General features: G+C 35.6%; 47 protein-coding genes and 2 tRNA genes (2 of these 49 cut by a window edge). 24 read left to right on the top strand and 25 right to left on the bottom strand.

The features are described 5' to 3' along the window. Positions 1–664 carry the 3' portion of a tRNA (adenosine(37)-N6)-threonylcarbamoyltransferase complex dimerization subunit type 1 TsaB gene (tsaB, locus tag DCS95_RS08285; RefSeq protein WP_116770342.1) on the top strand. The gene continues 17 nt to the left of window position 1, outside the view, so 664 of the gene's 681 nt are visible here — the last part of the coding sequence; its start codon lies beyond the left edge, outside the window; the stop codon is at positions 662–664. A 63-nt stretch (positions 665–727) separates the two neighbouring features. Here the strand turns inward: tsaB and DCS95_RS08290 are convergent, their stop codons facing one another. The 4 genes from DCS95_RS08290 to DCS95_RS08305 all read right to left on the bottom strand — a co-directional run bounded on the left by DCS95_RS08290 (position 728) and on the right by DCS95_RS08305 (position 4,933). Then, complete coding sequence (locus DCS95_RS08290) at positions 728–1,552, bottom strand: mechanosensitive ion channel family protein (protein WP_116770343.1); 825 nt, start codon at positions 1,550–1,552, stop codon at positions 728–730. Between the two features lie 78 nt (positions 1,553–1,630). After that, entirely contained in the window at positions 1,631–3,682 is a 2,052-nt protein-coding gene (locus DCS95_RS08295) for a thioredoxin domain-containing protein (RefSeq protein WP_116770344.1), read from the bottom strand. A 67-nt stretch (positions 3,683–3,749) separates the two neighbouring features. Continuing rightward, positions 3,750–3,950: a dodecin family protein gene (locus tag DCS95_RS08300; RefSeq protein WP_116770345.1), complete on the bottom strand. Its 201-nt coding sequence runs from the start codon at positions 3,948–3,950 to the stop codon at positions 3,750–3,752. Between the two features lie 71 nt (positions 3,951–4,021). Beyond that, the gene (locus DCS95_RS08305) at positions 4,022–4,933 is read right to left on the bottom strand and encodes a NifU family protein (protein WP_116770346.1); all 912 of its coding nucleotides are present in this window, start codon (positions 4,931–4,933) and stop codon (positions 4,022–4,024) included. A 123-nt stretch (positions 4,934–5,056) separates the two neighbouring features. On the opposite strand from DCS95_RS08305, the gene DCS95_RS08310 reads away from it, so the two are divergent. Beyond that, on the top strand, positions 5,057–6,079 hold the full coding sequence (locus DCS95_RS08310; RefSeq protein ID WP_116770347.1) for a PorP/SprF family type IX secretion system membrane protein: 1,023 nt from the start codon (positions 5,057–5,059) through the stop codon (positions 6,077–6,079). A 41-nt stretch (positions 6,080–6,120) separates the two neighbouring features. Here DCS95_RS08310 and DCS95_RS08315 read toward each other — a convergent pair whose 3' ends face one another. Then, positions 6,121–7,296 (bottom strand): vWA domain-containing protein, encoded by a 1,176-nt coding sequence (locus DCS95_RS08315; RefSeq protein WP_116770348.1) that lies wholly within the window; start codon positions 7,294–7,296, stop codon positions 6,121–6,123. Positions 7,297–7,580: 284 nt separating this feature from the next. Here DCS95_RS08315 and DCS95_RS08320 point away from each other — a divergent pair, with 284 nt between their 5' ends. The 7 genes from DCS95_RS08320 (at position 7,581) to DCS95_RS08350 (ending at position 19,408) form a co-directional block, all read left to right on the top strand. Further along, positions 7,581–9,701, top strand: a complete 2,121-nt coding sequence (locus DCS95_RS08320) for a histidine kinase (protein ID WP_244178422.1) — start codon at positions 7,581–7,583, stop codon at positions 9,699–9,701. Next, a complete protein-coding gene (locus DCS95_RS08325) occupies positions 9,698–10,429 on the top strand; it encodes a LytR/AlgR family response regulator transcription factor (RefSeq protein WP_116770350.1) in 732 nt (243 codons plus the stop codon). The genes DCS95_RS08320 and DCS95_RS08325 overlap by 4 nt, the downstream gene beginning before the upstream one ends. 9 nt (positions 10,430–10,438) lie before the next feature. Beyond that, a complete protein-coding gene (locus DCS95_RS08330; RefSeq protein ID WP_116770351.1) occupies positions 10,439–10,948 on the top strand; it encodes a gamma carbonic anhydrase family protein in 510 nt (169 codons plus the stop codon). A gap of 76 nt (positions 10,949–11,024) precedes the next feature. After that, the gene (fabD, locus tag DCS95_RS08335) at positions 11,025–11,912 is read left to right on the top strand and encodes an ACP S-malonyltransferase (RefSeq protein ID WP_116770352.1); all 888 of its coding nucleotides are present in this window, start codon (positions 11,025–11,027) and stop codon (positions 11,910–11,912) included. Between the two features lie 157 nt (positions 11,913–12,069). Beyond that, positions 12,070–16,494 (top strand): Calx-beta domain-containing protein, encoded by a 4,425-nt coding sequence (locus DCS95_RS08340; protein WP_116770353.1) that lies wholly within the window; start codon positions 12,070–12,072, stop codon positions 16,492–16,494. 8 nt (positions 16,495–16,502) lie between these two features. Beyond that, positions 16,503–17,483: a PorP/SprF family type IX secretion system membrane protein gene (locus tag DCS95_RS08345; RefSeq protein WP_116770354.1), complete on the top strand. Its 981-nt coding sequence runs from the start codon at positions 16,503–16,505 to the stop codon at positions 17,481–17,483. 11 nt (positions 17,484–17,494) lie between these two features. Further along, positions 17,495–19,408 (top strand): OmpA family protein, encoded by a 1,914-nt coding sequence (locus DCS95_RS08350; RefSeq protein WP_116770355.1) that lies wholly within the window; start codon positions 17,495–17,497, stop codon positions 19,406–19,408. Between the two features lie 22 nt (positions 19,409–19,430). Here the strand turns inward: DCS95_RS08350 and DCS95_RS08355 are convergent, their stop codons facing one another. From DCS95_RS08355 to mutS, 5 genes are all read right to left on the bottom strand, one after another. Then, complete coding sequence (locus DCS95_RS08355; RefSeq protein ID WP_116770356.1) at positions 19,431–20,681, bottom strand: NRAMP family divalent metal transporter; 1,251 nt, start codon at positions 20,679–20,681, stop codon at positions 19,431–19,433. 35 nt (positions 20,682–20,716) lie between these two features. Next, the gene (locus DCS95_RS08360; protein WP_116770357.1) at positions 20,717–21,352 is read right to left on the bottom strand and encodes a SanA/YdcF family protein; all 636 of its coding nucleotides are present in this window, start codon (positions 21,350–21,352) and stop codon (positions 20,717–20,719) included. Positions 21,353–21,453: 101 nt separating this feature from the next. Beyond that, positions 21,454–21,540 (bottom strand) — tRNA-Leu (locus tag DCS95_RS08365). Between the two features lie 43 nt (positions 21,541–21,583). Further along, a tRNA-Gly gene (locus tag DCS95_RS08370) sits at positions 21,584–21,656 on the bottom strand. A 95-nt stretch (positions 21,657–21,751) separates the two neighbouring features. Then, a complete protein-coding gene (gene mutS, locus DCS95_RS08375) occupies positions 21,752–24,334 on the bottom strand; it encodes a DNA mismatch repair protein MutS (RefSeq protein WP_116770918.1) in 2,583 nt (860 codons plus the stop codon). Between the two features lie 165 nt (positions 24,335–24,499). On the opposite strand from mutS, the gene DCS95_RS08380 reads away from it, so the two are divergent. Next, entirely contained in the window at positions 24,500–25,030 is a 531-nt protein-coding gene (locus tag DCS95_RS08380) for an RNA methyltransferase (RefSeq protein WP_116770358.1), read from the top strand. Positions 25,031–25,142: 112 nt separating this feature from the next. On the opposite strand, the gene folK is transcribed toward DCS95_RS08380, so the two are convergent. Then, entirely contained in the window at positions 25,143–26,291 is a 1,149-nt protein-coding gene (gene folK, locus DCS95_RS08385) for a 2-amino-4-hydroxy-6-hydroxymethyldihydropteridine diphosphokinase (RefSeq protein ID WP_116770359.1), read from the bottom strand. A gap of 72 nt (positions 26,292–26,363) precedes the next feature. On the opposite strand from folK, the gene sppA reads away from it, so the two are divergent. The 3 genes from sppA to DCS95_RS08400 are packed head-to-tail and all read left to right on the top strand — an operon-like array spanning position 26,364 to position 31,617. Beyond that, entirely contained in the window at positions 26,364–28,124 is a 1,761-nt protein-coding gene (gene sppA / locus DCS95_RS08390; RefSeq protein WP_116770360.1) for a signal peptide peptidase SppA, read from the top strand. A gap of 4 nt (positions 28,125–28,128) precedes the next feature. Further along, positions 28,129–28,869: a queuosine precursor transporter gene (locus DCS95_RS08395; protein WP_116770361.1), complete on the top strand. Its 741-nt coding sequence runs from the start codon at positions 28,129–28,131 to the stop codon at positions 28,867–28,869. Positions 28,870–28,878: 9 nt separating this feature from the next. Further along, positions 28,879–31,617 (top strand): AsmA-like C-terminal region-containing protein, encoded by a 2,739-nt coding sequence (locus DCS95_RS08400; protein ID WP_116770362.1) that lies wholly within the window; start codon positions 28,879–28,881, stop codon positions 31,615–31,617. Here the strand turns inward: DCS95_RS08400 and DCS95_RS08405 are convergent. After that, positions 31,610–32,404: a DUF2797 domain-containing protein gene (locus tag DCS95_RS08405; protein WP_116770363.1), complete on the bottom strand. Its 795-nt coding sequence runs from the start codon at positions 32,402–32,404 to the stop codon at positions 31,610–31,612. The two genes, DCS95_RS08400 and DCS95_RS08405, sit on opposite strands and share 8 nt — an antisense overlap. Before the next feature lie 78 nt (positions 32,405–32,482). Between DCS95_RS08405 and DCS95_RS08410 the strand changes: the two genes are divergently transcribed. Next, a complete protein-coding gene (locus DCS95_RS08410) occupies positions 32,483–33,997 on the top strand; it encodes a GH3 auxin-responsive promoter family protein (RefSeq protein ID WP_116770364.1) in 1,515 nt (504 codons plus the stop codon). A gap of 253 nt (positions 33,998–34,250) precedes the next feature. Next, on the top strand, positions 34,251–34,811 hold the full coding sequence (locus DCS95_RS08415; RefSeq protein ID WP_116770919.1) for a dienelactone hydrolase family protein: 561 nt from the start codon (positions 34,251–34,253) through the stop codon (positions 34,809–34,811). A gap of 85 nt (positions 34,812–34,896) precedes the next feature. On the opposite strand, the gene clpX is transcribed toward DCS95_RS08415, so the two are convergent. The 6 genes from clpX to DCS95_RS08445 all read right to left on the bottom strand — a co-directional run bounded on the left by clpX (position 34,897) and on the right by DCS95_RS08445 (position 40,277). Next, positions 34,897–36,132 carry an ATP-dependent Clp protease ATP-binding subunit ClpX gene (gene clpX / locus DCS95_RS08420; RefSeq protein ID WP_116770365.1) on the bottom strand — a complete coding sequence of 412 codons (1,236 nt, stop codon included), beginning with the start codon at positions 36,130–36,132 and terminating at the stop codon, positions 34,897–34,899. A gap of 87 nt (positions 36,133–36,219) precedes the next feature. Next, entirely contained in the window at positions 36,220–36,900 is a 681-nt protein-coding gene (gene clpP / locus DCS95_RS08425) for an ATP-dependent Clp endopeptidase proteolytic subunit ClpP (RefSeq protein ID WP_116770366.1), read from the bottom strand. A gap of 87 nt (positions 36,901–36,987) precedes the next feature. Then, positions 36,988–38,310 carry a trigger factor gene (gene tig / locus DCS95_RS08430; RefSeq protein WP_116770367.1) on the bottom strand — a complete coding sequence of 441 codons (1,323 nt, stop codon included), beginning with the start codon at positions 38,308–38,310 and terminating at the stop codon, positions 36,988–36,990. Between the two features lie 100 nt (positions 38,311–38,410). Further along, positions 38,411–38,758 (bottom strand): phage holin family protein, encoded by a 348-nt coding sequence (locus DCS95_RS08435; protein WP_116770368.1) that lies wholly within the window; start codon positions 38,756–38,758, stop codon positions 38,411–38,413. Between the two features lie 32 nt (positions 38,759–38,790). Then, the gene (locus DCS95_RS08440; protein WP_116770369.1) at positions 38,791–39,567 is read right to left on the bottom strand and encodes an alpha/beta fold hydrolase; all 777 of its coding nucleotides are present in this window, start codon (positions 39,565–39,567) and stop codon (positions 38,791–38,793) included. Further along, positions 39,564–40,277 carry a pyridoxine 5'-phosphate synthase gene (locus DCS95_RS08445; RefSeq protein ID WP_116770370.1) on the bottom strand — a complete coding sequence of 238 codons (714 nt, stop codon included), beginning with the start codon at positions 40,275–40,277 and terminating at the stop codon, positions 39,564–39,566. The genes DCS95_RS08440 and DCS95_RS08445 overlap by 4 nt, the downstream gene beginning before the upstream one ends. Positions 40,278–40,369: 92 nt before the next feature. Between DCS95_RS08445 and DCS95_RS08450 the strand changes: the two genes are divergently transcribed. From DCS95_RS08450 to DCS95_RS08480, 7 genes are all read left to right on the top strand, one after another. Then, the gene (locus tag DCS95_RS08450) at positions 40,370–41,026 is read left to right on the top strand and encodes a CBS domain-containing protein (protein ID WP_116770371.1); all 657 of its coding nucleotides are present in this window, start codon (positions 40,370–40,372) and stop codon (positions 41,024–41,026) included. Between the two features lies 1 nt (position 41,027). Beyond that, positions 41,028–41,909, top strand: a complete 882-nt coding sequence (locus tag DCS95_RS08455) for an NAD kinase (protein ID WP_116770920.1) — start codon at positions 41,028–41,030, stop codon at positions 41,907–41,909. Positions 41,910–42,019: 110 nt separating this feature from the next. After that, positions 42,020–42,706 carry a type IX secretion system protein PorG gene (gene porG, locus DCS95_RS08460; RefSeq protein WP_116770372.1) on the top strand — a complete coding sequence of 229 codons (687 nt, stop codon included), beginning with the start codon at positions 42,020–42,022 and terminating at the stop codon, positions 42,704–42,706. An 8-nt stretch (positions 42,707–42,714) separates the two neighbouring features. After that, complete coding sequence (locus DCS95_RS08465; RefSeq protein ID WP_116770373.1) at positions 42,715–43,455, top strand: isoprenyl transferase; 741 nt, start codon at positions 42,715–42,717, stop codon at positions 43,453–43,455. 4 nt (positions 43,456–43,459) lie between these two features. Beyond that, entirely contained in the window at positions 43,460–46,060 is a 2,601-nt protein-coding gene (locus tag DCS95_RS08470) for a BamA/OMP85 family outer membrane protein (protein ID WP_116770374.1), read from the top strand. Between the two features lie 103 nt (positions 46,061–46,163). Then, complete coding sequence (locus DCS95_RS08475; protein ID WP_116770375.1) at positions 46,164–47,030, top strand: OmpH/Skp family outer membrane protein; 867 nt, start codon at positions 46,164–46,166, stop codon at positions 47,028–47,030. Between the two features lie 52 nt (positions 47,031–47,082). Further along, positions 47,083–47,592 carry an OmpH/Skp family outer membrane protein gene (locus DCS95_RS08480; protein ID WP_058103886.1) on the top strand — a complete coding sequence of 170 codons (510 nt, stop codon included), beginning with the start codon at positions 47,083–47,085 and terminating at the stop codon, positions 47,590–47,592. A 48-nt stretch (positions 47,593–47,640) separates the two neighbouring features. Here the strand turns inward: DCS95_RS08480 and DCS95_RS08485 are convergent, their stop codons facing one another. From DCS95_RS08485 to gcvP, 4 genes are all read right to left on the bottom strand, one after another. Then, a complete protein-coding gene (locus DCS95_RS08485; RefSeq protein WP_116770376.1) occupies positions 47,641–48,495 on the bottom strand; it encodes a glycosyltransferase family 2 protein in 855 nt (284 codons plus the stop codon). Positions 48,496–48,510: 15 nt separating this feature from the next. Next, entirely contained in the window at positions 48,511–49,032 is a 522-nt protein-coding gene (locus tag DCS95_RS08490; protein ID WP_116770377.1) for a methyltransferase, read from the bottom strand. A gap of 2 nt (positions 49,033–49,034) precedes the next feature. Continuing rightward, on the bottom strand, positions 49,035–50,093 hold the full coding sequence (locus tag DCS95_RS08495; protein ID WP_116770378.1) for a 3-oxoacyl-ACP synthase III family protein: 1,059 nt from the start codon (positions 50,091–50,093) through the stop codon (positions 49,035–49,037). 163 nt (positions 50,094–50,256) lie between these two features. After that, positions 50,257–53,109 (bottom strand): aminomethyl-transferring glycine dehydrogenase, encoded by a 2,853-nt coding sequence (gene gcvP / locus DCS95_RS08500; protein ID WP_116770379.1) that lies wholly within the window; start codon positions 53,107–53,109, stop codon positions 50,257–50,259. Between the two features lie 129 nt (positions 53,110–53,238). Here gcvP and DCS95_RS08505 point away from each other — a divergent pair, with 129 nt between their 5' ends. Beyond that, positions 53,239–54,066, top strand: coding sequence for a UbiA prenyltransferase family protein (locus DCS95_RS08505; RefSeq protein ID WP_116770380.1), 828 nt, complete (start codon positions 53,239–53,241; stop codon positions 54,064–54,066). Positions 54,067–54,291: 225 nt separating this feature from the next. Here the strand turns inward: DCS95_RS08505 and DCS95_RS08515 are convergent, their stop codons facing one another. After that, positions 54,292–54,846 carry a sigma-70 family RNA polymerase sigma factor gene (locus tag DCS95_RS08515; protein ID WP_116770381.1) on the bottom strand — a complete coding sequence of 185 codons (555 nt, stop codon included), beginning with the start codon at positions 54,844–54,846 and terminating at the stop codon, positions 54,292–54,294. 71 nt (positions 54,847–54,917) lie between these two features. On the opposite strand from DCS95_RS08515, the gene DCS95_RS08520 reads away from it, so the two are divergent. Then, on the top strand, positions 54,918–55,271 hold the full coding sequence (locus DCS95_RS08520) for a rhodanese-like domain-containing protein (RefSeq protein ID WP_116770382.1): 354 nt from the start codon (positions 54,918–54,920) through the stop codon (positions 55,269–55,271). A gap of 43 nt (positions 55,272–55,314) precedes the next feature. Here the strand turns inward: DCS95_RS08520 and DCS95_RS08525 are convergent, their stop codons facing one another. Both DCS95_RS08525 and DCS95_RS08530 read right to left on the bottom strand, forming a co-directional pair. Then, the gene (locus DCS95_RS08525; protein WP_116770383.1) at positions 55,315–55,713 is read right to left on the bottom strand and encodes a response regulator; all 399 of its coding nucleotides are present in this window, start codon (positions 55,711–55,713) and stop codon (positions 55,315–55,317) included. Between the two features lie 6 nt (positions 55,714–55,719). Then, positions 55,720–57,671: the final stretch of a PAS domain-containing sensor histidine kinase gene (locus DCS95_RS08530; protein WP_116770384.1), read on the bottom strand. Its footprint extends 2,215 nt past the window's final position; the window shows 1,952 of its 4,167 coding nt (coding positions 2,216–4,167); its start codon lies beyond the right edge, outside the window — the gene reads right to left on this strand; it ends in the stop codon at positions 55,720–55,722.

The following is a 57,671-nucleotide window of genomic DNA, read 5'->3' on the forward strand; positions in this document are numbered from 1 at the left end:
CCTAGAGACATCATCTACCAATTGTTCTGTCTGTATAGCTAAAGACGGAGAAATACTTGCAATACAAGAATTAAATTCTGCTAACTACTCGCATGCAGAAAAGCTTCACCTATTTATTGAAGAAGTAGTACAAGAGGTTTCTCTGAAAATGGAAGATATAGAGGCTGTAGCGGTAAGTAAAGGTCCGGGTTCTTATACAGGACTCAGAATTGGAGTTTCCGCTGCAAAGGGCTTATGTTATGCGTTAGGCATCCCGTTAATATCTGTCTCAACTCTAAAAAGTATGGCATCGCAAATTAAAATCAAAGAAGATGAGGTTTTGATACCTGTTTTAGATGCGAGACGTATGGAGGTGTATTCTGCTATATTCGATGCTGACCTACACCAAATAAGGGAAACCAAAGCTGAAATTATAGATGAAAATTCCTTTGTGGAATACATCAACGATAAATCTGTTCATTTTTTAGGAAGCGGAGCAGAGAAAATAAAGGAGTTGTTTACTGATGCATCAATAAATTATCACTGTGACGTAGTTCCGTCCGCTAGAGAAATGGCTTCTATTTCAGCGGATAAATTTAATGCATCGGAATTTGAAGATGTAGCGTATTTTGAACCCTATTATCTTAAAGACTTTGTACTTCAAACCAAGAAGGCAAAATCGTAAAAATCCAATAAAAAAGGTCCTTGTTTAAAAAGGACCTTTATTTATATAAAATTTCGAAATAACTTAAGCCTGTACTTGAGTAATAACTCTTTGAGGAAATGGAATTTCAATTCCTGCTTCGTCAAAACGTTTTTTTGTTTCTTCTCTTAGATAAAAGTGTGCTGGCCAAAACTTATCGTTACTTGCCCACCATCTTAATGAAATATCTACCGAGCTATCTCCTAAATTTCCAACATATACTTCTGGTGCCGGTGATTTTGCAATTTTATCATTTTCAGCACATATTTGAAGTAAAATTTCTTTCGCTTTTTTGATGTTGCTACTGTACCCAATACCAATTACAAAATTTTCACGTCTTGTGCCTTCACCGTTATAGTTAACGATATTGTCATTTGATAATTTTCCGTTAGGTATAATCGCTATCTGGTTTTCAAAGGTATTTAGTTTTGTGGTGAAAATAGAAATCTCTTTGACAGATCCGCTAACACCTTGGGCAGAAATCCAATCTCCTATTTTAAATGGCTTGAACAATAAAATTAGTACGCCACCCGCAAAATTTGCTAAAGAACCCTGTAATGCCAAACCTATTGCTAAACCGGCAGAAGCCAATATAGCGACCAATGAAGAAGTTTGAACCCCTATTTGGGTAATAACCAATACAAATAAGATGATTTTTAAGGCTATACTGATGAAACTTTGCAGAAAAGATTCCAATGCTTGATCATAATCTTTCTTGGCAAAGAATTTACGAACTAGTTTATTAACTACTCTAATAATATAAATACCTATTAATAAGGTAAAAATCGCCCACAATAAATGCGGTAAAGCAGCCCAGATCCACTCTATTGCTTTGTCTGCATGTTCTTTAATGTTTGTAATCTCGTCCATAAAAATAAATGTTGTTTAAAGGGGGGTTAACTTAATTATACCTTTTTGACTAGATGTTACTTTTAGGTCATTATTCTGTTAATCGATCGAACTAATAAGATCCAAGGCTTTTGATGGTTCTTCTACGGGCATTTGACAGCTACCGTGATTGCACACATATATAAGCGTCTTGTTCATAACATACCTATTCATTAATAGCGGTAAGTTACTAGTCTTAGCATTTGAAGCAGCAAAGATAGTGTTCGGTAGGTAGTTCTTCATAAGGTTTTTGCATATGAGTTCAAAGTTTTCACCTATAGCGACCACTTCAAAGAAATTCTCGCTCATAAGCTGCGCCAAGTGAAGCCAGTTAGCATGATTTTGTGGGTTTTTAGTGATTGCAGGCTTCATTGTTTTCATGATGGTATTCAGTAGAACATCTAAATTATCTTCTGGAAAATATTTAGATAACTTATGCAGATTATGAGCCATTATAGAGTTTGATGAGGGTATTACATTGTCTGCAACTTCAATCGTTTTTCGAATTAATTTGTCTTCTTTGTTAGATGTGAAAAAGAATAGTCCGGTTTCGGTATCGGAGAAATGATCGATAACATAGTTGGTTAACCGTAAGCTTTCGTTTAGCCATTTTTCATCAAAGGAAATTTCATATAACCCAATAAAAGCATCTATTATAGATGCGTAATCTTCTAGAAAGCCATGAATGGTGCTTTTACCGTTTTTATGATTATGATACAAACCTCCGTCATTCATACTCATTTTGTCTAAGATGAAATCAGCATTTTTTAAAGCGAGTTCTATATATTTTTCTTTTTCTAAATAACGGTGGGCATCTGTAAGACCTTTTAATGCAAGTCCGTTCCAAGAGGTTAGTATCTTATCATCTAATCTTGGTTTTTTACGTTTTACCCTTTCTTTTTTCAAAAGGGCAAGAGAGTTTGATATGATTTCTTTTAACTCTATTTTAGTGATGGAATGCTTCATGGCAATATCCAAAGCTTCCCCATCTCTTATTAACACATGATTGTCCTCTTCCCACAAGCCATAAGAGTTGATGTTGAAATAATCGGCAAAAATGGGGTAGTCACTCTTTAATATGTCTTTTAACTGACTTTCTTGCCAGACATAGTATGCGCCTTCAACTAGTTTGTTATCAGTAGTTAAACTGTCGGCATCTAACGAAGAATAAAATCCATTTTTTTTGTCCAGTAGTTCTTCTTCAAGAAAAGTAACACTATCTTCTACGATACTTTTGTAAAGCTCATTTTTAGTAGCGGCATACGCGTTGGAGTACAGGCTAATCAATAGCCCGTTGTCATACAGCATTTTTTCAAAATGAGGAACATGCCATTTGGTATCAACTGAATATCGAGAAAAACCACCACCTACATGATCAAAAATTCCGCCCCATGCCATTCTGGTTAAAGTGGTATTCACGTATTCACGAATATTCCCATCTTCCTTAACGTGCGAATAATGCAGAAGAAAATTAAGGTTCACAGGCATCATAAACTTAGGTGCTCGCTTATATCCGCCTAAAAATGTATCGAAATAGTTAGACCAATCGGCGACCATATTATCTATTTCCTCACCTTGAATAAAATCTTGATTGTTTTCTGTAACTATTGCATTAATCTCCTTAAGGCCATGTGCCATATTTTCGGCATAGCCAATGATTTTTTTGGGATCTTCAATGTATAATTGTTGTAGTTGGTTCAGCACCTGAATCCAATCTTGTTTTTTTGCATAGGTAGCGCCCCAAAAAGGTCTGCCGTCGGGTAGCGCCAATATGTTTAATGGCCAGCCGCCACTACCGGTCATCATTTGGAGTGCATCCATATAAATATGGTCAATATCCGGCCGTTCTTCCCTGTCGACTTTTATATTGATGAAATGTGCATTCATGGTTTCTGCAACTTCTTCATCTTCAAAACACTCATGCTCCATTACATGGCACCAATGACACGCTGCATAACCTATGCTGATCAATATTAGTTTGTTCTCGTCTTTTGCTTTTTGCAATGTGGCATCGTTCCAAGCTTCCCATTGCACGGGATTGTGGGCATGCTGCAATAAGTACGGACTACTTTCTTTTATAAGGTTATTGGTATGCTTCTGTGGAGTTGGCATAAAAAGGGTAATTAGTTTTAAGACAAAAAAAGCGCCGAAAGGCGCTTTTCTATATGCTTATTTTATATTATTTCACTTCAAAAGTGATTTTTACATTTACTCTGTAATTTTTGATTTTTCCATCTTCAACGGTTGCACTTTGCTCGTTGATATATACAGACTTGATGTTTTTAACGGATTTAGATGCTTCTGCAACTGCTTGCTTTGCTGCATCTTCCCATCCGTTGTCAGAATTTGCTAAAATTTCGATTACTTTTAAAACTGCCATAATTAATGATTTTTAGATTTCCTACAAGTTACGAAAATAGAAGGCAATCTTTAATTCATTTAAATCGATAATTAGCCGTTAAGCGCAACTACCTCGTTCACCTTATCTCCCATCATATTTTTCAGCATTGTTTCTATACCGTTTTTAAGGGTGAATGTGGAGGAAGGACAACCGCTACAGGCTCCCTGTAATATTACGTTCACCGTTTTACTTTCGGTATCGTAAGACTGAAACATAATATTACCACCATCACTGGCAACGGCAGGCTTTACATATTCTTCTAAAATATCAACAATTTCCTGTGAGGTTTCATCAAGTTCTACCGTGCTTTCTGCGGTAACCGTTTCAGATACTTGGGCTTCTGCACCAATTGCTTTTGCATTATCTGCGACAATTTGCTTGCCGTCGGTAATAAAGTTTCTTATGACCTCGCGTAATTCTATTGTAATATCGTCCCACTCGGCAACTTCGTATTTAGAAACAGAAACGTAATTTTCGTCTATAAATACCTGTTTTACAAAAGGAAACTGAAATAGTTCGGTAGCCAATTTAGAATCTCTAGCTTCATCAATATTTTTGAACTCAAAAGCAGAACCTACAATTTTTTTACTGGCTACGAATTTCATTGTAGCTGGGTTAGGGGTTACCTCGGCATATACGGTTACTGGAATGGGTTTGTCCAGGTCCTCTTCGATAACAATTGGCTCACCTGCATTCAAATACTCAACTAACTGCTGGGCCACTTCATCTTTAACATCTTCCCATTGTACAATATCATAACGCTCCAGCCCAATAAAATCACCAGAAATGTAAACGGTTTTTATGAATGGAAGGTAAAATAATTGCTGTGCTAAAGGGCTATTTTTGGCTTCGTCAATATTTTTAAATTCGTAGTTTTTTCGCTGAACTAACAGGTGGTTAGTTTCAAACTTTAATATATGTGGGTTGTTGGTCTTTACTACAGTAATTGAATACTCTTTCATCTCTCAAATAATTTATGCAAAAATACAAAGGAAATCTTAGTTTGCACCAACATAATAATGTTCAGGTTAACTCGTTATTAACTTTATATTATAGAAACTAAGCTTTAGTTTTAAAGTCCCAATATGAAATACCAAATTCTATTATTGTTTACCGTGCTTATGATCGGCCTTAAATCTAACGCACAAGAAGGTATTCCTGTATATTTCGATTATTTGTCCGATAACTACTATTTGGTTTTTCCATCTATGGCCGGTATTGGTGAAGGAGGTAAGATTAGAGCGACTGCTAGAAAGCAATGGTTTGATGTTGATGATGCTCCAAGTTTACAGACTATAAATGCCCATTTTAGACTAGGTGATTCACCAAGTGGTATTGGTGCGATAATTTTTAATGATGCCAATGGCTATCATTCACAGACCGGATTAAAGCTTACCTATGCTCACCATTTAAGAATGGGGGGTAGTGATGTAAGACAATTAAATCAACTATCTTTTGGTTTAAGTGCAACAATATTACAAAGCAGTTTAGATGAAACAGAATTTAGGTCTGTGACACCGGATCCCGCTGTTTCAGGTATAAAATTGAGTTCTTCTTATTCTAATGTTGATATTGGAGTTTCATATAATTACGGTGAATTTTACTCTCATTTTGCAGTAACAAATGCATTAACGGGTAGCAAAAGAAACTTGTATTATAGGGATAGAGATGATAACCCAGATGAGTTGGTTATTGACAATATTAGAAGGTTTTTAGTATCTGCTGGTTATATTTTTGGAAGAAGTGAGTGGCAAGTAGAACCTTCTGTGCTTTTTCAGTTGACCGAGTTTACAAAAGAAAAGACAATGGATATAAACGCCAAAGTTTATAAAGATGTTGATTTTGGACGTATTTGGGGCGGACTTTCCTATAGAAGAAGTTTTGATGGAGCACAGTATCAAACCAACGGTACTTTTGGAGAACAACGTTTACAATTAATTACCCCAATAGTAGGTGCCAACATTAAGAATTTCATGGTTTCTTACAATTATTCTTATCAGATGGGAGATATTCGTTTTGATAATGGCGGGTTTCACCAAATAACTTTAGGGTACGATTTTGGGCAAACAGAACGTAAATATGATTGTTACTGTCCAGCGGCCAATTAAAAGGCCTACTTGTTTTAAGTAGACCCTATAACATTGAATACTTATTCCCAATTATAATTTTTTGATTCGGCTTGCTTTTTAATTGCCTTGACCATGGCATTCTCCAATTCACCCGATTTCTCTCCTTCTTGATGTTCGGCGATATATGATAATCGTTTCGAATTATATGCTTGTATTTCTTTTTGTATCTGTACTCTTTCGGTTTTTTTGGTCTCTATATATTTTTTTATTTCATCCTCATTTTTATTTTTTAAAACATCAGGTAAATCATCTTTTTCTATAGCGCTAATTTCAAAAGCATCATCCTCATAGGCATCGACCAAATCCCATTTTTTGTTGTTATATAATCTAGAGCTTTTGCTAACCGCTCTTTTAACGGCAACTGCTTCTTCCATTTCTAAGGCATTTTCATCTTGAACAGATTGGGCTTTGTATTTGGTTTGACCTAAAGACCCATAGGAAATATAGGTAGTGTTCAATTTTGAATTTAATTTAATTATGATGTCATCATATGGGGTGTTAATATGAACTATCTCTTTGTTGTGGTCTATGGCCATATATTCTCCACCGGTCATTGTAGCTCCTTTTTTCCAATTTGTATTAATGCCCAATTCGTAATTACCACAGAAAATGGTGTTAACCGTTACCCCTTTTTCATTTGCATTGGTAAGTGCTGTTGTATAGTTATATCTTCCTTGGTTGAAAGGTTCGTTACCGGCAATGAAAATCATACGTAACAAATCTGGGTTGTTGTTCCAAGGTAATTGTTGTAACGACGTTTGTAATACTTTGCCACAATACTCTTCACCACCATTGGTAGTTAGTGAAAAGAGTTTTTCGGAAATTTCATCAAGATCACTGCTAAAACCTAAAACTTGCTGTATATACCCTTCGTTTGCTGAAAGATTGTCGTTGCCATATTGGTAAATTGCAATCTGTAATTTCGGTCTGGCGTCATTTTTGCATTTGGCTAAACTGAATTCATTTACAATATCCCATAATTGAGATTTAGCTTGGCTTATTAAACCGTCCATGCTATTGCTGGTATCTAATAATAAAGCGATTTGAACAATGTTGTCTTTTTTTGGTTCTGATGTATTCGTTGCTTGTGCAATTAGTTCAATTGGTTTTTTGTTCTCATTGAAATTACATGCATATACCGAAGAAAGAGTCAATAATGCTATACTCATTAACCCAAGTGGTTTTAAAATTTTCATAGTTTTCGTTTTTAAATTCAGGTCCAAACTAAGAGCAAAGAATTTCTTAGAATAGTAGAAATGAGTGAAAGGACCTTTTAGTTTAGTTAAGTGACTAAATGGGTTTGTTAACGCATAAATACAGTTAGAAAAAGTACATGATTTGCAAATGCTTCATTTTTTTGTGCCATAATAATCAGCTAAGTTTACCGTAGTAATAACAGATGAAAAATTATAGTATTTACATATTGATTTGTTTTGTATTTGGATGGAACATGCTTTTTTCCCAATCTCAAAATAATGCCTTGAAATTTAACCTGAAAGGAAGGGTTGAGGTAAGGGATACTGGACGCCCAATTTCTGGTGTTTCCGTTTCAAACGATATGGGAGTTTTTGTCGTCACTAATGGCTTGGGCGAGTTTGAGATTACTACAAGAGTTGGAGACCAACTAATCATAGAGCATAATGATATTGAGACGTTATGGTACGATGTGGAGAAAAAAGATGATGTGCTTATTTTGGTGGAAGGCTTTGAGTCTTCGCCTACCAGTAGGTCAAATTCGTTGCCCGATATTGCTTCAAGGCATCAGCAATTATTAGACGCTGCAGAAACTTTTAAGGCAAAAGATATTGAAAAAAGTATTGATCTTGTGGCGCAATCCATTGCTATACTAGGCAAGAGAGGCAGAAAGAAAGAATTAGCACGGTCTCTTTCCAAACTTGGTGAAATCTATCAATATCATAAACAATTAGATTTAGCTATAGATAATTATGAAGATGCGTTAGAGAACAACAAGACGATTTCAACTTCATTATTATTGGGTAGGGCATACAATTTAGTTTCAAGATTTAAAGAGTCTATTGATTTATTAAACCCATTATTAAAAGTAAAAACAATGGTGCCGAACCAGAGTGCCCTGCTTTATGAATTATTGGGCGATGCCAAAAAGGGGGAAGGTAATACCAAAGAGGCTATAGATTTATATAATAGAGGGTTATTGATTGCCGAGAAAAATCAGAATACCTCAAAAATGATCGACTTGAATTCTAAGATAGCCGATACGTATTCTATAGAGAACCAGTCAATGGAGGCTGAAGCCTATTACGGTAATTCATTACAACTAGCTACACAATCCGAGCCAAAACGGGCCTTGCAGGAGAAAGAAAAAGTGGCGGATTTCTACAATACTAAAAGTAGGTTCAACGAAGAAATCAATATGCGTAAAAGTAGTTTGCAAGAACTAAAAAAACTAAATGCGCCAAATGCTGGATTAAAAAAACTTGAACTTGGAGATACGATTACATCACAACGTATAAATTATAAAATTGCAAACGCATATATTTCTCAAGATAAATACAATGAGGCTATTCCCTTTTTGGAAAAAAGTATTGTTGAAGCGGACTCAGATGATGATCTAATCGTTCAGAAAGATGCAACCAGAAAGTTGTCTGAAGTGTATAAAGTGAAAGGTGACTTTACCAAAGCGCTAGACACATATCAAACGTATGTTGCATTGGTAGATTCTCTGTATGTACGCAAAGAACAAGAAATTTCAAGGGCAAATCGGTTTAATAGGGAAATTGCAAGTGCTCAAAACCGACTTACGGGACTGGAGCAGGAACGGGAGCTGTCTCAAAGTAAGTATGAACTCGCTTTAACAGAGCAAGAGTTGGTTAAAGAGAGTAATAAACGTCAGCAGCTGGTAATTTATTCTTTAATATTTGGTCTCTTGCTGACCTTATTGGCCGCGTTCTTCTTTTACCGTAGTAATCAACAACAGAAATTGGCGAATAACCTTTTGGCATTAAAATCGTTGAGATCGCAAATGAATCCGCATTTTATATTCAATGCACTGAATTCAGTTAATAATTTTATATCTAAGAGCGATGAGCGTAGTGCCAATAGATATCTCAGTGATTTTTCTACACTAATGCGCTCTGTACTTGAAAATTCTGAAGAAGATTTTATTCCGCTCGAAAAAGAACTGCAACAATTAGAACTTTATATCAAATTAGAACATTCTCGTTTTGAAGATAAGTTCGATTATCAGATAAATATTGAAGAGAATGTACAAGTGGCCAAGTTTCAAATACCTCCTATGTTATTGCAACCCTACATTGAAAATGCCATTTGGCACGGACTAAGGTATAGAGAGGAAAAAGGAGAACTGTTGGTTACAATAAAAGAAAACAGTACAGATTCTATAATTATAACTATAACAGATAATGGTATAGGAAGAAAGAAATCTGCCGAAATTAAAACCCAGAATCAGCGAAAGCAAAAATCTAAAGGGATGGGTATTATTCAAAAACGTGTCGCTATTTTAAATGATATGTATACTGATAAGGTAGATATTAAAATTTCCGATTTACAATCGGATGGTACAGGAACCAAAGTCCTGTTTATTTTAAAAAGAGAGAAATGAGCCTAAATGCGATTATTGTAGAAGATGAGGCAAATAGTAGGGAGATTCTACGAAATTATATAGCCAAATATTGTACTAGTATTAACTTATTGGGAGAAGCTTCTTCCATAAAAGAAGCTAAGATTTTAATTGAGGCTAATAAGCTTGATCTTGTTTTTTTAGATGTAGAGATGCCTTTTGGTAACGCATTTGATTTGCTTGACCAATTACCCGATAGAACTTTTGAGACCGTTTTTGTTACCGCATATGATCACTATGCAAAAGATGCTTTAAATAATCATGCTGCATATTATTTGACTAAACCGATCAATATAGATGAATTGATAAATGCTGTAGCGTATGTAGAAAATGTTCGTGAAAAGGAAGCAAGTTTAGAAAGTGAAGTGCTCAGTACAAAATCAAATGGAGTAGAGGGGAAATTAACTTTGCCTCAACAAGACGGCTTTCAAGTGCTGAATATCGCTGAAATTTTATATTGCAAAGCAGATGATAACTATACTGAAATTTATTTGTTGAACAAGAAAATCTTGGTAAGTAAAACTTTAAAGTATTTTGAGGATGCCTTGAATGAGTATCCTTTTGCACGTGTACATAAATCTTTTTTGGTGAATGTTAATGAAGTAGTAAAATACAGAAAGGGTAAGGGAGGTAGTGTAGTTATGTCCAACGGAAAAGAGGTAATGGTTTCTGCATCCAAAAAGAAAGAGTTTCTATCTTATTTTAATTAATTGACGAAAATGATAAAAGGCGTTAGAGGTAAAGAACCTAGTATAGGTGAAGATTGTTTTATTGCAGAAAATGCCACCATTGTTGGTGAGGTTAGTATGGGCAAACAATGTAGTGTTTGGTTCAATGCCGTACTTAGGGGCGATGTTCACTATATAAAAATGGGCGATAAGGTAAATGTTCAAGATGGAGCCGTAGTACATTGTACATATTTAAAATCTCCTACAACGATCGGTAACAATGTTTCTATAGGGCATAATGCCATTGTTCACGGTTGTACCATTAATGATAATGTTTTGGTCGGCATGGGGAGTATAATAATGGATGACTGCGTTGTAGAAAGTAACAGTATTATTGCAGCAGGTGCGGTTCTAACTAAAGGAACCCATGTACCATCTGGTAGTATTTTTGCCGGTATGCCAGCAAAGAAAATAAAAGATATTAGTCCTGAGCTAAGTTCTGGTGAAATTAATAGAATTGCAGAGGCTTATACTATGTATTCCGGTTGGTTTAAAGAATAATCATTAACTCAAAAAAGTTTTGGGGTATGGCAATCTAGCTAAAATACGTACTTTTGAGCCACCAAAACTAAAAGTTATGAACGCATATGTTTTTCCTGGGCAAGGTGCTCAATTTGTTGGAATGGGTTTAGATTTATACGAGAAATACCCTATTGCAAAAGAGTTGTTTCTTAAAGCTAATGATATTTTAGGCTTTGAAATTACAGAGGTTATGTTCAATGGTACTGCTGAAGGTTTAAAAGAGACCAAAGTAACCCAGCCTGCCATCTTTTTACATTCTGTAATTCTAAGTAAAGTAATGGGAGATGCATTTAAGCCCGATATGGTTGCGGGTCATTCTTTAGGCGAATTTTCAGCATTGGTTGCTAACAATACTTTAAGTTTTGAAGACGGATTAAAATTGGTTTCTCAACGAGCTTTGGCAATGCAGAAGGCATGTGAGTTAAAGCCGTCGACAATGGCTGCCGTTTTAGGTTTGGAAGATGCCGTGGTAGAAAAAGTTTGCGAAGAAATATCAGGTATTGTGGTAGCTGCAAATTATAACTGCCCTGGGCAATTGGTAATTTCTGGGGAAGTACCAGCTGTAGAAGAAGCTTGCGAAAAATTAAAGGAAGCTGGTGCAAGACGTGCTTTGATGCTACCTGTTGGCGGTGCTTTTCATTCTCCATTAATGGAACCTGCAAGAGAAGAATTGGCTGCCGCAATTGCAAATACGACGTTTTCAACGCCTAGTTGCCCAATATATCAAAATGTACCTACAATTGCGGTGAGCAGTGCAGAGGAGATCAAAAAGAATTTAATGCTACAATTAACGGCCCCGGTAAAATGGACACAAAGTGTACAACAAATGGTTAAGGATGGTACTACGGTGTTTACAGAGATAGGTCCGGGTAAAGTGTTGCAAGGTTTGGTAAGAAAAATTGAGTCTTCAGTAAGTACGCAGTCCCCACAGTTGGCAGAGTAGCTATTGTTTACTTAATATTACCATTTAACCCATAAATCCTTTTTTCAACTGTTTCTGAGCAGTTTACCTTGATTTTTTTGTAATATTGAGACCCTTATTTTTGATTGTGGAATTTAGAACTTTCCCAATTATAGTGTAGGGTAAGATAAAGAATGCTATGAAAATAAGTATATATAATAGTCTTTTGAATTTTCAGAATACTAAACGGTTTAAGCAATTTCTCTTTGTTTTTGGAATACTGTTTTTGGGAGCTTTTTCTCATAATGTTTCAGCACAAACGGTTTCTGTTGAAAATAATCAGAATGCTACAGAAGGTAGTTCAACTCCCGGTAGTTTTTTGGTATCTGTTTCGTCCGGTTTATTTTCTTCTGGTACGATTACAGTATTATATGATGTAGAAATTGGTACGGCTACACCAGGCGCCGACTATGTACAATTAAGTGGAGAGGTTGAAGTAAGTTACAGCGGATTAGCGGGGGGGAGTGCTTTGATCAATGTTTCTACAGAACTTCAAGATTTTTTGGTTGAAGGTTCAGAAACTGTTAGTATAAAGCTAGTAGATGACACAAGCTATGACCTTGGTTCTGATATTGAAGCTACCGTTACTATTGCAGATGATGATGTAGCTACTCTTACTATAGATGATGTGTCCGCGGAAGAAGGTAATAATTTAAATTTTATAGTAAGATCAGATAAAGTTGTTCAATATGATTATGATGTAGAAATTGCCTTTGTTGATATAGATGCTGAAGGTGGAGCTTTTCCTTTTACTGGTACTACAGATTATAATAATGGAACACAAACAGTCACTTTTGTTTCGGGTTCACTTACGCAAAATTTCAATGTTCAAACTCATGATGATACTTTAATTGAGAATGATGAAACTTTTACTGTAGAATTAGAGGCTACTAATGATGCAGTTGATGATACAGCTACTGCTGTTGGTACAATTCTTAATAATGACGTTGCTCAAGTTACTGTTTTGGCAAATAGACCAAGTACCAATGAAGATGGTACAGGAAACAATGGTCGGTTTAGAATTGTAATAAATGAAGAGAACGATACGGGTGGTGACTTAACCGTAGATTATACCATTAGCGGTACAGCTACAGAGGGCGATGATTTTACCATTACCGGCAATGCCAATATACCAAACGGTTCAGATTTCACCAATCTTAACATTGCTCCCATAGATGATGCTTTAATTGAAGGTGATGAAACAGTTGTAATTACGTTGAACAGTATTAATAGTGCACTTTATGAAATTGGAATACCTAATACAGATACTGTTACAATTGTAGATGATGACGCGTATGTTGCGTCTGTCGCTTCAACAGATGCAACAGCCAGAGAGAACCCTCGTGTAGATGGAAAATTTACGGTTAGTTTAAATAGCATAAATAATACAGGTTCTGATATAGAAATAGATTATACACTTAGTGGCTCTGCTACTCCAGGTGATGATTTTGAAACATTAAGTGGTTCGGCAATAATTGAGGATGGGAAAAATGAAGTTGAAATTTTAATAGTTCCAATTAATGACACTGATGTTGAAAATAATGAAACGGTTATTTTAAATATTGTGGCGGGCACTGGTTATGAGGTTGGTTCTCCAAATAGTGGTACAGTTACAATAGTTAGTGATGATATTGATTATGTTGCACAGATTACTACTTCTGATGATACTGCTGCAGAAAGCAATGGTTCGGTTTCTACAGGTGAGTTTACCGTTAGATTAAGTGAGGAGAATAATACTGGGAGTCCAATTATAGTAGGTTTTGATATTGATGGTACAGCAGAAAGCGGAACTGATTATACCGCTAGTAGTACCAATGCGGTAAGTATTCCTAATGAAGAGCAAGAAGCTACAATAATTATCACGCCTATTGATGATCAAATACAGGAAGGTACCGAATTTATTGAAATTACATTGGAAAACGGACCCGGTTATTCATTGGGACCGGTAATAACACAATCGGCTACAGTTGAAATTGAAGATAATGATCAAGCTACATTAACGGTAGAAAATGAATCTATTAATGAAGATGATGCCTCTGGAGAACTTATTTTTGATGTTACCTTAGATTTGGAAGTTGTTGGTGGTACATCTGTATCATATTCATTTTTTGATGATACCGCAGAAGGTGGTGGTGTAGACTATACTGGTAATAATGGATCGCTCACTTTTGACGGTGATGCGGGTGAAATTCAGCAAATTACTGTTCCTATCAATAATGACGCTGTTTTAGAGAATACTGAAACGTTTACACTTCAATTAGGTTTACCTACAAATAATGTACAACGTGCTGAAGGCGGTACTGTCACTGGAACTATACAAGATGATGATAACTGTGTGGCAGCACCTATTTTAGATGAAACTGTTTCAAATATCTATTGTGTGGAGAATGCCGGTGATCCTTTTTCGGCAAATTTATTCGATTACACTTCTAGTACAGCACCCACAGGTACTGTTTTAACATGGAGTAGAGTTTCCAATCCATTGAATACGAATTCTCATTTAACCGTTTCCGAGGCGCAAAATGTTAGTTTACCTGCATCTTACTATGGTTTTTTCTACGATGAAGCTAATGATTGTGCAAGTGGAACAATAGAAGTGCAAATTGTACGTAATGTGTTGCCGCAATTAAACGAAATAAATGATAATGAACGTTGTGGTCCTGGTACACTTTTATTAAGTGTTGAGCCTAGCGATGGCGCATCTGTCAATTGGTTTGATTCCTTAGATGCTGTTACTCCTATTGCTACTGGCGAGACTTTTACCACGCCCTCTTTGAATGCCACCGCAACTTATTATGTTGAGGCTACCGAAAATGGTTGTACCACAGAAAGACAGCCTGTGGTTGCTAGAATTGGTGTGCAGGCTTCGACCGGTACGGCAACAAACGGTTCTATTTGTAATGTAGCGGCAAACGGACTTACTGCTATAGATTTGGATTCAAGACTTTCTGGTGCTGATCCTGGGGTTTGGATTTTTGTATCTGGTCCAGAAACTAACGTGGATATCAGCTCTACTAATGTGGTGGAATTTGAAGGTGCTGCTTCTGGGGCTTATATTTTTAGCTATACCACTACTAATTCAACAGCACCTTGTGAAAATCCAACAGTCGAAGTTACTATCAATGTGAGCGACTGTGAAACCGATGATGATAATGACGGACTCCTAGGTGGTCAAGAAGTGGTTTTGGGAACCGATTCCAACGATCCTGATACCGATGGCGATGGTATTGAAGATGGTGAAGAGGTAGGTGATGATATTGATAATCCATTAGATGAAGATGGCGATGGTATCATTGATGCCTTGGATTCGAATACCGCAGATGCAGATAACGACGGAGTAAACGACCAACAGGATCCTGCAAATAACAATCCGTGTATACCTAATAGATTTAATGGCAGTTGCGATACTGATGGTGATGGCATTTCAGATTTAGATGAACAAACAAACGGTTCGGATCCAGATGATCCGTGTGATCCTGTGGCAACGCCAAATTGCGATGAGCCTATAGATTTGGAAGTTTTGAAATCTGTAGATAATATAGATGCTTTGGTAGGTGATACTGTAGTATTTACCATTTTGGTCACTAACTTATCAGATAGAACGGCTAGGTCTATAGTAATCGGTGACTTATTGGAGCTTGGTTTTATATTTGTTTCGGCAGATTCTCAAGATTATGATGAAATAACCGGTAGTTGGATTATTCCAGAACTTGAAGCGGGTATTTCTACCGAATTGAATATTACGGTAACCGTAGATGAGCAAGGTCCGTATACAAATACTGCTGAATTATTAGAATCTATTCCATCGGATAATAATTCCGAGAATGATGAATCCACAGTAATTTTAAACACTGAAGCCCCAGAGGGAGTTGATTTAAGAATTTCTAAAGAAGCGAGACCAGAAAAGGCTTTGGTTGGCGATGAAGTGGAATTTATTATTAGGGTAACTAATATTTCCAAATCTGATGTAGTAACGGATATTGTGGTTAATGATCAGATACTGGTTGAAAACGGATTTATGTTCGTTTCGGCAGAATCAGATTTTAATGGAGTCTATGATGAAGATACCGGTAATTGGAATATTCCATCACTAGATAGGGAAGAGACTGCAACCTTAAAGATAATAGCTATAGTGCCTTCATTAGGAATGTTTACAAATACGGCGAATATAGTAAGGTCATCTCCTAGAGATAGTAATACACTCAATAATGAAGCAACGGTTGAGGTTGAAGTGATTGAAAAAAGTCCTGCAGACCCAGGCTTCCTGTTCAACCAATTTTCTCCCAATGGAAATAACCAGAATGAGGTGTTACGAATTAATAGAACTTTGACCGATCCAGAAACTGGTGCACAGGTTGAAGTGGATCTGCAGTATAAAATTAAAATTTACGATCGTTACGGTAACCTTGTTTTTGAAACCGAAAAAGTAAATGATGCCGATGTTTGGGACGGTACCTATAAAGGAAAAGAAGTGCCAAAAGGAACGTATTTTTATATTATGAACTATAGTGTTAATAACGGACCTGAAACATTGGATAAAGGTTGGATACAGCTTATTAGATAAAATATATTATGGATTATAACTTTTATAAACCGAGTTATACTATTGCTCTTGTACTATTTTCTCTGTTAAGCTTTAACGCGTTTGCACAGAAAGAACCACAGTATACTCAGTACATGTACAATATTGGCAGCTTTAACCCTGCATATGTTGGTACGGTAGAAAACCCTGAATTTTCAGGCTTGTACAGGGCTCAATGGATAAATGTACCTGGTGCACCACGTACATTTCGTTTTGGGGCGAACCTCCCTTTTCAAAATGAAAAAGTTGGTTTGGGTATTAATATTGTAAATGATGAATTAGGACCAACTACACAAACCTATGCAGATATCTCTTACTCATACCAGATCATGGTTACGGATGAGACAAAATTATCCTTTGGTATCGATGCTGGTGGTTCATTTCTAAATGTAGATTTTTCTAAAGGTACCTTCGAAAATCCTGGGGAAAATCTGAATGAAGAAATGTTGAGTAAATTTTACCCAACGGTAGGTGCCGGTGCATTTTTGTATGCTGAAGATTGGTACTTAGGTGCTTCGGTTCCTAATTTTTTGACAGAAGGGGTATATAATGATGAGGTTGCATCAATTGTAGAAGACAAACTTCAATTTAATTTTATTGGGGGATATGTGTTCGAGCTTTCTGATAATTTAAAATTTAAACCAGCCTTTTTGGTCAATACTATTTCGGGTTCACCTGTAAACGTAAATTTATCGGGTAACTTCTTAATTGCAGATGTGTTTACCGCTGGTGCTTCCTATCGTTTAGATAATGCATTTAGTGGATTGGCAGGCTTTCAAATATCTAACCAATTATTTGCTGGTTATTCCTATGATTACAATACAAATTTGCTAGGAGAATTTAATAATGGTTCTCATGAAATAATATTAAAATTCTATCTAGGTAGAACAGGAGCTGCAAAATCTAAAGGAAGTGGTGATAAGAATGCTAAAGGAAAGCCTAAACAAGTAGATTCACCCAGATTCTTTTAAATAGAACTATAATGAAATTTAAATTTATCATATCATTTCTGGTTTTTATACCACTTTTGACTTTTGCCCAAAATAAAAAGTCTAAAGCTGATAATCTGTTTTATGGCTATCAATACCAACAGGCAATTACAGAGTATAAAAAGGAAATGGAGAAAAATCCATTGACCAACCATCAATTGTTGAACCTTGCAGATTCTTATTTCAGTACAGGTAGCTTTGATAATGCCTCAGAACTTTATTTAGAAGTCAATAAGAATGACACTATTATGTCTGTGAATAGGTTTAATAAAATGTTACAAAGCTTATCAAAGATTTCTGAACGAGATAGGGTAAAAACTTTTCTTAGGTCTAAAGCGGATAAATTATCTCCAGAACTTTTAGAAAACGCAGAGTTCAATTATAGTTTATTGGAAATCCCGAATAAAAATGATAACAATATTATTCGTGATTTAGGCATCAATAGTCCTCAAGGAGATTTCTCTCCGGCTTTTTACAAAAATGGTATTCTGTTTAGTAGTAGTAGGTCTAGAAATTCTAAAAACGTTTACGAACCTACTGGAGAATCGTATTTAGACATCTATTTTGCTAGAATAAATTCTTCAAATGCCTTGGTAGATGTTGAAGCTTTTAAAGAAATACCGGCTACTGAATTTCACAAATCTACACCGTATTACTCTTCTAAACTTTCTACATTTTTTTATATTCTTTCTAATACTGAAGATGGTGAATTACGATATGATGAGAATGGTAAAAATGCATTGGCAATTGGTACACTTTCAGAAAATGGTAGGTTTAGGTTTATCTTAAAAGATTTAAGTACGTCTTTTTACTATCCATTTTTTGACGATACGACCGAACGCTTATACTTTGCAGCGAATTTTGATGATAGTTATGGTGGTACAGATCTTTATTACGTTTACACTAATAACGGACAGATTATGTCCGCACCTATTAATTTAGGACCTAGGATCAATTCCCCCGGTAATGAAATAGCACCATATATTTTTGATGGCAGTCTTTATTTTTCTTCCGATGTATTTTATGGTCTAGGTGGAATGGATATCTATAAATCTAACATATTGGCTGATGAAGCCTATACCATACCGGTTAACTTAGGCGAGGGTATCAACTCTAAATCAGACGATTTTGGATTTATCATTGAAAGGTCTAAAGATGATGATGGATTATCAGGTTTTTTTGCTTCCAATAGAAAAGGAGGAAAGGGCGGAGATGATCTTTATGCGTTCGAGCTTGATGAAACACCAGGTTTGAAGACTTTTGCGCTTGGGGGCAAAGTGGTAAACCTAAGAAATAAAGCAGGATTACAAGGGGCTCAAGTACGATTGTTAAATCAACAGGGAGATATTTTAAAAGAAGTGGTTTCTGGTGTAGATGGAAGCTTTAGAATTGAAATTCCTTGGATGTCTCAAGTAACCATACAAGCAATGAGCGACGGTTATTCTATTTTCTCAACTACGTACTCAGAAGAGGGTATGAAAGAAATTCAGAATACGGCCTATAACATGGGCTTGGCAAAAATGGAAGATTTAATTACCGAAAAAGAAGAGAAAACTGTACTTAAGCTTAAGAAGTTTTACTTTGATAAAGGGAAATCTACTATGAATGCTCAGGTAGAAACAGAGTTGAAAAAAGTAATTGATGCGGTAGAGCGTTTTCCACAAATTAGGTTAAGAATTGAATCTTACACAGATAGTAGAGGTAGTAGCTCGTATAATAAGAGATTGTCACAAGATAGAGCAAATACCATTAAGCAATATTTGTTAAGTAACGGTTTAAATTCGCATAACATCATTGAAGCTATCGGTTATGGGGAGGAGAAAATAGTAAATAATTGTACTAACGGTGCATATTGCCTAGATTTCCTTCATAAGCAGAATGAACGTACACTATTTGTGGTTGAATAAGATTTGCCTGTTTTTCTAGTTACTATAGAATGATTATATAGAAATAGTAAAGAGCAAAACAGGTTAAAAATAATATTCCTGCATAAGTCAATAACTTTAGTTGTCTGTTAGGCCAAAATTGAGAATCTAGATCGTTACTGGTTACGTTTTTCAAATTCATATACCCGACTATTGGCGCTACAATGAACGAAACAAATGTTGCCAAAGCGACCAAATCTCCCATATTAGCACTGAAAGCAGCAATTACAACAAAATTAATAATTGTTAAAAGGAGTACTCCCGTGGCGTATGCATTCCTGGTGCTATACCACTTGGTTTGCGGTTTTAGTAAAGAGATAATGTCGAGGCTCACCCTTGCCAATGCATCATGTGCGGTCATGCATGTGCTGAACATCGTGGCAAAGGCAGATATGGCGATAAAGAGATATGCCCAAGTGCCTATATGCTCGGTAAATAAACGCACGACTTGATCCGCAAAACTAACGGCGTTATTGCTTAGGTGGGTGTTGGTGCCATATAAGGTATACCAACCTATAACCATAAAAAATATAGCTAAAATTGCCGTTATGATATAGCCTATATTAAATTCTTGTAATGACTCTTTTAAACTTGGCTTATCTTGAGTTTTCCATTTTTCTATACTCCATAAACTAATCCAACTAGAGGCTTCAACAGTGGTGGGCATCCAACCAATTAATCCTATTAAAAAAAGAATTCCGACATCATTAAAAATAGGTAGTGGTTTAAAATCGGCTATATGTTCAACCGGTCCTTTTAAAAGAACTAACACGGTTGTAACCAGTAATGCAATAAACAGAATGCTAATTACGAACTTTAGGCTAATTTCCAGAAATTTGTATTTCCCTAAAATTAGAAGTGCGCTTATAATTAAGAATAGACACAGCGCAACTATAGCTATAGAACTATGCCCTATATTGAATAGATTGATGAATAACCCTGCGGTTACGGTATATAATGCTGCTAAGATGGTAAATGTGGTAACAAATGTTATGATGGCATAAAACCATAAATAGCCTTTTCCTCTGTTGAGATAGCCTTCTATAAGTGTTTTGTTGGTAACATTGGTATACCTTACCCCAAACTCAAAAAAGGGATATTTTAAAACATTAGCCAATATGATAGGTATAATCATTAGCCAGCCATATTGGGCACCTGCTTTTGTGGACAAAACAAGGTGAGAGGTACCTATGGCCATGCTGGCAAACAAAATTCCGGGACCTAAATTTTTAAGTATAGTTTTAAAATTGAACATTGCAGATACGTTTGGTTGGTAACCTTAAATGTAATCTATTTTATTTCTACAGTAGTTCCGTAGAATTTGGGTTGGGTATTCAACAGCATATCAATAAATACTTTTACGCGCGCCAAATATTCTCTTAACTGCACTTTTAAACCTTGGCTGGTAGAAACATCTTGAGCGTTGAAGCCAATGGCATTTAAGCCTTTTTGTTTGGCAATATAAATGGCCCTTTCATTGTGGAATTTTTGAGAAATAACGGTTACATCATCTAAACCAAAAATAAACTTTGCCCTAAACATGGAATCTAAAGTTCTAAAACCTGCATAGTCCAAGAAAATTACATGTTCGGGAATACCGGCTTTAACCAGGTCTTTTTTAAAAGTATCGGGTTCATTATAGTAAATACTGCCATTGTCACCGCTAACCAGTATAAATTCAATTTTACCGGCATTGTATAACGCTTTGGTGGCATCTATACGATAAGTGTAGTAAGGGTTTGGTGAGCCATTGGTTAATTTGTTGGAAGTGCCTAAAACTAAACCTACCCTGTTCTTGGGTGTTGATGAAATGTCTGTAAATGTTTTTCCATCGGCGGTACTTGAAATAATGATGTTACATGCGAAAATGATCAGTACCAGTAGTATTAAAAGTAATCCGAATATTTTAAGAATCTTTTTTAGCATGTAGACTATTTCAATACTAAAGTTAGTAAATAACTTGTGACTTGAATTTGTAAAGTGAATAAAATAAAAAACCCCTGAAATCAATTGATTTCAGGGGTTTGTGGTACTCGAGGCGGGACTTGAACCCGCACGCCCCAAAGAGCACAGGATTTTAAGTCCGGCGTGTCTACCAATTCCACCACTCGAGCATACTTGGTTTTATGAAAAATGTTTTTAACTAACATTTTGCTGAGCGAAAAACGGGATTCGAACCCGCGACCTCCACCTTGGCAAGGTGGCGCTCTACCAGCTGAGCTATTTTCGCAAGTTAATGAACGTGCAACTGTTTCCAGATGCGGGTGCAAATTTAATACAATTCTGTAAATGTCAAAGTAAAAAAGTGTAAAAGAATTAAATATTTTAAGATGTCGCCTTTTTGTCCTTGGTTAACAGACGTTTAATCTCATTTAATTTCATTAAAGCCTCTACAGGGGTAAGTGTATCTATATCCAAATGTGTTATTTCCTCCTTTATTTCCTCTAACAACGGATCATCTAAATTGAAAAAACTTAGTTGCATTTCATCGGCATCGCTCATGAGTTTTTCTCCCACCTCTTCGCTGACATGTTTGTTTTCCAATTTTTTTAAAATCTTGTTTGCCTTTTGAATTACTTGTTGTGGCATGCCCGCCATTTTTGCTACGTGTATACCAAAGCTATGTTCGCTGCCGCCAGGTATTAGCTTTCTTAAGAAAAGTACGTTGTCTTTTAATTCTTTTATGGCTACGTTGAAATTCTTTATTCTATCAAAGGTATTGGTCATTTCATTTAGCTCATGGTAATGTGTGGCAAACATGGTTTTTGCCCTCGCCGGATGCTCATGTAAATATTCAGATATGGCCCACGCTATAGAAATACCGTCATAGGTACTGGTGCCACGACCAATTTCATCTAATAATACGAGGCTACGCTCAGACAAATTATTTAGAATAGATGCTGTTTCGTTCATTTCTACCATAAATGTAGATTCGCCCATTGAAATGTTATCACTAGCGCCTACACGGGTAAATATTTTATCTACCACACCAATTTTTGCCGTTTCGGCGGGAACAAAACTTCCCATTTGAGCCAATAGTACAATCAATGCCGTTTGCCTCAATAGAGCAGATTTACCACTCATGTTTGGTCCTGTGATCATTATGAATTGTTGGTTAGACCTGTCTAGCTGTAAATCGTTTGCAATGTACTGTTCACCTAATGGCAATTGTTTTTCAATGACCGGGTGCCTACCTTCTGTAATCTGCAAATCTGTTGAGTCGTTCAATGCAGGGCAATTGTAACTGTTTTCTTTTGCCAATTGCGCAAATCCGCAAAGGCAGTCTAACTGGGCAACTAAATGCGCGTTGTTTTGTACCGGTGTAATATATTCTTGCATCCACACCACTAATTGTGAGAAGAGTTGCTGTTCTAAGGTTAAGATACGGTCTTCTGCACCTAAAATCTTGGCTTCATACTCTTTGAGTTCATCGGTAATGTATCGCTCTGCATTTACTAAGGTTTGTTTACGTGTCCAGCTTTCTGGTACTTTGTCCTTATGCGTATTTCTTACTTCTATATAATACCCAAAAACATTGTTTGATGCTATTTTGAGCGAGGTTATGCCGGTTGCGGCCGTTTCCCTCTCCAGCATATCGTTTAGATAATTTTTGCCAGATGTTGCCAATCCTCTTAGCTCATCTAATTCTTCCGAAAAACCTTGTGCTATAGTGCTACCTTTTAAAATATTTACAGGTGCTTCTTCACTTAGCATTTCCTTGATTTTTGCCCTTAAAAGATCGCAAGACTGTATTTGGTCACCTGTAAGAGCCAATGACTCATTTTTAGATGATGTGGCCAATTGCTTTATGGGAATTAAGGCTTCAAGTGAATTCTTTAATTGTACAACCTCTTTTGGGTTTACCTTGCCAGTAGCTACTTTAGAAATTAAACGTTCAATATCACCCATTTGTTTAATATGGTGCTGAAACTTTTCTAAGGTAACCTCATCTTGGTATAGATAGGAAACGATTTGTTGTCTCCTTTTAATTTTTTCTAAATTCTTAAGTGGTAGCGCCAACCATCTTTTGATCATTCTGCCACCCATTGGTGAAATGGTTTTGTCTATGACATCTAAAAGGGTAACGGCATTTACATTGGTAGAATGATAGAGTTCAAGGTTTTTAATGGTAAACCTATCCATCCATATATAATCATCTTCGGCAATACGCTGTAATTTTGATATATGTTGTAATTGCCTGTGTTGGGTTTCGCCCAAATAATGTAAAACAACACCCGATGCAATAATTCCACAGCTTAAATGATCTACGCCAAAACCTTTTAAGGTATTTGTGTTAAAATGAGAGGTTAAATTCTCTAAGGCATAATCTTCTTGAAAAACCCAATCTTCTAAATAAAATAAATGGTGGTTTTTACCGAATACTTCTAAGAACTCTTTTTTATGAGCTTTTGAAATTAAGATTTCGTTTGGTGAAAAATTCTGTATTAACTTATCAATCTGTTCTTCGCTTCCTTCAGAGGTTAAAAATTCTCCAGTTGAAATATCAATGAAAGAAATCCCGATTTTTTTCCGTCCAAAATGAATGGCGCAAAGAAAATTATTGGTTTTTGAGTTTAAGATATCATCGTTCATTGCTACCCCGGGTGTAACCAGTTCGGTAACCCCTCTTTTTACAATGGTTTTGGTCTGCTTAGGGTCTTCAAGTTGATCGCAAATTGCAACTCGTTGCCCCGCTTTCACCAATTTAGGTAAGTAAGTGTTAAGCGAATGGTGTGGAAAACCTGCCAATTCGGTGCGTTCTCCGCCATTATTTCTATTGGTTAGAATTATGCCCAGTATACGTGAAGCTTTTACCGCATCTTCACCAAAAGTTTCATAAAAATCACCTACTCTAAACAGCAATAATGCATCAGGATATTTAGTCTTGATGGTATTGTATTGCTTCATTAAAGGGGTTACCTTTTTTGTTTTGCTTTTTCCCGCCACTTTATCTTTATCTCATTAATTTTGCTCCTTCACGAAAATATGGTTTTATCACTGAAATTTTAATCATTGTTGATATTTGAGGATAAGTTTGTACCCATATTGTACTAATGAAATTGAATAAGGATTATGAGGAAATTAAGAAATGATGAACTGGGAAGAATAGATGTGGAAGGATATAAGCTCGCCGGTAAATCGCCAATTATAATTGTACTTGATAATATTAGAAGTTTAAATAATATTGGTTCCGTTTTTAGAACTGCGGATGCCTTTCTTGTAGAAAAGATTTATTTGTGCGGTATTACCGCTACTCCTCCTCATAAAGATATACATAAAACTGCTTTGGGTGCTACCGATAGTGTAGATTGGGAGCATGTTCCAGAAACGATTACATTGGTCGAAAGGCTAAAAAATGAAGGCTGCCATGTTATTTCTGTGGAACAGGCAGAAAATGCTACCCAGCTAAATGACTATGCACCCATAAATGAAAAAAAGCAAGTACTTGTTTTTGGTAATGAGGTTAAGGGCGTAACGCAAAACGTTGTTTCTGCCAGTGATCAAGTTTTAGAGATACCTCAATTTGGTACTAAACATTCCTTGAATATTTCGGTCAGTGTCGGTATTGTGATTTGGGATTGTTGGAGTAAAATTAACGCATAAAAAAACCTGATCATAGACCAGGTTTTTAAGTATAGTTTGAGTTAGTTAGTCGCACGTATGCCTTCACAATAAAAGATTTTCTTTTCATTTACGCAAGAAATCATGCAATTTATTATTGATATAAATTGGATAGGGCAAAGTCTTCGATCTTGGTTAAAACGGTTTCATAATCACTTTTTCGGCTCACGAAATCTAACTCGCTAACATCCATAATTAGTTGGTTCTCTTTGGGGTAAGTTCGCAAAAAGTCAAAGTAACCTCTATTGATTTTCTCTAGATAGGATAGCTCTATATTCTGCTCGTAATCTCTACCTCGTTGTTTAATTTGTTGTAATAACCGTTCTGTAGTTTGGTATAGATAAACGTAAATTTTTGGCTTTTTAACTTCTTTGTACATAAAATTGAACACTTTTCTGTAAAGGTCAAATTCGTTTTGTTGAAGGGTTACTTTAGCAAAAATCAAAGATTTATAAATATCGTAATCACTGACCATAAAACTTTTAAAAAGGTCTAGCTGGTTGGTGTCTTCTGTAAATTGTTGATAACGATCTGCTAAAAATGACATTTCTAAAGGAAAAGCATATCTAGATTGGTCGATATAAAAGTTTGGTAAAAACGGATTTTCGGCAAATCTTTCTAAAATCAACTTTGCATTGAAATCATCTGCAATTTTGGTGGCAAGGGTTGTTTTTCCTGCTCCAATGTTACCTTCAATTGCAACATATTGCAAACTGGCAAAAAAGGTATGTCTGTTTTTGAACAGTCTTTGTATTTGTTTGGTAATGCTGCTTTTATCTTTGCACTCCTGTAATAAGTTTCGCGTATCCTTGTTAAAAATAGGGTGGTAGAATTGCGGCGATATATCAGCAAGTGGTTTTAAGATAAATTTTCTCTCTTGCATTTTTGGGTGCGGTATGGTAAGCGCATCAGTATTTATAACCTCTTTGTCATAATAAATAATGTCAATGTCCAAAGTTCTACTCTGGTAACTTTCACTATGGTTTCTTTCTCTTCCAAAGGCGGTTTCAATATCCAATAGTTCTTTTAGAAGGTCATTAGGTGACAGTAAGGTTTGTAGTTCTAAACACGCATTTAGGAAATCTTCGCCTTCAAAACCCCATGACGGGGTCTTATAAGTGGCAGATACTTGTCTAATTTCACCTGCAACTTTGCCTATTTCAAAGATGGCTTTTTGTAATAATAGTTGACGGTTGCCTAAATTGCTTCCTATAGATAATAATGCTGTTTTGTATACTCCCATAATCTTAGAACAAAATAACTAAAACATATTCACATTAGTTATCTTTGTTAACTATTTAAAATAAAGATTTAAATGAAATTTTTAAGAAATTTTCTAGCGTCCATTTTAGGCTCCTTGTTTGCCTTCGGAATCATGTTCGTAATGTTTTTGATTTTCGTAAGCCTTGTTAGTAGTAGTGAAGACACTGTTTCTGTTAAGGATAACTCTATTCTTGAACTGCAACTTCAAAGACCTATTTCTGATTATACAGGTAGTAATGAGCTTGATCCATTTGCAGGTATATTCGATGAGTCGCAAGGATTGGATGAAATTATACATGCTATAGAGGTGGCCAAAAATGATGACCGTATAAAGGGTATTAGTATAAATAATAATTTCATTATTGCTGGTTTGGCACAAACTCAGGCAATTAGAAAATCACTTGAAGATTTTAAGGCAGAAGGGAAGTTCATTTATGCGTATGCAGATTTTTTCATGCAACGTGATTATTATTTGGCTAGTGTTGCCGATTCTGTTTTTATAAATCCGGTTGGGGTATTAGATTTTAAAGGATTGTCAACAGAGGTGCTTTACTATAAAGAACTCCAAGAGAAATCTGGTATTAAGATGGAGGTTATTCGCCATGGTAAGTATAAAAGTGCGGTTGAGCCATATTTAGAGGATACAATGAGTGAAGCAAATAGAAGTCAATTGACTTCATTATTGCAATCTTTATGGAACTCAATGGTGACGGATATGTCTGAAACCAGATCTATTTCTGAATCTGACCTAAACATAATTGCAGATACATTAGGCGGCAGAACTCCTAAGTTTGCAAAATTGTCTGGATTGGTAGATGATGTTGTTTTTTATGATGAATATGAAAACAAATTGGCAAATGCATTACAATTAAAGAAAGATGAGAAAATTAATTATAGCACTTTAGATGACTACGTAAAGTACTCTAATAAAAAGACACTGAAATCCGGTGATGATAAAATTGCGGTAGTTTTTGCGCAGGGAGAAATATTTTACGGTGAAGGTGGTCCTAATATTATAGGTCAGGGTATCATTAACGAAGCTTTGATAAAAGCTCGTGAAGATGATAAGGTTAAGGCGATTGTATTGCGGGTTAACTCTCCTGGAGGTAGTGCATTAACTTCCGATATTATTTGGAGAGAAGTAGAATTGACAAAAAAGGAGAAACCAGTCATCGTTTCTATGGGAAATGTAGCTGCCTCTGGCGGGTATTATATTGCTGCCGGTGCTAATAAAATTTACGCTGAACCTACTACTATAACGGGTTCAATAGGTGTATTCGGTACAGTGCCCAATTTAACCGAGTTGGCAGATAATGTAGGTATAAATGCAGAACAGGTCGGCACTAATAAAAACGCTGTGGAATATTCTCTTTTTGAGCCAATGCAAGATAGTTTTAAAAACCAGGTTCAAGAGAGTATTGAAGAGACTTATGAGACTTTTCTGCAAAGGGTTTCGCAAGGTAGAGGTATGACAATGGCACAGGTAGATAGTGTTGCTCAAGGTAGAGTTTGGAGTGGTACAGAGGCATTGGAGATTGGTCTGGTAGATGAATTGGGTAATTTAGATGATGCTATTGCCGCTGCTGCAGAAATGGCTGAGTTAAGTGCATATGGCGTTAAGAAATTTCCGAAGTATAAAAGCGGATTTGAGCGTTTTATGGAAGATCTTGAAGGTGCAAGTGTAAGGGTTAAAGAAAATCTGTTAAAAGATGAGATAGGGGAAGAGGCTTACCAAGTTCTTAAGGAACTTAAATCTCTAAAAAAGCAAAGTGGAATACAAGCTAAAATGCCGTTTGCTTTAGATATTAAATAAGTTTATGACCTTAAAAGATAGAAAATTAGCACACCGTATTTATCTGTATTTAGGGGCTTTGTTTATTACCTCCTTAGTTGTTTCTAATCTTATTTTTCAGAAATTTTTCTATTGGAATCCCTTCGGGGATTTCACCGTTTTTGGAGTATCCCTTTTTGAGGTTTCCGTAGGTATTTTACCTTACCCGATCACTTTTTTAATCACTGATCTCATATCTGAAATTTACGGTAGAAAAATGGCGAACCAAATTGTTACCGCCGGTATATTTGCCTCTTTCTTTTCCATGGGAATCATTTTAGTTGCAGAAGTAGCCCCAGCTATACCTTCTTCACCCATAAATGATGCTACATTTACCCAAGTTTTTGCTTTGTCACCAATAGCGGTCTTGGCCTCTATGATTGCGTATTTGTTGGCGCAATATGTAGATGTTGCCATATATCATTTTTGGAAAAAATTGACAAAAGGAAAGTACTTATGGTTACGTAACAATTTTTCAACATTTCTATCACAATTTCTAGATACGTTTACCGTTGTGGCATTGTTATGTGTCTTTAAAGTATTGCCGTGGGAGCTTTTTTTCGGACTGGTAGTCAGCGGATTTATTTTTAAGATTTTTATAGCATTTATAGACACCCCTTTTCTCTATTTCTTCGTATATATTATGAGAAAGCGTTTTAATCTAAGGCCAAATGAAGAATTGGACTTAGATATTATGGATTTAGAAAAACAAAATAGAACAGTATAAAAATTTACTATGGGTAAGAAAATATTGAAAATTGTAGGAGTACTTTTTTTATTGATACTAATCGTTTTAATTGCAGCACCTTTTTTCTTGGAAGCAAAAATTGGTGACATTATAAAGAATAACGTTAACAACAACGTCAATGCTACATTAGATTTTTCGGAGGCAAACTTGAGTTTGGTAAAAAGCTTTCCAAATGCGGAAGTAGGTTTCAAAGATGTGGTGTTGATCAACAAAGCCCCTTTTGAGGGCGATACGCTCTTCAAAGCCAATAATTTGGATTTGACCATGGGTATAATGCAGTTGTTTAAAAGTACTGGCGATGCAATTGCCATTAACGATATTAATTTGGACGGAGCCTTGGTGAATATTGTGGTGGATAAAGAAGAAAATGCTAACTATGATATTGCTTTGGCTTCTGAAACTGCATCTACGGTAGAAGAGCCAAGTACTACCGATGGTTTTTCTTTTGACCTGCAGTCTTATGAAATTACAGATTCAAGAATCTATTACACCGATAATTCTACGGGTATAGCTTTTAAATTAGACGATTTTCAACACAATGGAACAGGAGATTTGTCTTTAGCTACTTCGGAGTTGGATACGCATACCAACGCTCTAATTTCTTTGGAAATGGACAGTGTAAACTATCTGAATAAAAACAAGATAAAATTAGATGCACTTATCGGTATAGATTTAAACGAGAATAAGTATTCATTTTTAAAAAACGAAGCGCTGATCAATCAGTTGCCATTAGTGTTCGATGGTTTTGTTAAATTGAATGAGACAAGTCAAGAAGTGGATTTGACTTTTAAGACCCCATCATCTGATTTTAGAAATTTCTTAGGTGTCATTCCCGAAGCGTATTCAAAAAATATTGAAGATGTAACTACAACAGGTAATTTTACGGTAAATGGTAATTTTAACGGTGTTGTGGATGAAACCCATATTCCAAAATTTCATATCGAATTAAATTCTGATAATGCGTCTTTTAAATATCCAGATTTACCAAAAGCGGTTAAGAATGTTTTTTTAGATGTTCAGATAGATAATGAAACGGGTATTGTTGAAGATACTTACGTAAATATCAATAAGGCATCGTTCATGATAGATGAAGATAAGTTCAACCTTACTTCTAATATCACGGAGCTTATGGGTAATACTAAGGTTAAGGCCCATATGGATGGTAATATGAATTTGGCAAATATTTCTAAAGCTTATCCTGTACCAGCTGAATACAATTTAAAAGGAATGTTGAAAGCGGATATCTCAACTGCTTTTGATATGGCTTCGGTAGAGAAAGAACAATACGAAAAAACAAGTACTACCGGTGATTTGAGTTTGACCGATTTCGAATATAATTCAGACGAACTTGCCAATCCGGTTACATTTAAATCTGCACGCTTAACTTTCAATCCAAAGACGGTGACATTAAATAGTTTAAATGGTACCACTGGTACTACAGACTTTGATGCTACGGGTACTATAAATAATTTGTTGGGTTTTATGTTTAACGATGAAAAGGTTGAAGGTAATTTCAACTTGAAGTCCAACTCTTTTGCCCTTAACGATTTTATGGTTGCCGAAACGGAAACACCATCTACTACGGGTGAAAATGAAACTACAGGCGAAAATACGGAGGAAAAGATTAAGATTCCATCATTTCTGGATGCCACTATTTATGCCGATGCTAAAAAGGTAATTTACGATGATATTGTTCTAAGCGATGTTACTGGGGTTCTAAAAATTAAAGATGAGACAGCTACACTTAGTAATATGTCTGCAGGTATGTTCGGTGGTAAAATAGGCTTTAATGGTCAGGTTTCTACTAAAACCGATACACCTACATTTAATATGAAATTAGATCTAAATCAGTTGGGTATTCAAGAGACGTTCGCTTCTGTAGATTTATTTAAGGCGGTGGCTCCAATTGCTCAAATGTTAAACGGTAAATTAACTTCAGATATTTCTTTATCGGGTAATTTGACAGACGATTTAATGCCGAACTTGTTATCGCTTAGTGGAGATTTGTTTGCAGATATCATGACGGAGGAAGTAAATACAGAATCTGCACCAGTACTAAATACGTTGGTTTCAAAATTAAACTTCATAGATGTTGATCAACTTAATTTAAAGGATATTAAAACATCATTATCATTTAAAGATGGTATTGTGGCGGTGAAACCTTTTACTTTGAATTATAAGGATATCGCCATCAATGTAGATGGTAGCCATTCTTTTGATCAAAAGTTGAATTACAAAGCATCTTTACAGGTGCCTGCAAAATATCTAGGGTCAGATATTACTAAACTTATATCTAAAATTGATGATGCTTCATTAACAGACCTTACTATACCGGTTGTAGCAAATATTGGTGGGGCTTATAGTAGTCCTACTGTAACAACAGATTTAACATCTGGTGTTAAGGAGTTAACAAGCAAATTAGTTGAGATCGAAAAGCAAAAGCTCATCAACAAAGGTACTGACAAGGCTAAAGATTTGATTGGTGGTTTAATTACCGGTAATAAAGCGGCCCAAGATTCTGTGAGTAATGAAACCTCTACCACGAATACCAGTGCTAAAGATATTTTAGGCGGAATTTTAGGAACAAAAAAAGATACCGTAACATCAGCAACTTCCACAAAGACCGATTCTACACCAGCAAATACACAGAAAGAAGCTGTTAAAGAAAAGGCCAAGGATATCTTAGGTGGACTCTTCGGTAATAAGAAAAAAGATAGTACTAACTAATGGTTAAGCCAACATAGAAACCTTCGCTACCTCTAACGTTGAATACCGTGTTGTCTTCAAATATTAGATACTGACCTTTTATACCTTTCAATTTACCTTCAAATGTAGGTGTTTTGGTAAGGTTAAGGCTTTTTACCTTGGCAGGGTATTGCAACACCGGAAATTCCAATTCTGTCTCTTGGTTGGTTTCTAGGTAATACGGCAATGCTTCCTCTGGTATATATTGTTTGAGTTTTTCTCGCCATTCTTGTAGATTTTCATCTACGACATTATTGGTGAGCATGGTTCGCCAGTTGGTTTTGTCCCCTACATGATCTTTAAGGGCAACTTCGGTTATTCCCGCCAAATAGCGATTTGGTACTTCTACGATTTCTATAGCTTCATGTGCACCTTGATCGATCCATCTTGTGGGTACTTGGGCTTTTCTAGTAACACCTACTTTTACATTGCTTGAGTTGGCTAAATAGACTACATGTGGTTGTAACTGTACTTTTTTCTCGTACGCCAGATTTCGGTCTTCTTGATCTAAATGAGCTTTGCTTAATTCTGGTCGCATGATCCAATCACCAGCAGAAGGAATTTCAAAAAAGCAGGTTCTGCAAAAGCCTTGTCTATAAATAGGTCTGTCATTGCCACAGTTTAGACATTCGCATTTAATAAATTCTATTTTTAACGTTTTGTCAAGTACTTGGTTTACATTCAAAAAATCTGATTCGAACAACATGAAATATTGAATTGGACTTCCTATTTCTGTCTGCATTTTTCTTAGTACTCCTTCGTATTGCATGTTAATGTAGCTTATTGATTTGTAATTTGAAAATGATAATTAGATACCCTATTTTTAGCAGCACAAAGATACCCATAAATGCCAATTACCCTATTTAATTCTATTGCCTCTTGGTTGCTGAAAAAACGATTTCACCAAATAGAACTTTTTTTAAAATATCCAGAAGAAGTTCAAGAAGAGGTGCTGTTGCAATTGCTAGAATTTGCTGAAGATACCGAGGTGGGTAGAACGTATGATTTTGAGTCAATTGAGTCTTACAAAGATTTTAAGGAAAGGCTGCCTATTGTTTCTTATGAAGAAATTCAACCCATTATTGAACGTACTAGAAGAGGGGAGCAAAACCTGTTTTGGCCTACCAAAGTAAAGTTGTTTGCCAAGAGTAGTGGTACCACCAATGCTAAAAGTAAATTTATTCCGGTTAGTGGAGAGGCTTTAGAAGATTGTCATTATAAATCCAGTAAAGACCTTTTGTGTCTTTATTTGAATAACAACGAAAATTCTCAACTATTTACAGGTAAGAGTCTACGTTTAGGTGGTAGTAAAGAGCTTTATGAAGATAATGGTTCTTTGTTCGGCGATTTATCTGCAATCTTAATCGATAATATGCCTTTATGGGCAGAATATAGTAGCACGCCTAGTAATAAGGTCTCTTTAATGAGCGATTGGGAAAGCAAGCTAATGGCTATTATTCATGAAAGCGTACAGGAAAACGTAACTAGTTTAGCAGGAGTACCTTCTTGGATGTTGGTATTAATGAATAAAGTTCTAGAAGAGACCGGTAAGGATAATCTATTTCAGGTTTGGGAAAACTTGGAGGTATACTTTCACGGTGGGGTAAATTTTAATCCGTATAAGGAACAATACAAAAAAATACTTCCAAAGAATAACTTTCAATACTATGAAATTTATAATGCATCTGAAGGTTTCTTTGCAATTCAAGATAGAAATGGTGCAGACGATTTGTTGTTGATGTTAGACTACGGTATATTTTATGAGTTTATTCCCATGGATGTCTATGGTGCTTTAAACGAAGATGCTATACCATTATGGGATATTGAATTAGGTAAAAACTATGCTATAGTTATAACTACAAATTCAGGCTTATGGAGATATAAAATAGGGGATACGGTACGTTTTACTTCTAAAAGCCCTTATCGTATTAAAGTTACTGGTCGTACTAAGCATCATATTAATGTTTTTGGGGAAGAACTTATAATTGAGAATGCAGAAGAAGCGTTAAAAATAGCTTGCGCTAAAACCGGTGCGGAAATTATGGACTATACCGCCGGACCCATTTTTATGGTCAATAAGGAAAAAGGGGCACATGAGTGGATCATGGAATTTAGAAGCATGCCCAAAGACTTTGGTGCTTTTGTTGAAATTTTTGACAATGCTTTAAAATCCCTTAATTCTGATTATGAGGCTAAGAGGCTTCATAACATTACATTGAATGCTCCTATTGTTCATGAGGCTCGTAAGAATCTTTTTTACGACTGGTTAAAGAAAAATGATAAACTTGGTGGGCAGCATAAAATTCCTAGACTATCTAATAAAAGGGATTATTTAGATGAGCTTTTACTAATGAACAAGTAATTTGCTCTATACACACCAAATATTGACCTAATCACAACATTATTTGATATTTTCATAATCATTGCCATACATTTGTTGAGGTTCATGTAGTTTTTGTCCTACAGGTATTATGTTATTATTTCATATATCCTATTATGAATAATGGGGTCTACATCGATAAATTTTAACCTGTAAACAATTAAATAGTGATTGGTAGGATAATTAATACAACTTGCTGGAGCAAAACTTAACCAAAACTATAAATACTATTATTATGGCAGAAAAATTAGTGATCGTTTCAGATATGTGGGGCGCTAAAAAAGGATTGTGGATTACTTCTTACTTAGGGTATCTGCAACAGTACTTTGATATTACTTTTTATGATAGCCAACAATTGGCGAATTTGGATATTTTAATTCAGACCGAAGAAAATGTACATAATGCCTTTTTAGAAGGTGGTACAGATACAGCTGTTTCTCATTTATTAAAGAAAGAAACAGAAGCTTGTTATTATTTAGCCTTTAGTACCGGTGCTACAATTGTTTGGGAGGCCGCTAAGAGAGGTTTACCTGTGAAGTCTTTATATGGTGTATCTCCAACCAGAATACGTAAAAAGAACGAGAGACCTAATATTCCTTATACACTGGTTTATGGTGCTAATGATGAATTTAGACCAAGCGAAGAATGGGCAAATAAATTAGGTGTAGAAATGAATGTTTTACCTAACTATGGTCATACTTTATATACAGATGAAAAAATAATTAAAAAGGTCTGTATGGATTTATTGCAAGAAGTAACGCAGATTGCACCACAGGTTAAAAAGAAAGTGGTATAGCCTTTTAATATAAGATTTAAGAATATAAAAAAAAGCGAAGATGAAAATCTTCGCTTTTTTTATGCTTTGCTTTATAAAATAGTAGTTACGAAACTGCCTTTAATTTTTTAATGGTATCATGAGATAACATTTCTTCGGCATATGGTTTTGTAACCTTAAAGTTTGTTTCACCAGAACTTGGCATTTCAAACATTGCATCGGTAAAAATCGCTTCGCACAATGAACGTAGACCTCTAGCTCCAAGCTTGTACTCTATAGCTTTTTCTACAATGTAATCTAACGCTTGATCTGTAATGCTAAAAGTAATGTCATCCATCGCAAACAATTTTTCATATTGTTTGATGATTGCATTTTTTGGTTCCGTTAAAATAGCCCTAAGGGTTTTCTTATCTAGCGGATTCATATGTGTAAGCACCGGAAGTCTACCAATGATTTCAGGAATTAGACCAAAATCCTTTAAATCTTTTGGGATGATGTATTGTAATAAATTATCATCATCTAAAGAACTGTCAGATTTTGAAGCACTATAACCAACTGCTTGCATGTTCAATCTTTTGGTAATCGCACGTTCTATACCATCAAAAGCTCCTCCGGCAATAAACAGAATATTCTCTGTATTTACCTCAATGAATTTTTGATCAGGGTGTTTTCTTCCTCCTTTAGGCGGTACGTTAACCGTTGTGCCTTCCAAAAGTTTTAGAAGACCTTGTTGAACTCCTTCACCGGAAACATCTCTGGTGATAGATGGATTATCGCTCTTACGGGCAATTTTGTCAATTTCATCTATAAAAACGATACCTCTTTCTGCTTTCTCAAGATTGTAATCTGCTGCTTGCAAAAGACGGGTCAATATACTTTCTACATCTTCACCAACATAACCTGCCTCTGTTAATACGGTAGCATCTACAATAGCCAATGGTACGTTAAGCAATTTGGCAATGGTCTTTGCCATAAGCGTCTTACCGGTACCGGTTTGACCGACCATTACAATATTACTTTTTTGTATTTCTACATCATCTTCTTTTGATGATGGCTGTAATAATCTTTTATAGTGATTGTAAACAGCAACAGACATCACTTTTTTGGTACGTTCTTGACCAATTATAAAAGTGTCTAAAAATTCTTTGATCTCTTGCGGTTTTTTTAAAACAAGTTCAGAAGAAAGATCGTTGGTCTTTGTTTGTTTTGACTCTTCTGCTACAATTCCATGCGCTTGTTCAATACAACGGTCGCAAATATGTGCGTCTAGACCAGCAATCAACAAATTTGTTTCTGGTTTTTTTCTACCGCAAAATGAACATTCTAAATTTTCCTTTGCCATTATCTATCTTCTCAATTCTATTCCTTAACGATCTAAAATCGTTTTTGGTTTAAAAATCATCTATTAATTTGAATAAGTTAGTCGAATTTATTTCTTATCCCTTACCAAAATTTCATCGATCATTCCGTATTTAAGTGCTTCATCAGCCTTCATCCAGTAGTCACGGTCACTATCTTCACGTACTTTTTCGATGTCGGTACCAGAGTGTTCTGCAATGATTTGATAAAGTTCATCTTTCAACTTCAAGATTTCTCTAGCTGTAATTTCAATATCACTGGCCTGACCCTGTGCACCACCTAACGGTTGGTGTATCATAACACGAGAATGTTGCAAACCACTACGTTTTCCTTTCTCGCCGGCACATAATAAAACAGCACCCATTGAAGCTGCCATACCAGTACATATGGTGGCTACATCTGGAGAAATAAACTGCATTGTATCATATATACCTAAACCGGCATAAACACTACCTCCTGGAGAGTTAATGTAGATTTGAATATCCTTTTTGGCATCTACACTCGCCAAAAACAATAATTGTGCCTGTATAATGTTGGCAACCTGATCATTGATACCGGTTCCCATAAAAATGATGCGATCCATCATTAAACGCGAATAAACGTCCATTGCCACAACATTCATAGAACGTTCTTCTATAATGTTAGGCGTCATGTTCGTAGGGTACATGCTGCTCATTATAGTATCGTAGTATGTACTGCTGATCCCTTGGTCGTTTATAGCGAAATTCTTGAATTCTTTTCCGTAATCCATAAATTGTATGTCTATATTTTAGAGTAAAAAAAGGTGCCGAAAATTATATTTCCGGCACCGTAAAGATACTTAATTTATTGTTTGGAATTATCCGTAAACTTCTTTCACGAAATTTTCATAGGTAACCTCCTTAGTCTTAAGGTTTGCCTTTTCTTTGTAAAGATTCAATAATTTTTGACTCATCAATTGTTCTGATAGTCTTTTTACCTCATCTTGGTTACCTAACACACGGGCAGCGATCGTATCCAACTCTTCTTCTTTTGGGTCTAACTGTCCAAATTGTGCCATTTGAGAACGAATAAATCCTTTTGAGAATTCTTTCAACTCGTCAAACTGAACTTGTAGTTCATTGTCACGAATTATTTTACCTTCAATAAGTTGGTAACGTAAGCCTTTTTCTGATTTAGCATACTCTTCAGCTGCTTGTTCTTCCGATAATGGCTCTTCACCTGTCATTTGAATCCACTTGGTCAAGAAACCGGTAGGTAGTTCAAACTTGGTGTTTTCTATAAAGTATTCAGTAACGTCGTTCAATAATTTTTGATCGGCCTGTTGCTCAAATTGTTTTTCAGAATCTTCTTTGATACGCTCTTTTAATTCCTTTTCAGATTTTACACTATCAGGTCCAAAAAGTTTATCAAAAAGCTCTTGGTTTAATTCAGCAGCTTCTCTTTCGTTAATTTCAGAAATAGTAAAAGTTACCTCTATATCCAATGCTTCTGCTTTCTGTTGGTCTATACCTAAAGCGCTAGAAAGCATATGGTCTTCTTTAAAAAGACCTTTGGTTTTTAGAGTAACTTCATCACCGACTTTTTTGCCTTTTAGGGCATCTAAAGCTTTTTTGCTTTTTAATTTATCGGTTTCGATCATAGTTTTACTATCGATCTCTTCAGCTTCATTAACGAAAGTACCACTTACTTCGTCGTTTTTGCTAACCTCATCTTTACTTACAAGCTTACCGTATTGTTTTTGAATACGCTCAACTTGTTCGTTCACCATTTTGTCGTCAGCTACAATCTTGTACTGTGTAATGGCTTTTTTTGTTTTCAAAGAAACTTCAAAATCCGGAGCAAGACCTAATTCAAACTCAAATGCCAATTCGTCTTGATCCCAATCAAAATTATCCTGTTGTTTTGGTAAAGGGTTACCAAGAACATCTAATTTTTCTTCGGTAAGATATTTGTTAAGATTGTCTTGTAATAATTTGTTGACCTCATCTACCAATACAGCTTTACCGTATTGCTTCTTTATAAGTCCCATAGGAACTTGGCCTTTTCTAAAACCAGGAATATTAGCTTGCTTCTTATAATCCTTTAAAATGGTGTCTACCTTATCTTGGTAATCTTCTTTTGTGATAGCAACTTTAACTACTGCATTTAAATCGTCTATCTGCTCTTTCGTAATATTCATTCCTTAATATCTATTTGCATGTGTAAAATGGGATGCAAAAATACTACATTTTACAAAGTCAACCAATTTTTTAAAGTATTGAATTTCAAATCACAAGCAACTATGACTTGTCTTCTTTTAACAGTGAAAAAAAGATTGATTGTAAAAAAGATAGCAAGAGGCTAAAAATCAATGCCCACCAAATATTTCCTACGGCAAAACCATCTATAAGATTGTCTGCCAAAAGAATCATTAAAGCGTTTATGATCAGTAAAAAAAGACCAAAAGTTATTACCGTTACGGGTAATGTTAGTATTACCAGTATGGGTTTTACCAATAAATTTAGAATACTCAGTACAACGGTAACTATAATTGCGGTCAAGTAACCATCTACCGATACGTTGGGCAATACATTTGCTAAAATGATTACGGCAAGTGCGCTTAAAAGAATTCTTAATATTAGTTTCATAATGTTGGTTTTAGATGATATAAGATAAGCGTTTAGTCTCTATTAAAAAAGTTGAGCGATTTTTCAAAGAATTGTTTTGGATTTTCAGCGTGCAACCAGTGCCCGGCATTATCGATAGTTTCTACGCTAGCCTTTGGAAAATGTCTGTGAATAATTTCAAAATCATTTTGAGTTACATATTCAGATTTATCTCCTCTTAAAAATAGGGTAGGTCCGTCAAAACTATCCGTACTGTTGATATTGTCGCCAATATCTTCCATTTTTTTACTTAACACCTCTAGGTTAAATTTAAAGCGCAGTTTTTTATTTTCATCCCTATCAAGGTTTTTTAATAAGAACTGACGTATTCCCGGGTTTGATAGATGTTTTTTTAACTGCTCATCGGCATCTCTTCTTGATTTTAAATTGGTGGTGTCAATGGCATTTAGGCCATTGATGATGTCTTGATGATGAGGCGGGTAATATTTAGGAGCAATATCTGCAATCAGTAATTGGTTTACACGCTCGGGATGACTGCAAGCAAATTGCATGGCGGTTTTGCCCCCCATGGAATGACCAATTATAGCGGTGCTTTCAATATTATGTGCGTCTAAATAATTTAGAAAATCGTTGGCTAAAATGTCATAATTAAAATCTGGAGAATGAAAACTTTTACCATGATTTCTTTGGTCTATTAAGTGAACACAAAAACCATGTTCCGCATATTGTGCGCCTAAAGTTTTCCAATTATCCAACATACCTAAAAACCCGTGTAAAATACACAGTGGTTTTCCTTGCCCTAAAATTACCGAATGTAAGATCTGTTTCATTTTAATCGTTGTAAGTACATGTTTACCACATTGTCCAATCCTAAATAAAGAGCTTCACTAATTAATGCGTGACCAATGGAAACCTCTAGTAAGTTAGGTATGTTTTGAGCAAAATATTTAATATTGTCCAAGCTAAGGTCGTGACCTGCATTGATGCCTAAACCTAGCTCATTTGCTTTTTTTGCGGCCTCTATAAATGGTCGAATAGCTTTTTCCTTATCATTTTCATAATCGGTGGCGTAGCTTTCGGTGTAAAGTTCAATACGATCGGTGCCTACAGTTTTAGCTCCTTCGATCATTTTTGGGTCGGGGTCTACAAAAATTGACGTTCTAATTCCGGCAGATTTAAAAGTTTTAATAACGTCGGTTAAAAATTCTTTATGTGCTATAGTGTCCCAGCCTGCATTAGAGGTTATTGCATCAACTGAATCTGGTACTAAGGTTACTTGTTCTGGTTTGACCTCAAGTACCAACTCGATAAATTTTGAAATAGGGTTACCCTCTATGTTGAATTCCGTTTTAACGATTTTCTTCAAGTCCCTGGCATCTTGATACCTTATGTGTCTTTCATCGGGTCTTGGGTGTATGGTTATGCCTTGTCCTCCAAAACTTTCTATGTCAGTAGCTACCTTAAGTAAATTTGGAACATTACCACCGCGGGCATTTCTAAGTGTTGCAATTTTGTTAACGTTTACGCTAAGTTTTGTCATTATGTCTTATTTAGCTTTTAAGAGCCTCAAAAATACAAATAAGGCACACCTTTTGATATTATTAATTGTTATTTTGCGTTATAAATAGGCTTATGCATATTCAAGAACATATCATTACGAACTTACCGGTATTCGACATTAAGGATACTTCTGAAAAAATATTGGAATTTTTTCACGATACCACCTATTCCCATATTGCCATTTTAGAAGAAGGGCGATTTTTGGGGCTGTTCTCAGAGATTGATGCTGACGGACTTATGCCTGACTCGAAAATAGAGGATTTTAGGTATGAGCTGCAAAGTTTCTTTGCTCGTAGAGAGACCAATTGGTTAGATGTTTTAGAGGTTTTTGCACGTAATGAAGCTAATTTGTTGCCTATTTTAAACGAGAAAGAAGAGGTGGTAGGGTATTATTGTCTTACCGATATTGTTGCAGAGTTTATTGATACACCTTTTTTTACCGACCCAGGTAGTATACTAGTTGTAGCAACGGGCATTAAAGATTATTCCTTTAGTGAGATTGCACAGATTGTAGAAAGTAATAATGCAAAGCTAATCGGTGGTTTTATTACCGATACCCAAAATGATATAGTTCAAGTAACCTTAAAGATTACGGCGAATAATTATAATAAGGTAGTGCAAACTTTTAGACGTTACAATTATCATATTTTATTCGGTAATAGTGATGACGAGTTTCTTGAAGACCTAAAAAAACGATCGGACTACTTGGATAAATACCTTAATGTATAATATGAAAGTAGCTGTATACGGTCAAACTTATCAAGATAATGCTATTGAATACCTCATTGAACTGTTAGATGAGTTAAAAAAGGTATCTGCCAAAGTTTTTATAGAGAAAGATTTTTACGATCTCTACAGCGCTAGGGATAACTCAGAGATATTTCCGGTTTTTACATTGAACCAAGGTTTGGATTCCACTTTTGACATGTTCGTTAGTTTTGGTGGTGATGGTACTATATTAAGAGCTACAACTTTTGTTCGAGATTTAGGTATTCCTATTGTTGGTGTAAATACCGGTAGACTAGGCTTTTTATCGACCTTTAAAAAAGAAGATGTTCGTAAGGTGGTGCAAGAGTTTAAACAAGGTGCCTATACCGTTGTTGAGCGTAGTTTGGTTCAGCTGAATACCGAGAAATTGGATGCGGAATTTGGTGATTTGAATTTTGCGCTAAACGAAATTACAGTAAGTAGAAAGGAAACGACCTCTATGATTACGGTTGAAACCTATTTGAATAATGAATACCTTACTTCGTATTGGGCAGACGGACTTATAATTTCTACCCCAACCGGGTCAACGGGTTATTCACTAAGTTGTGGGGGTCCGGTTATTGTTCCTACGGCAAAGTCATTGGTGTTGACACCTATAGCACCACATAATTTAAATGCTAGACCATTGGTTATCTCAGATGATACGGTAATTAGATTAAAAGTGTCGGGAAGAGAAGATAATCATTTGGTGTCGTTAGACTCAAGAATTGCTTCTTTGGAAAATGGAGAGGAGATTACCATTAGCAAGGCTCCCTACACTATAAAAATGATAGAATATACTTCAGAAAGTTTTTTAAAGACCTTAAGGAATAAGCTTCTTTGGGGTGAGGATAGGAGAAATTGAGTCCGCTTTTAAACAATAAATGACTTCAATCGCTGTTTATCCTTTGAGAACACAAAAATTACTGTGCCGGTTTTAAAAGCTTTGGTGCCGTTATTTATAAAATCTATTCTATGCGTTATATAACGTTATTAATACTACTTTTTTCATTTTCCGGTTTGCAAGCGCAGACATATGAAGTGGGTATTTTTGCAGGTGGAGCCAATACTATCAGTGATGTGGGTAGAACTAACTATATTTTACCTTCTGATATTGCTTTTGGGGGATTGTTCAAATGGAATATTAGTAAAAGATATGCGTGGCGGGGTAGCCTAACTTATGGGCAGTTTACCGCAGATGACAACAAATCTAGCTCTACAGCAAGACAGCAAAGAGGGTATGTGGTCGATAATTCTATTTTAGAAGGCTCGGTAGGATTGGAATTTAATTTTGTTGAATATAATTTACATAAACTAGGTCCTGCATTTACACCATACTTATATACGGGTCTTACCTATTTTAGATATGATTACCAGTATTTTAACGGTGGGGTTTTACAAGAAATTAATCAAAAAGAAGGAAGCTTTGCCGTACCAATGACGGTCGGTTTTAAGTATCGTATCAATCAGTTTCTTATTTTTGGTGGCGAAATAGGGGCTAGGTATACCTTTACGGATAACTTAGATGGTAGTAATCCAGAAGGTTCTAACTTTGAAGAATTCCAGTTTGGAAACATATTTAGTGATGACTGGTATGTTTTTTCGGGTTTAACCTTAACCTATACTTTTGGCAGAAAGCCTTGTATGGATTGTTTTGAGTAATTATAAAGATGAGCGATAGTAACGAAATTGATAAGTTGAATGTTCCAAAGCACCTTGCCATTATTATGGACGGTAATGGTAGATGGGCAAAGGAACGTGGTAAACTTAGGGTTTTTGGTCATGAGCATGGCGTAAAAACCGTTAGAATTGTTGTAGAACAATGCGCTCAATTAAAAATAGATTTTCTTACATTATATACTTTTTCAACTGAAAATTGGAACAGACCAAAGGTAGAGGTGCAAACACTTATGCGCCTTTTGGTTTCATCTTTAAAGAAAGAACTTAAAACTTTTAACAAAAATAACATACGTTTAAATACCATTGGTAATATAGATGCCTTGCCTGCAAAAGCTTATAAAGAGTTGGTTGATGTAATGGACCAGACTAAGCAAAACACAGGGATGACATTGACTCTTGCCCTTAGTTATGGGGCTCGCGAAGAGCTGCAATCTATGGTGAAAGAGATCAGTACCAAAGTTAAAAATAATATAATTTCAATTGAAAACATTGACCAAGACATTATAAATAGCCATCTTTACACGCATGATTTGCCTGACGTAGACTTACTTATCCGTACTAGTGGAGAACATCGGATCAGTAATTTTTTATTATGGCAGATAGCTTATGCGGAGTTATATTTTATTGATGTATATTGGCCTGATTTTAGAGAGCATCACTTAGTGGAGGCCATCAAGAACTACCAGAACAGAGAACGAAGATTTGGAAAAACTAGCGAACAACTCACTTAAAGATATGACTAGGTTCATATCCTTGAACCAATTTTTAACCACCCTTTTATTTTTAACCACCTTTATCGCCGCTGCACAGGATTCCTATGAAGATGGCAAAAGTTATATTTTGGGAGGGTTAGATGTAACTGGTCTTCAAAGTTATAACGAACAAACGGTTAAAACTTACACAGGTTTAAGAGTTGGGCAACCAATTACTTTACCAGGAGAACAAATTAGTGAGGTCATTAAAAAACTATGGGGTCTTGAACTTTTTAGTGAAATAGATATTTTTATTACTAATATTGAGGAGAATACTGTTTTCTTAGAACTGAATATTATAGAAAGACCTACCCTTAGTAATGTTAAGTTTTATGGGGTTAAAAAAGGTAAGCTTGAAAGCCTTATTCAAGATACAGACCTTAAAAAAGGAAAAAAGATCACTGAAAGCTTAATTTCCAACTCTAAAAACTACATCACCAATAAGTACAAAAAACAAGGCTACTTAAATGCCGAAGTTAATATTGCCACTTCTAAAGATACGACAGGTACTAACACCCAATATATGGTTGTTAATGTTAAAAAGGGTGATAAAGTAAAAATTAGAAGTATTGATTTTGAGGGTAACGAACAATTATCCGACAAGAAATTACGCAAAGCATTAAAAAATACAAAGCAGAAGAAATTAGGTAGATTCTGGAAAAAATCGAAATACATTCAAGAGGACTATGAAGAGGATCTTGATTTGTTGATCGATAAATTTGCTGAAAACGGTTATCGCGATGCTCGTGTTATATCAGATTCTGTAATAAGGGTAGATGAAAATAATATCGATTTAAAGATAACAGTAGAGGAAGGTGATAAATACTACTTTGGTGATATTGATTTTGTTGGTAATACCGTATACACCGATCGTCAATTAAACCAAGTGCTTGGTATTAAAAAGGGCGATACATATAACGGTGTATTAATGCGTGAAAGAATTGCCGATAATTCTAAACCGGACCCTAATGATGTCACTAGTTTGTATCAAAATAATGGTTATTTGTTCTCGACTATTAATCCTGTAGAAATTTCTGCCGCTAATGATACTATTGATTTTGAAATTAGGATTATAGAAGGTAAAGAAACGTTTTTAAATCATGTAACCGTTTCTGGTAATGATAAGACAAATGACCATGTCATCTATCGTGAACTGCGTACAAGACCAGGTCAAAAGTATAATAAGGCAGATATTATCAGAAGTATTCGTGAACTAGGTCAGTTGGGCTTTTTCGATGCTGAACAAATTACTCCAGATGTATTGAACGCCAATCCTAATGAGGGTACTGTAGATTTAGCTTGGAGCCTGGTAGAATCTGGGTCAAGTCAAATTGAACTACAAGGTGGTTATGGTGGCGGTGGCTTCATTGGTACTTTGGGGCTGTCATTCAGTAACTTCTCTATTCAGAACTTATTTAATGGTGAAAAGTATAAACCGGTACCAATGGGTGATGGACAAACCTTTGCACTGCGTTTACAGGCAAGTCAAACGTATAGAGTCTATAGCTTAAATTTTGCTGAGCCATGGTTGGGTGGTAAAAAGCCGGTACGTTTTAACCTTAGTATGTCTAGAACACAGCAATTTGCTGCTCAATATGATAGCAGTGGAGATATAGATGTTAAAAAAGATCAACAATTTTCTATTACGGGTATTACTGCTGGTTTGGCAAAACGTGTACAATGGCCAGATGATTTCTTTACCATTTCACATTCCTTAAGTTACCAGTTATATGATTTTAGGAACTATAATATTGGTCTATTCAACTTTGGTGATGGTAAGGCAAATTCATTAGCGTATACTTTTGGTATCTCAAGAAATGCGACACAAGGTGGTAGAATTTTCCCAAGAGGTGGTTCTAATTTTGAGATTAGTGCCAAGTTTACGCCACCATGGTCTTTATTCAGTGATAAGGATTATAGAGAATTGAAAGATAGATCAGATGAGTTAGAGGATCAAAAGAATTCTGTTGGTTTAACATCAGTTGAGCAAGCTGAATTAGAAGATTTAGATCAAGAGAGATTTAGATGGTTAGAATATTATAAGGTGAAATTTAAGGGAGACTGGTATACTACTTTGGTAGATAAATTAGTTCTTCGTAGTAATGCTGAATTCGGTTTCTTGGGTAACTATAATAGTGCCGTTGGTGATGTGCCTTTCGAAAGGTTTTACGTGGGTGGTGACGGTTTAGGTAACTTTACATTAGATGGTAGGGATGTTGTTCAATTAAGAGGTTACGACAACCAATCTATTACTCCGTATTCAGATGGAGCAACTTCACCCGATGGTGCATTAATTTATAATAAATTCTCTTTAGAGTTAAGATATCCGTTAACATTAAAACCTTCTGCATCTATTTATGGACTAGCATTTTTAGAAGGTGGTAATGCCTTCAACAATTTTCAAGAGTTTAATCCGTTTGAATTAAAACGATCGGCCGGTGTGGGGCTGCGTATCTTTATGCCAGCATTTGGTTTGTTGGGTATTGATTTTGGTTATGGGTTCGACGAGGATCTTGTACCAACTTCTGCAGGGCAAGGGCCAAGCGGATGGCAAACACACTTCATCATTGGTCAACAGTTTTAATTTTCATTGAATTATTACAATCGTTCAATATGCTAATTCTTTAGTTTTAAAAGATTTAGTAATTTTGGCACGATATTTTCTATAGGATTAAACGACATTAACAATGAGTACAAAAACAAAAGTTCTATTATTAGTTTCGGTCATTTTTATGACACTACAAGGGTTGGCCCAAAGAGGGGTGAGAATGGCTTATGTAGACATGGAGTATATTTTAGAAAATGTCGAGGAATATAGAGATGCGACCGAGCAACTGGAAACTAAAGTACAGCGTTGGAAAATTGAAGTTGAGCAAAAACAAAGTATCGTTGAGCAAATGAAAAAGGATTTGATGGCTGAAAAAGTGTTGTTGACTCCAGAACTTATAGAAGAACGTGAAGAAGAAATACAGATTTTGGAACGTGAAATGATCGAGTATCAACAAGATCGTTTCGGACCGCAAGGTGATTTAGTACTGCAAAAAAGAAGACTTATACAACCTATACAGGATCAAGTTTTCAATGAAGTACAAAAAATAGGAGCGAATAAAAAGTATGATTTTATTTTTGATAAATCTGCGGATGTTGTAATGTTGTATTCCGAAAAAAGGCACGATATTAGTGATTTAGTGCTTAGGGGTATTGCTAGAACAAGAAAAATTAGCAAACCTGCTAAAAAGTCAAATGATCGTAGTAGATTAGATGATTTTGAAGGTGAAGAAGAAGAGGTAGTAAGTGAAGCCTTACAAGAGCGATTAGATAAAGCGAATCAAGCAGCTGAAGCTAGAGAGAAAAGTGCTGCAGATGCTAAAGCAGAGCAGCTAAAATTACGTGAAGAGCGTAAGAAGGCTTATGAGGAAAGAAGAAAGAAATTACTAGAGGAGCGTGAAGCTAAAAGGCAAGCGAAATTGAAAGAAAGAAACGAAGGTAAAGAAGAAGATAATAACGAAGAAGAAAATAGCGATACCGAAAAAGATGATAACGGTACTATTTAAATAGGTTTAACGACCGTACATTAACACTCAAAATTGAATTAAAATTACACTCATGAAACAAGTAAAACAAATTGTGGTAGCCTTATTGTTGTTTGTAGCAACGACAAGTTTTGTAAATGCCCAAAGTAAAGTAGCTCACATAGATGTTACTAAATTATTATCTGCAATGCCTGAGATGAAGGCAGCAGAAGCAGAGCTCAAAAAATTACAAGAGACTTATAATGCCGATATTGAAGGTTCAATGACAGAATTGCGTAACAAGTACACGCAGTACCAAAATGAAGCGGCATCTAAGTCTAAAGAAGAAAATGAAAAAAGAGCTATAGAATTACAAGGTTACGAAAAGAATATTGGTGAGGCGCAACAAAGAGCTCAACAAGAATTTCAAAAGAAACAAGCTGAGTTGTTTGCTCCTATTTCAGAAAAGGCCAAAGCAGCTATTGAACAAGTAGCCGCTGCTCAAGGTTTTGATTATGTTATCGATGCTCAAGCAGGTGGTGGCTTAATCGTTGCAAAAGGTAAAGACCTTTTGGCAGATGTTAAAAAGCAATTAGGTTTCTAAATTGAAATCAAGAATATAAAAAAAGCCATCTAATTTAGATGGCTTTTTTTATATCCCTATTTTTCTTCTAATATTTGTCCATCTTAGGTTTCTGATAAACTTACCTTCTTCTTCGGTAACCAAGTACTCATCTTGATTATGACTTGCATTCAGAAAGCCGGTCATGTTGTTCCAGAAAGATTTGATAGACTTGTTCTTCATGGCCATCTTCAAAGAGGCTATAGCGGTTATAATAAAGCCATATCGCATGCTGTACATCGCTTTGCCCTGTAGTCTTTTAGCTTTTGCGTTATAAGCCTTTCCTGTAGGGCGTAAATGCTTTACTTTAAGTAGGTCTTCAGTATGTGTGGTGTAGCCGTGAAACTTCGCTAAAAGCTCGTCTACGGTATCCCAGCCCATAGCGCTCTTTAATCCACCAATCTTTTTAAAGCAGTTTTTAGAATATGCTTTTATGGCTCCCCTAATATGGTCTTTGTCCATTGGGTGGTTGAGGATCCATTCACCATGGCTATTCTGTTCATAAATGAATCCACCACAAATTCCTATGCGTGTATCATTGCTAAAATGAGATGATATCACTTCGAAATAATTTTTAGGTAAAATTAAATCGGCGTCAAGTTTAACTATAAAATCATAATTTTCATCAAGCAGTTCAAGCCCTTTGTTGAAGGCATTTACAACTTTGCTTCCGGGCATGTGCTTAGTAGAAGATATTGAATTTAGTTTTTTGAACACGCTATTTTTAATGGCGTATTCATCTATGATGTTCTCGGTATTATCAGTTGAATTGTCATTGACAAGAATTACTTTTTTGGGTGCCAATGTTTGTTCCAGAATGGAGTCTAAGGTGTTTTTCAGAAAGTCCTCTTCATTGTGTATGGGAATAACCACGTAGTAATCCATATGCTTATAGATACATTATTTTCTGGTAGCGTATACAATATAATATCTTGGTGTAAACAATCTTAAAAACGGTCTAAATCCAAGTTTCTTTACAGGATTGGTCCATTTCATGGTATCTTGAATTTCCCAACCGGCTTTTTCTAGAAGCCAATCAAACTGCCAATCTTCAAATTCATGGTAATGTCTATCCCACTTATCGGTTTTACTTCTATATGCAGGGGAAAACCAGAGTTTTAAAGGAATACTGGCCACTAATTTTTCAGATTTTGTATTAGATAAAAGATGTAATGGGGCTAAAAGATGTTCAAATATTTCAAAGGCGGTTAGCACTTCTGCATCGGTAGAGGTAACAGCGCTGAAATCAAAATCTAAATCTTCACCATTGGTATTGCTTACTTTATAACCGTCTTGTCGCATTATATCCGTAAACGGATTTTCTACTCCTAAATCCAAAATTGACTCAGAAGTATTGATATGTTTTCGTAAAAACTGAAGCGTATGTTTGTAGCGTTTGTTCGGAAAGCTGTTTTCGTACATGTTTAAATTCTGTATACCATTGCATTGACGTTCATTCCCGCGCCAACACTAGCAAAGATAACAACATCTCCCTTTTTAATTTCCTGATTTTCTAATTTACCTTCTTTTACCATGTCGAATAATGTGGGTATAGTAGCAACCGAGCTATTGCCAAGCTTTGAAATACTCATGGGCATGATGCCTTCTGGCATCTCTCTGTCATAAATTTTGTAGAAGCGTTTTACAATGGCCTCGTCCATTTTTTCATTGGCTTGGTGAATAAATATCTTTTTCACCTCATCAATTTTTACTCCGCTGTTATCAAGGCAAGATGCCATTGCTGACGGTACGTTGGTTACGGCAAATTCATAAATTTTTCTACCGAACATTTTTATGTAATAGGCTTTCTTTTCATCTTCTTTGTTATATGTATCGCCAAAGAATAGAAAGTTTGCTTCATCATTGGCAAAAGTGGCAGATTCGTGCGCAATAATTTCACCGCCATCATCAGATTTTTCAACTATGGTAGCACCTGCACCATCAGCATAAATCATGGAGTCCCTATCATAGTCATCAACTATTCTAGATAATGTTTCGGCACCTATAACCAAACATTTTTTGGCAATACCACTTTTTATAAAAGCATTGGCCTGGATCATACCTTCTAGCCAACCTGGGCAACCAAAAATTAAATCATAAGCGACACATTTAGGGTTTTTGATTTGCAATTTATGTTTAACCCTTGTAGCTAAACTTGGCAGTGTGTCCCCTTGAATATAACCGTCTTTTAGGTCTCCAAAATTATGGGCTACGATGATATAGTCTAGGGTTTCTTTGTCTAACTGTGCATTGTCGATTGCTTTTTCTGCGGCAAAGTAAGCAAGGTCGGATGTGTTATATTCTTTGGGGGCATATCTTCTTTCTTCAATACCTGTTATGGCTTTGAATTTCTTTATAATAACCTCATTATCTTGCTTAAATGCAGTACCGTCAAGATTTAAAAAATGATGGTCGTTAAAATCTTTATTGGAAATTTTTAGTTCGGGAATATAGCTTCCTGTTCCTGTAATTGATATGCTCATTTTAAAAAATTGTATTGTAATCGAAATGTAGTGAAATTGAAAATTATTTTATATGCATGCATAATAAATTTTACGATGCTCAATACGGTTTTCTTTGAATTATTTGAAATAAAAAAGCCTTTTCAAAATACTGAAAAGGCTTTGTAGTATGGGTTTATCCGGGTTATTCCGTTTCCATGTAAGCTTCAATAGGAGCGCATGTACAAATTAAATTACGGTCTCCATATGCATCGTCAACTCTTCTTACCGAAGGCCAAAATTTATTCTCGGCTACATAAGGTAATGGAAAAGATGCTTTTTGTCTTGAATAAGGAAAATTCCACTCATCTGTAGTGGTCATCTCTAAGGTGTGTGGAGCGTTCTTAAGTACATTGTTGGGTTCGTCTGCACTAGATTCATCTATTTCTGCACGAATGGACGCCATAGCTTCACAAAACCTATCTAATTCCGCAAGATTTTCACTTTCTGTAGGCTCTATCATCACTGTACCTGCTACCGGAAAAGATACGGTTGGTGCGTGAAAACCATAATCCATAAGGCGCTTGGCAATATCTGTAACTTCTATGCCATTTTTCTTAAATGGTCTACAGTCTAAAATCATTTCATGTGCTGCACGTCCTTTTTCCCCTGTGTATAGAACATCGAACTTACCTTCAAGCTTATGTTTGATATAGTTGGCATTTAAAATTGCGATTTTTGTGGACTGGGTCAGACCTTGTTCTCCTAGCATTTTAATATATCCGTAAGAAATAAGGCAAACCAATGAGCTTCCCCAAGGGGCTGCTGAAATAGCCGTTATTGCATCTTCACCTCCAGTTTCTATTACTGGATTTGAAGGTAAAAAAGGAACTAATTGAGGAGCAACACATATAGGGCCAACACCTGGACCGCCACCACCGTGAGGTATGGCGAAAGTTTTATGTAAGTTTAGATGACAAACATCTGCCCCAATAGTTGCAGGATTGGTCAACCCGACCTGTGCATTCATATTTGCACCATCCATATAAACCTGGCCACCATGATCATGTATTATTTTGGTGATCTGTTTAATCGATGATTCAAAAACACCATGGGTAGATGGGTATGTAACCATTAACGCAGCTAACTTATCTGAATGTAGTTTTGCTTTTTCTTCTAGATCAGCAACGTCAATATTGCCTTTTTCATCGGTTTTTGTAACCACAACCTTCATACCTGCCATTACTGCAGAAGCAGGATTGGTGCCATGTGCAGATGAAGGTATTAAACAGATATTTCTTTCTGACTCTCCTCTAGATTCATGATAAGCTCTAATGACCATAAGCCCTGCATACTCACCTTGAGCTCCTGAATTAGGTTGTAATGATGTGTCGGCAAAACCTGTAATTGTAGATAGGTCTTTGGCAAGTTCTTTCAATATTATTTGGTAACCTTCCGCTTGGTCAACCGGTACAAAGGGATGAATATTGCCCCAATTAGCTGAGCTTAGCGGTAACATTTCACTAGCTGCATTCAATTTCATGGTACAGCTACCCAAAGAGATCATACTATGGTTCAGTGCCAAGTCCTTACGTTCCAATTTTTTAATGTAGCGCATTAATTCCGTTTCCGAGTGGTAAGAATTAAATACCTTGTTCTCCATAAATGAACTGGAACGCTCGATGTTTTCTGGTATAGAAGTGGTATTCAATAATTCCGTTACCTCAGATGATTTTTTGCCTAAAGCTTCGGCAAAGATTTCAATAATCTGGTTGAGGTCTTTAATAGAAGTTGCCTCATTTACTGCTATTGAAATGGTATCATTATCAACGTAGTAAAAATTGACCTCGTTTGCCTCGGCAATTGGTCGTACTTTTTTTGCATCTGCTTTTACGGTAATTGTATCAAAATAAGCAGTATTCAGTTGGTAAAGCCCCAAATTTTCAAGTGCATCTGTCAATGTAACGGCAGTAGCATTAATTTTAGAGGCGATATATTTAAGTCCTTTTGGACCGTGGTATACCCCATACATACCTGCCATAACCGCCAATAAAACTTGAGCGGTGCAAATGTTTGAGGTAGCCTTATCTCTTTTTATATGCTGTTCCCTGGTTTGTAGTGCCATTCTTAAAGCAGGCTTACCATCGGTATCTTTGGTAACACCAATAATTCTACCGGGAATATTTCTTTTAAATTGCTCTTTGGTTGCAAAGAACGCTGCGTGAGGACCACCGTAGCCTAATGGAATTCCGAAACGCTGCGTGGTTCCCACAACCACATCAACACCAAATTCCCCTGGTGGCGTCAACAAGACCAAACTCATAATATCGGCGGCAACCGCCACTTTAATGTCATTTTCCTTTGCTTTGGCAACGAAACCTGAATAATCGTAAACTTGTCCGAATTTGCCAGGATATTGTAACAATGCACCATAAAAACCGGAGTCAAAATCAAACTCATCATGGTTGCCAATTACCAATTCTATACCTAAAGGAAGTGAGCGTGTTTTAAGAAGGGATAATGTTTGTGGTAATATTTCTTCAGAAACAAAAAATTTGACCACTCCGTTTTTTTTCTGATCTCTACTTCTAACATCAAAAAGCATGGTCATAGCTTCTGCAGCAGCTGTACTTTCATCTAACAACGAAGCATTTGCCAGTTCCATCCCTGTTAAATCTGAAACTATGGTCTGAAAGTTTAAAAGTGCTTCTAATCTACCTTGTGCTATTTCTGCCTGATATGGCGTGTATGCAGTATACCAACCTGGGTTTTCTAGAATATTTCTTTTGATCACTGAAGGAATCAAACTTTCATGATACCCTAAACCGATATAGGTTCTGAAAACCTTGTTCTTTTTTGACAACTCCTCCGTGTGGGCAAGAAACTTATGCTCACTCATGGCAGGATCAAGTTGTAGAGGCTCTTTTAAACGAATATGATCTGGTATGGTCTCAAAAATAAGCTGTTCCAAATTTTCAACACCTACCGTGTTGAGCATACTGTTTAAATCTTCTTCCCTAATGCCGATATGGCGTAGAGCAAACACGTCAGTCTTCATAGATACGATTGTTATATAAAGTGCAAAATTACCACTTTTATGTGTTTAATTTATGGTAGCCAAGGTACCTATTGATGAAAGTTTTTAACCAAAACAAGGGGTTATAAACACTTTACCTATTTTTGTTTAATGACCGTAATCAAAAAGATTTTTGATTTTTACTTGGATGCCAGTATTCACGTGTCTTTAGGTATATTCAGTTTAGCGCACGTTACAGCGTTGACATTAAACATTAATGTACCAAAAGAGCTATATTTTTTTATCTTTTTTGGGTCTATTGCCTGCTATAACTTCGTAAAGTTTGGGGTAGAGGCAGAGAAGTATTTTCTTGTTACCAATACATATCAAAAGAATATTCAATTTTTTAGCTTGGGATGTTTGCTCGTTGCTGGTTACCAATTGCTGTTCTTGTCGGAAAGAGTATTTGTCGGGTTACTCATTTTATCGGCAATTACTGGTTTGTACGCGCTTCCGGTTTTGCCTAAACATAAAAATTTTAGAAGTCTTAGCGGATTGAAAATTTTGATTGTAGCAGCCGTTTGGGCTGGCACTACAGTAATTTTACCTGTTCTTTCTGAGCTTGGCGCCATAACCTGGAACGTAAAGGTAGAAACGGTTCAGCGGTTTCTTTTTGTACTTATACTTTTGGTGCCTTTTGAAATTAGGGATTTAAAATATGATAGTTTAATTCTTAAAACTTTACCACAAAGAGTGGGTGTAAAAGGTGCAAAAAATATAGGATATATATGGATTGGACTTTTCTATGCCGCAACGTTCTTAAAATCAGATTTTAATACTCAGCATTTTATAGTAAAAACCTTGTTGAGCTTAATTTTAGTTATAGTGGTTTACTATACAAAAAAAGATCAAGGAAAATATTTCTCATCTTTTTGGGTAGAGGCGATACCTTTGTTATGGTGGTTGATGTTCGTTATTAGTTTGAAATTAACTATTTAACTTTGTTAAAAGTTTCTTTCATCCTTTTCTTTTCTTCATCAGACAGAACAGCTAGCCTGGCTTGATTACAAAGCGATGTTAATTTTGTATTGTCCTTACTGTGCTTTGCACAGGTTTTACAAATAAATAAATGAAACTTCAATTTTATCCTTTCCCATAAAGAAGCTTCTTTGTACTGGGCCTTATCGCAAATTTTTGCAGCCTTCTCACATGAAATCATCATAATTAAAACCAATTTTGATTTAAACAACCCATTAAGCTAGTTCTAGCTCTATGTATCATTACCCAAAGGTTAGACGCATTAATTCCTAAAGCATTACAAATATCTTCAGTTTCCATTCCTTCAATTGTTTTCATAGTGAAAACTTGAGCTTGTTTTTTGGGTAATTTTGATATGCAGTTTTGAATTGCCAATCCTAATTCTTCATTTTCAATAGCGCTATTTTCGAAATTGCTATTAGGGTCTGCTATACGTTCTTCTAGCCAATCTCCTTCGGCATCGGTCTGCGAGCTATAGCTCATACGTACTTCTGCTTTTCCTTTTTTTGAATTTATTTTTCGGTAGTGATCAATGACTTTACGCTTAAGAATAGCGATCAACCATGTGCGCTCGGCAGCGTCGCCCTTAAAATTTTTAGCAGATTTTAATCCTGCAATAAAGGTATCCTGTACAAGGTCTTTTGCAATTTCTGCATCACTTACCCTAGTTACGGCATAATTAAAAAGGTAATCTGCATACAGATCTACCCACTTGTCTGGATTGAGGTTTTGTATTTCCATTTTTTTTCTGCATTTCAAAAGTAATTTAATTTTAGGTATTATGTTTACTTTTGATAACAAACACTTTACTCATGAGGAATATACTGTTATTTGTTTTAATTATTAGCGGTCAGTTGGCTTTAGCTCAAATGGATTCACAACCAATTACTGAATTTAAAGGATTTGATGATGCTAGTGAGCTATTATTGGATGTAAGAACTCCCAAAGAATATAACCAAGGTAGTATTGATGGGGCAATAAATATTGACTGGCTATCCAATGAGTTTAATGAAAAGGTTACAAAGCTGGATAAGGATAAAAAAGTATATGTGTTTTGTAAGAAAGGTGGTAGAAGCTTAAAATCTCAAGCAAGATTGGCGGAGTTAGGTTTTACGAATGTTGTTGACTTACAAGGAGGTTATGATGCTTATTCAAATAAGAATTAATCGGTTTTCATTTTAAACGAATTATCTGATTGCTTCTAAATTTCTAAAGTTCAGCAAGAATTTTGGTCAATTGGTTGTCTCTTATTGGTTTTACTATGTAATCCTTTACTTCGCTTATTTCTTTTGTTTTGTCAAAATCTACTAAATCTACCGAAGATGATAAAATATACACGGTTATCTTTTTGACCATTTCGGGAATTAATTTTACGTATTGCTGCATAAACCCGTAACCGTCCATAACGGGCATATTTATGTCTAAGAAAATGATATCGGGCAATTCATGGTCGTTATTGATATTGGCTTTTAAAAAGGTCATTGCTTCGGCTCCGTCGGTAAACGGTATAATATTATTTACAGATTTATGAACTTGTAAGGTGTGTAGAATTGTGTATTGAAAAACATCATCGTCATCTATAATGCAAACATTTATATTGTTGTTCATCTTGTTTTAATTTAGGGTTACAAAAAATGTTGAACCTACGTTAACTTCACTTTCTACTGTTATCGATCCGCCCATGGCCAATATTTGCGCTTTTGTAATAAATAGCCCAATACCTTTAGCTTCTGGGTGTTTATGAAATACTTTGTTGAGCCCGAATAGCTTATGACCATGACTCTTTAAATCAATGCCCACCCCGTTATCTTTAAATTCTAATAGTGTTTTCTCATTTTCTAATTTTGAAGAAATGAAAATTTTCGGTATTCTATCGGGTGCTCTATATTTTATGGCATTACTAATTAAATTCAGAAATATACTCTCTAAATAAATAGGGTTGTAATTTACATTTTTTACTTGGGAAAAATCAAAATTAATTATAGCCTTTGTCTCTATTAATTCCGCAGCTAATGTTTGCTTTGTTTTCAGTAAAACGTCTTCGAAATCTATATGAGGTTTTATTTCAACACCATTTTTCTTTATGGTGATCATCTCAACCAAGGCATTCAATGTTTCGTTAAGGTGTTTAATAACTATTTCAAACTTATCAAATATTTCTACTTTCTTATCCTCACAAGTAGAATTCTTATACATTTGAAGTAACGCATTTAAATTGCCTACTGGTGATCTTAAATTATGAGAGGTAATTTGATTAAACTCTGCTAATTGTTTGTTTTGTGATGTTAGTTTTTTGGTCGATTCCTCCAGGTTTTTATTGGTTTCTAAAATCTTTTGTTTTGATAGAATTTCTTCTGTAATATCTCTACTAGAACCAATAATTTTTGTGGCGTTTCCGTTTCTGTCGGTAATTACTTTACCGACAATTTCGCAGAAGCGTATATCACCATTTTCATGTAAAATGCGTTGGGTAAATTTATCGACCTTTTTGGTGATAATGGCGTTTTCTCTTTTGTGTAATAAAAATTCTCGATCGTCTGGATGCGTATGGGTGAGGAATAAATCAAAATTCATGGCAATACCGAGATCAAACCCATAAATTCGATACATATTATTAGACCAAATAAAAGAACCATTAGAGACATTTAATTGCCAATACCCTATCATAGCCAGCTCTTCGGCAAAATTTAGCATGTGGTTTTTCTCTAATATATCTTTTTCGATTTTTAATTTTTCGGTAATGTCTTGCGCTGTACCGGCTAATTCGATAACCTTTCCTAAATGATTTTTTTTGTATTCTGCCCGTGATTGTATAGAACGAATTGATTCATCGTCTAAAATGATACGAAAAGACAATGATTTTATACTGTCGTCCCCTTCAACTGATTTTTTAACCCGGGTTTTTACATTTTCGATATCACCAGGATGTATACGTGAGTAAAACTTATCCATATTGATAACAGAACCTACATTAAAACCAAAAATTTTATATAAGTTATCCGACCATTTTAAAATATCACTTTCTATGTCTAAATGCCACGACCCCATATTGGACATTTCTTCTGCGAAGGATAGAAGTTGGTTTTTTTCTTTAATTTCTTCGCGGGCTTTTACCTTTTCGGTTACGTCTTGAGTTGAGCCAATTAATTCTACAATATTTCCATTCTGATCTTCAATAACTTCAGCCAATAATTCTAATGACCTTATGCAACCGTTATTTTTTATAATGCGAAATGCTAATGTTTCATTACTTTTATGGGAGTCTAAAATATTTTTAATTTGATTATTTACACTTTCGACATCATCAGGGTGAACTTTAGATAAAAACACCTCAATGGTAATAGGAGTGTGTAATTCAATCCCATATATCTTATAAAGGTTATCTGACCAAGTTGAAACGCCGGTTCCAGGATTCCATTTCCAGGATCCCATCATCGCCATTTCTTCGGATACGGAAAGTAAGTGGTTTTTTTCGTTGATTTCTTGCTCGGTTTTGACTCGGCTGGTAATATCTTGAGTTGTTCCTGTAATTTCTAAATCGCCATCTTCATTAATGCTAGTAATTC

Source organism: Maribacter litoralis, from assembly GCF_003075045.1.
Taxonomy (GTDB): domain Bacteria; phylum Bacteroidota; class Bacteroidia; order Flavobacteriales; family Flavobacteriaceae; genus Maribacter; species Maribacter litoralis.

Excerpts from the sequence above, each read along its gene's own strand:
- DCS95_RS08290 (WP_116770343.1), bottom strand. The coding sequence starts at position 1,552 with ATGGACGAGATTACAAACATTAAAGAACATGCAGACAAAGCAATAGAG.
- DCS95_RS08295 (WP_116770344.1), bottom strand. The coding sequence starts at position 3,682 with ATGCCAACTCCACAGAAGCATACCAATAACCTTATAAAAGAAAGTAGT.
- DCS95_RS08300 (WP_116770345.1), bottom strand. The coding sequence starts at position 3,950 with ATGGCAGTTTTAAAAGTAATCGAAATTTTAGCAAATTCTGACAACGGA.
- DCS95_RS08305 (WP_116770346.1), bottom strand. The coding sequence starts at position 4,933 with ATGAAAGAGTATTCAATTACTGTAGTAAAGACCAACAACCCACATATA.
- DCS95_RS08310 (WP_116770347.1), top strand. The coding sequence starts at position 5,057 with ATGAAATACCAAATTCTATTATTGTTTACCGTGCTTATGATCGGCCTT.
- DCS95_RS08315 (WP_116770348.1), bottom strand. The coding sequence starts at position 7,296 with ATGAAAATTTTAAAACCACTTGGGTTAATGAGTATAGCATTATTGACT.
- DCS95_RS08325 (WP_116770350.1), top strand. The coding sequence starts at position 9,698 with ATGAGCCTAAATGCGATTATTGTAGAAGATGAGGCAAATAGTAGGGAG.
- DCS95_RS08330 (WP_116770351.1), top strand. The coding sequence starts at position 10,439 with ATGATAAAAGGCGTTAGAGGTAAAGAACCTAGTATAGGTGAAGATTGT.
- fabD (WP_116770352.1), top strand. The coding sequence starts at position 11,025 with ATGAACGCATATGTTTTTCCTGGGCAAGGTGCTCAATTTGTTGGAATG.
- DCS95_RS08340 (WP_116770353.1), top strand. The coding sequence starts at position 12,070 with ATGAAAATAAGTATATATAATAGTCTTTTGAATTTTCAGAATACTAAA.
- DCS95_RS08345 (WP_116770354.1), top strand. The coding sequence starts at position 16,503 with ATGGATTATAACTTTTATAAACCGAGTTATACTATTGCTCTTGTACTA.
- DCS95_RS08350 (WP_116770355.1), top strand. The coding sequence starts at position 17,495 with ATGAAATTTAAATTTATCATATCATTTCTGGTTTTTATACCACTTTTG.
- DCS95_RS08355 (WP_116770356.1), bottom strand. The coding sequence starts at position 20,681 with ATGTTCAATTTTAAAACTATACTTAAAAATTTAGGTCCCGGAATTTTG.
- DCS95_RS08360 (WP_116770357.1), bottom strand. The coding sequence starts at position 21,352 with ATGCTAAAAAAGATTCTTAAAATATTCGGATTACTTTTAATACTACTG.
- mutS (WP_116770918.1), bottom strand. The coding sequence starts at position 24,334 with ATGAAGCAATACAATACCATCAAGACTAAATATCCTGATGCATTATTG.
- DCS95_RS08380 (WP_116770358.1), top strand. The coding sequence starts at position 24,500 with ATGAGGAAATTAAGAAATGATGAACTGGGAAGAATAGATGTGGAAGGA.
- folK (WP_116770359.1), bottom strand. The coding sequence starts at position 26,291 with ATGGGAGTATACAAAACAGCATTATTATCTATAGGAAGCAATTTAGGC.
- sppA (WP_116770360.1), top strand. The coding sequence starts at position 26,364 with ATGAAATTTTTAAGAAATTTTCTAGCGTCCATTTTAGGCTCCTTGTTT.
- DCS95_RS08395 (WP_116770361.1), top strand. The coding sequence starts at position 28,129 with ATGACCTTAAAAGATAGAAAATTAGCACACCGTATTTATCTGTATTTA.
- DCS95_RS08400 (WP_116770362.1), top strand. The coding sequence starts at position 28,879 with ATGGGTAAGAAAATATTGAAAATTGTAGGAGTACTTTTTTTATTGATA.
- DCS95_RS08405 (WP_116770363.1), bottom strand. The coding sequence starts at position 32,404 with ATGCAATACGAAGGAGTACTAAGAAAAATGCAGACAGAAATAGGAAGT.
- DCS95_RS08410 (WP_116770364.1), top strand. The coding sequence starts at position 32,483 with ATGCCAATTACCCTATTTAATTCTATTGCCTCTTGGTTGCTGAAAAAA.
- DCS95_RS08415 (WP_116770919.1), top strand. The coding sequence starts at position 34,251 with ATGGCAGAAAAATTAGTGATCGTTTCAGATATGTGGGGCGCTAAAAAA.
- clpX (WP_116770365.1), bottom strand. The coding sequence starts at position 36,132 with ATGGCAAAGGAAAATTTAGAATGTTCATTTTGCGGTAGAAAAAAACCA.
- clpP (WP_116770366.1), bottom strand. The coding sequence starts at position 36,900 with ATGGATTACGGAAAAGAATTCAAGAATTTCGCTATAAACGACCAAGGG.
- tig (WP_116770367.1), bottom strand. The coding sequence starts at position 38,310 with ATGAATATTACGAAAGAGCAGATAGACGATTTAAATGCAGTAGTTAAA.
- DCS95_RS08435 (WP_116770368.1), bottom strand. The coding sequence starts at position 38,758 with ATGAAACTAATATTAAGAATTCTTTTAAGCGCACTTGCCGTAATCATT.
- DCS95_RS08440 (WP_116770369.1), bottom strand. The coding sequence starts at position 39,567 with ATGAAACAGATCTTACATTCGGTAATTTTAGGGCAAGGAAAACCACTG.
- DCS95_RS08445 (WP_116770370.1), bottom strand. The coding sequence starts at position 40,277 with ATGACAAAACTTAGCGTAAACGTTAACAAAATTGCAACACTTAGAAAT.
- DCS95_RS08450 (WP_116770371.1), top strand. The coding sequence starts at position 40,370 with ATGCATATTCAAGAACATATCATTACGAACTTACCGGTATTCGACATT.
- DCS95_RS08455 (WP_116770920.1), top strand. The coding sequence starts at position 41,028 with ATGAAAGTAGCTGTATACGGTCAAACTTATCAAGATAATGCTATTGAA.
- porG (WP_116770372.1), top strand. The coding sequence starts at position 42,020 with ATGCGTTATATAACGTTATTAATACTACTTTTTTCATTTTCCGGTTTG.
- DCS95_RS08465 (WP_116770373.1), top strand. The coding sequence starts at position 42,715 with ATGAGCGATAGTAACGAAATTGATAAGTTGAATGTTCCAAAGCACCTT.
- DCS95_RS08470 (WP_116770374.1), top strand. The coding sequence starts at position 43,460 with ATGACTAGGTTCATATCCTTGAACCAATTTTTAACCACCCTTTTATTT.
- DCS95_RS08475 (WP_116770375.1), top strand. The coding sequence starts at position 46,164 with ATGAGTACAAAAACAAAAGTTCTATTATTAGTTTCGGTCATTTTTATG.
- DCS95_RS08480 (WP_058103886.1), top strand. The coding sequence starts at position 47,083 with ATGAAACAAGTAAAACAAATTGTGGTAGCCTTATTGTTGTTTGTAGCA.
- DCS95_RS08485 (WP_116770376.1), bottom strand. The coding sequence starts at position 48,495 with ATGGATTACTACGTGGTTATTCCCATACACAATGAAGAGGACTTTCTG.
- DCS95_RS08490 (WP_116770377.1), bottom strand. The coding sequence starts at position 49,032 with ATGTACGAAAACAGCTTTCCGAACAAACGCTACAAACATACGCTTCAG.
- DCS95_RS08495 (WP_116770378.1), bottom strand. The coding sequence starts at position 50,093 with ATGAGCATATCAATTACAGGAACAGGAAGCTATATTCCCGAACTAAAA.
- gcvP (WP_116770379.1), bottom strand. The coding sequence starts at position 53,109 with ATGAAGACTGACGTGTTTGCTCTACGCCATATCGGCATTAGGGAAGAA.
- DCS95_RS08505 (WP_116770380.1), top strand. The coding sequence starts at position 53,239 with ATGACCGTAATCAAAAAGATTTTTGATTTTTACTTGGATGCCAGTATT.
- DCS95_RS08515 (WP_116770381.1), bottom strand. The coding sequence starts at position 54,846 with ATGGAAATACAAAACCTCAATCCAGACAAGTGGGTAGATCTGTATGCA.
- DCS95_RS08520 (WP_116770382.1), top strand. The coding sequence starts at position 54,918 with ATGAGGAATATACTGTTATTTGTTTTAATTATTAGCGGTCAGTTGGCT.
- DCS95_RS08525 (WP_116770383.1), bottom strand. The coding sequence starts at position 55,713 with ATGAACAACAATATAAATGTTTGCATTATAGATGACGATGATGTTTTT.